Source organism: Curtobacterium sp. Curtsp22, from assembly GCF_059492135.1.
Genome location: NZ_CP168519.1, coordinates 3,266,566 through 3,323,300, shown reverse-complemented (window position 1 = coordinate 3,323,300; position 56,735 = coordinate 3,266,566). Strand labels below are relative to the sequence as shown.

The 56,735-nt window shown below is 71.1% G+C and carries 51 protein-coding genes (2 of these 51 only partly in view); 28 read left to right on the top strand and 23 right to left on the bottom strand.

Annotation, left to right across the window (positions count from 1 at the left end):
* The 5 genes in view from ACEN8D_RS16105 to ACEN8D_RS16085 are tightly spaced (each overlapping or abutting the next) and all read left to right on the top strand, a layout consistent with a single transcriptional unit that may run on beyond the window.
* A protein-coding gene (locus ACEN8D_RS16105; protein WP_413461465.1) for a DUF4129 domain-containing protein crosses the window boundary here: on the top strand, nt 1-101 show its final stretch. 688 nt of this gene lie to the left of the window's left edge; only the last 101 of its 789 coding nucleotides appear in the window; its start codon lies off the left edge, out of view; it ends in the stop codon at nt 99-101.
* Entirely contained in the window at nt 98-634 is a 537-nt protein-coding gene (locus ACEN8D_RS16100; RefSeq protein WP_413461464.1) for a hypothetical protein, read from the top strand. The genes ACEN8D_RS16105 and ACEN8D_RS16100 overlap by 4 nt, the downstream gene beginning before the upstream one ends.
* Nucleotides 631-1,662 (top strand): AAA family ATPase, encoded by a 1,032-nt coding sequence (locus tag ACEN8D_RS16095; RefSeq protein ID WP_413399384.1) that lies wholly within the window; start codon nt 631-633, stop codon nt 1,660-1,662. The genes ACEN8D_RS16100 and ACEN8D_RS16095 overlap by 4 nt, the downstream gene beginning before the upstream one ends.
* On the top strand, nt 1,659-2,987 hold the full coding sequence (locus ACEN8D_RS16090) for a DUF58 domain-containing protein (RefSeq protein ID WP_413399385.1): 1,329 nt from the start codon (nt 1,659-1,661) through the stop codon (nt 2,985-2,987). Before ACEN8D_RS16095 ends, ACEN8D_RS16090 begins: the two co-directional genes overlap by 4 nt.
* Nucleotides 2,984-3,520 (top strand): hypothetical protein, encoded by a 537-nt coding sequence (locus tag ACEN8D_RS16085; protein WP_309780183.1) that lies wholly within the window; start codon nt 2,984-2,986, stop codon nt 3,518-3,520. The genes ACEN8D_RS16090 and ACEN8D_RS16085 overlap by 4 nt, the downstream gene beginning before the upstream one ends.
* Here the strand turns inward: ACEN8D_RS16085 and ACEN8D_RS16080 are convergent.
* The 6 genes from ACEN8D_RS16080 to ACEN8D_RS16055 all read right to left on the bottom strand — a co-directional run bounded on the left by ACEN8D_RS16080 (nt 3,517) and on the right by ACEN8D_RS16055 (nt 11,414).
* Nucleotides 3,517-4,515: an ABC transporter permease gene (locus ACEN8D_RS16080; RefSeq protein ID WP_071295586.1), complete on the bottom strand. Its 999-nt coding sequence runs from the start codon at nt 4,513-4,515 to the stop codon at nt 3,517-3,519. The two genes, ACEN8D_RS16085 and ACEN8D_RS16080, sit on opposite strands and share 4 nt — an antisense overlap.
* Nucleotides 4,512-5,450 carry an ABC transporter permease gene (locus ACEN8D_RS16075; RefSeq protein ID WP_309886265.1) on the bottom strand — a complete coding sequence of 313 codons (939 nt, stop codon included), beginning with the start codon at nt 5,448-5,450 and terminating at the stop codon, nt 4,512-4,514. The genes ACEN8D_RS16080 and ACEN8D_RS16075 overlap by 4 nt, the downstream gene beginning before the upstream one ends.
* The gene (locus ACEN8D_RS16070) at nt 5,447-7,201 is read right to left on the bottom strand and encodes a dipeptide ABC transporter ATP-binding protein (RefSeq protein WP_495601069.1); all 1,755 of its coding nucleotides are present in this window, start codon (nt 7,199-7,201) and stop codon (nt 5,447-5,449) included. Before ACEN8D_RS16070 ends, ACEN8D_RS16075 begins: the two co-directional genes overlap by 4 nt.
* Nucleotides 7,198-8,865, bottom strand: coding sequence for an ABC transporter substrate-binding protein (locus ACEN8D_RS16065; RefSeq protein WP_413461719.1), 1,668 nt, complete (start codon nt 8,863-8,865; stop codon nt 7,198-7,200). The genes ACEN8D_RS16070 and ACEN8D_RS16065 overlap by 4 nt, the downstream gene beginning before the upstream one ends.
* A gap of 213 nt (nt 8,866-9,078) precedes the next feature.
* Complete coding sequence (locus tag ACEN8D_RS16060) at nt 9,079-9,759, bottom strand: response regulator (RefSeq protein ID WP_413399433.1); 681 nt, start codon at nt 9,757-9,759, stop codon at nt 9,079-9,081.
* Nucleotides 9,756-11,414 carry an ATP-binding protein gene (locus ACEN8D_RS16055; protein ID WP_413399432.1) on the bottom strand — a complete coding sequence of 553 codons (1,659 nt, stop codon included), beginning with the start codon at nt 11,412-11,414 and terminating at the stop codon, nt 9,756-9,758. Before ACEN8D_RS16055 ends, ACEN8D_RS16060 begins: the two co-directional genes overlap by 4 nt.
* A 188-nt stretch (nt 11,415-11,602) precedes the next feature.
* Here ACEN8D_RS16055 and ACEN8D_RS16050 point away from each other — a divergent pair, with 188 nt between their 5' ends.
* The 3 genes from ACEN8D_RS16050 to ACEN8D_RS16040 all read left to right on the top strand — a co-directional run bounded on the left by ACEN8D_RS16050 (nt 11,603) and on the right by ACEN8D_RS16040 (nt 16,553).
* Entirely contained in the window at nt 11,603-13,045 is a 1,443-nt protein-coding gene (locus ACEN8D_RS16050; protein ID WP_309886261.1) for a cation:dicarboxylate symporter family transporter, read from the top strand.
* A gap of 98 nt (nt 13,046-13,143) precedes the next feature.
* Nucleotides 13,144-15,054 (top strand): phosphoenolpyruvate carboxykinase (GTP), encoded by a 1,911-nt coding sequence (locus ACEN8D_RS16045; protein ID WP_495601068.1) that lies wholly within the window; start codon nt 13,144-13,146, stop codon nt 15,052-15,054.
* A complete protein-coding gene (locus ACEN8D_RS16040) occupies nt 15,051-16,553 on the top strand; it encodes a glyceraldehyde-3-phosphate dehydrogenase (protein WP_413399335.1) in 1,503 nt (500 codons plus the stop codon). The genes ACEN8D_RS16045 and ACEN8D_RS16040 overlap by 4 nt, the downstream gene beginning before the upstream one ends.
* Here the strand turns inward: ACEN8D_RS16040 and ACEN8D_RS16035 are convergent.
* Entirely contained in the window at nt 16,518-17,858 is a 1,341-nt protein-coding gene (locus ACEN8D_RS16035) for an MFS transporter (RefSeq protein WP_309780195.1), read from the bottom strand. The genes ACEN8D_RS16040 and ACEN8D_RS16035 overlap by 36 nt on opposite strands.
* Before the next feature lie 56 nt (nt 17,859-17,914).
* Between ACEN8D_RS16035 and ACEN8D_RS16030 the strand changes: the two genes are divergently transcribed.
* Nucleotides 17,915-18,868, top strand: coding sequence for an ArsR/SmtB family transcription factor (locus ACEN8D_RS16030; RefSeq protein ID WP_309886258.1), 954 nt, complete (start codon nt 17,915-17,917; stop codon nt 18,866-18,868).
* A 14-nt stretch (nt 18,869-18,882) separates the two neighbouring features.
* Here ACEN8D_RS16030 and ACEN8D_RS16025 read toward each other — a convergent pair whose 3' ends face one another.
* From ACEN8D_RS16025 to ACEN8D_RS16000, 6 genes are all read right to left on the bottom strand, one after another.
* Nucleotides 18,883-19,701 (bottom strand): hypothetical protein, encoded by an 819-nt coding sequence (locus tag ACEN8D_RS16025; protein ID WP_413399334.1) that lies wholly within the window; start codon nt 19,699-19,701, stop codon nt 18,883-18,885.
* Nucleotides 19,702-19,798: 97 nt separating this feature from the next.
* Nucleotides 19,799-21,058 carry a D-arabinono-1,4-lactone oxidase gene (locus tag ACEN8D_RS16020; RefSeq protein ID WP_413399333.1) on the bottom strand — a complete coding sequence of 420 codons (1,260 nt, stop codon included), beginning with the start codon at nt 21,056-21,058 and terminating at the stop codon, nt 19,799-19,801.
* A 10-nt stretch (nt 21,059-21,068) separates the two neighbouring features.
* Nucleotides 21,069-22,610 carry an L-arabinose isomerase gene (gene araA, locus ACEN8D_RS16015; RefSeq protein ID WP_413461480.1) on the bottom strand — a complete coding sequence of 514 codons (1,542 nt, stop codon included), beginning with the start codon at nt 22,608-22,610 and terminating at the stop codon, nt 21,069-21,071.
* Nucleotides 22,607-23,305, bottom strand: a complete 699-nt coding sequence (locus ACEN8D_RS16010; protein ID WP_402716503.1) for an L-ribulose-5-phosphate 4-epimerase — start codon at nt 23,303-23,305, stop codon at nt 22,607-22,609. Before ACEN8D_RS16010 ends, araA begins: the two co-directional genes overlap by 4 nt.
* Nucleotides 23,302-25,047: a xylulokinase gene (locus ACEN8D_RS16005; RefSeq protein ID WP_413399826.1), complete on the bottom strand. Its 1,746-nt coding sequence runs from the start codon at nt 25,045-25,047 to the stop codon at nt 23,302-23,304. The genes ACEN8D_RS16010 and ACEN8D_RS16005 overlap by 4 nt, the downstream gene beginning before the upstream one ends.
* A 346-nt stretch (nt 25,048-25,393) precedes the next feature.
* Nucleotides 25,394-26,449, bottom strand: a complete 1,056-nt coding sequence (locus ACEN8D_RS16000; protein ID WP_413461481.1) for a LacI family DNA-binding transcriptional regulator — start codon at nt 26,447-26,449, stop codon at nt 25,394-25,396.
* A 165-nt stretch (nt 26,450-26,614) separates the two neighbouring features.
* Here ACEN8D_RS16000 and ACEN8D_RS15995 point away from each other — a divergent pair, with 165 nt between their 5' ends.
* From ACEN8D_RS15995 to ACEN8D_RS15980, 4 genes are read left to right on the top strand one after another with little or no spacing between them, the layout of a single operon-like run.
* Nucleotides 26,615-28,591 (top strand): glycoside hydrolase family 127 protein, encoded by a 1,977-nt coding sequence (locus ACEN8D_RS15995; RefSeq protein ID WP_413399360.1) that lies wholly within the window; start codon nt 26,615-26,617, stop codon nt 28,589-28,591.
* A gap of 4 nt (nt 28,592-28,595) precedes the next feature.
* On the top strand, nt 28,596-29,903 hold the full coding sequence (locus ACEN8D_RS15990; protein ID WP_413399359.1) for an ABC transporter substrate-binding protein: 1,308 nt from the start codon (nt 28,596-28,598) through the stop codon (nt 29,901-29,903).
* Nucleotides 29,904-29,954: 51 nt separating this feature from the next.
* On the top strand, nt 29,955-30,920 hold the full coding sequence (locus ACEN8D_RS15985) for a carbohydrate ABC transporter permease (RefSeq protein WP_413399358.1): 966 nt from the start codon (nt 29,955-29,957) through the stop codon (nt 30,918-30,920).
* A 3-nt stretch (nt 30,921-30,923) separates the two neighbouring features.
* Complete coding sequence (locus ACEN8D_RS15980; RefSeq protein WP_413399357.1) at nt 30,924-31,877, top strand: carbohydrate ABC transporter permease; 954 nt, start codon at nt 30,924-30,926, stop codon at nt 31,875-31,877.
* A gap of 209 nt (nt 31,878-32,086) precedes the next feature.
* On the opposite strand, the gene ACEN8D_RS15975 is transcribed toward ACEN8D_RS15980, so the two are convergent.
* Nucleotides 32,087-33,136: a LacI family DNA-binding transcriptional regulator gene (locus ACEN8D_RS15975; RefSeq protein ID WP_070418196.1), complete on the bottom strand. Its 1,050-nt coding sequence runs from the start codon at nt 33,134-33,136 to the stop codon at nt 32,087-32,089.
* A gap of 179 nt (nt 33,137-33,315) precedes the next feature.
* On the opposite strand from ACEN8D_RS15975, the gene chvE reads away from it, so the two are divergent.
* From chvE to mmsB, 3 genes are all read left to right on the top strand, one after another.
* Complete coding sequence (chvE, locus tag ACEN8D_RS15970; protein WP_261646494.1) at nt 33,316-34,446, top strand: multiple monosaccharide ABC transporter substrate-binding protein; 1,131 nt, start codon at nt 33,316-33,318, stop codon at nt 34,444-34,446.
* A gap of 106 nt (nt 34,447-34,552) precedes the next feature.
* Nucleotides 34,553-36,106, top strand: coding sequence for a multiple monosaccharide ABC transporter ATP-binding protein (gene mmsA, locus ACEN8D_RS15965; RefSeq protein ID WP_070418195.1), 1,554 nt, complete (start codon nt 34,553-34,555; stop codon nt 36,104-36,106).
* Nucleotides 36,093-37,274, top strand: coding sequence for a multiple monosaccharide ABC transporter permease (mmsB, locus tag ACEN8D_RS15960; RefSeq protein WP_413398275.1), 1,182 nt, complete (start codon nt 36,093-36,095; stop codon nt 37,272-37,274). Before mmsA ends, mmsB begins: the two co-directional genes overlap by 14 nt.
* A gap of 91 nt (nt 37,275-37,365) precedes the next feature.
* On the opposite strand, the gene ACEN8D_RS15955 is transcribed toward mmsB, so the two are convergent.
* Nucleotides 37,366-38,709 (bottom strand): alpha-amylase family glycosyl hydrolase, encoded by a 1,344-nt coding sequence (locus tag ACEN8D_RS15955; RefSeq protein ID WP_413398277.1) that lies wholly within the window; start codon nt 38,707-38,709, stop codon nt 37,366-37,368.
* A 66-nt stretch (nt 38,710-38,775) separates the two neighbouring features.
* On the opposite strand from ACEN8D_RS15955, the gene ACEN8D_RS15950 reads away from it, so the two are divergent.
* The 4 genes from ACEN8D_RS15950 (at nt 38,776) to ACEN8D_RS15935 (ending at nt 41,183) form a co-directional block, all read left to right on the top strand.
* Nucleotides 38,776-39,174, top strand: a complete 399-nt coding sequence (locus ACEN8D_RS15950; protein WP_413398279.1) for a DUF3253 domain-containing protein — start codon at nt 38,776-38,778, stop codon at nt 39,172-39,174.
* A 1-nt stretch (nt 39,175) separates the two neighbouring features.
* Nucleotides 39,176-39,766 carry a hypothetical protein gene (locus ACEN8D_RS15945; protein ID WP_413398281.1) on the top strand — a complete coding sequence of 197 codons (591 nt, stop codon included), beginning with the start codon at nt 39,176-39,178 and terminating at the stop codon, nt 39,764-39,766.
* A gap of 8 nt (nt 39,767-39,774) precedes the next feature.
* Entirely contained in the window at nt 39,775-40,875 is a 1,101-nt protein-coding gene (locus ACEN8D_RS15940) for an SDR family oxidoreductase (RefSeq protein WP_413398283.1), read from the top strand.
* A gap of 131 nt (nt 40,876-41,006) precedes the next feature.
* The gene (locus ACEN8D_RS15935; RefSeq protein ID WP_139199296.1) at nt 41,007-41,183 is read left to right on the top strand and encodes a CsbD family protein; all 177 of its coding nucleotides are present in this window, start codon (nt 41,007-41,009) and stop codon (nt 41,181-41,183) included.
* Between the two features lie 51 nt (nt 41,184-41,234).
* On the opposite strand, the gene ACEN8D_RS15930 is transcribed toward ACEN8D_RS15935, so the two are convergent.
* Complete coding sequence (locus tag ACEN8D_RS15930; RefSeq protein WP_413398285.1) at nt 41,235-42,308, bottom strand: spore photoproduct lyase family protein; 1,074 nt, start codon at nt 42,306-42,308, stop codon at nt 41,235-41,237.
* Between the two features lie 39 nt (nt 42,309-42,347).
* Here ACEN8D_RS15930 and ACEN8D_RS15925 point away from each other — a divergent pair, with 39 nt between their 5' ends.
* Nucleotides 42,348-42,683, top strand: coding sequence for a biopolymer transporter Tol (locus tag ACEN8D_RS15925; RefSeq protein ID WP_309780211.1), 336 nt, complete (start codon nt 42,348-42,350; stop codon nt 42,681-42,683).
* Entirely contained in the window at nt 42,680-43,132 is a 453-nt protein-coding gene (locus tag ACEN8D_RS15920; protein WP_413398287.1) for a hypothetical protein, read from the top strand. Before ACEN8D_RS15925 ends, ACEN8D_RS15920 begins: the two co-directional genes overlap by 4 nt.
* A gap of 12 nt (nt 43,133-43,144) precedes the next feature.
* Here the strand turns inward: ACEN8D_RS15920 and ACEN8D_RS15915 are convergent, their stop codons facing one another.
* From ACEN8D_RS15915 to ACEN8D_RS15895, 5 genes are all read right to left on the bottom strand, one after another.
* Nucleotides 43,145-43,297: a hypothetical protein gene (locus ACEN8D_RS15915; protein ID WP_309886243.1), complete on the bottom strand. Its 153-nt coding sequence runs from the start codon at nt 43,295-43,297 to the stop codon at nt 43,145-43,147.
* Nucleotides 43,298-43,341: 44 nt separating this feature from the next.
* Nucleotides 43,342-45,195: a glycoside hydrolase family 35 protein gene (locus ACEN8D_RS15910; protein ID WP_413398288.1), complete on the bottom strand. Its 1,854-nt coding sequence runs from the start codon at nt 45,193-45,195 to the stop codon at nt 43,342-43,344.
* Nucleotides 45,196-45,266: 71 nt separating this feature from the next.
* Complete coding sequence (locus tag ACEN8D_RS15905; RefSeq protein WP_413398290.1) at nt 45,267-46,601, bottom strand: ABC transporter substrate-binding protein; 1,335 nt, start codon at nt 46,599-46,601, stop codon at nt 45,267-45,269.
* A 98-nt stretch (nt 46,602-46,699) separates the two neighbouring features.
* Nucleotides 46,700-47,689, bottom strand: a complete 990-nt coding sequence (locus ACEN8D_RS15900) for a carbohydrate ABC transporter permease (RefSeq protein WP_175473685.1) — start codon at nt 47,687-47,689, stop codon at nt 46,700-46,702.
* Complete coding sequence (locus tag ACEN8D_RS15895) at nt 47,686-48,621, bottom strand: carbohydrate ABC transporter permease (RefSeq protein WP_070418185.1); 936 nt, start codon at nt 48,619-48,621, stop codon at nt 47,686-47,688. Before ACEN8D_RS15895 ends, ACEN8D_RS15900 begins: the two co-directional genes overlap by 4 nt.
* Nucleotides 48,622-48,807: 186 nt before the next feature.
* Here ACEN8D_RS15895 and ACEN8D_RS15890 point away from each other — a divergent pair, with 186 nt between their 5' ends.
* Nucleotides 48,808-49,794, top strand: a complete 987-nt coding sequence (locus ACEN8D_RS15890) for a LacI family DNA-binding transcriptional regulator (RefSeq protein ID WP_217637372.1) — start codon at nt 48,808-48,810, stop codon at nt 49,792-49,794.
* A gap of 163 nt (nt 49,795-49,957) precedes the next feature.
* Entirely contained in the window at nt 49,958-50,248 is a 291-nt protein-coding gene (locus tag ACEN8D_RS15885) for a hypothetical protein (RefSeq protein ID WP_309780217.1), read from the top strand.
* Nucleotides 50,249-50,668: 420 nt separating this feature from the next.
* Here ACEN8D_RS15885 and arfA read toward each other — a convergent pair whose 3' ends face one another.
* Nucleotides 50,669-52,171, bottom strand: coding sequence for an arabinosylfuranosidase ArfA (gene arfA, locus ACEN8D_RS15880; RefSeq protein WP_070418182.1), 1,503 nt, complete (start codon nt 52,169-52,171; stop codon nt 50,669-50,671).
* A 226-nt stretch (nt 52,172-52,397) separates the two neighbouring features.
* On the opposite strand from arfA, the gene ACEN8D_RS15875 reads away from it, so the two are divergent.
* Genes ACEN8D_RS15875 through ACEN8D_RS15865 form a run of 3 tightly spaced genes read left to right on the top strand, consistent with a single transcriptional unit; the run spans nt 52,398 to nt 55,676 of the window.
* Nucleotides 52,398-53,765: an extracellular solute-binding protein gene (locus ACEN8D_RS15875; RefSeq protein WP_413399524.1), complete on the top strand. Its 1,368-nt coding sequence runs from the start codon at nt 52,398-52,400 to the stop codon at nt 53,763-53,765.
* 23 nt (nt 53,766-53,788) lie between these two features.
* Nucleotides 53,789-54,760 carry a carbohydrate ABC transporter permease gene (locus tag ACEN8D_RS15870; RefSeq protein ID WP_413399525.1) on the top strand — a complete coding sequence of 324 codons (972 nt, stop codon included), beginning with the start codon at nt 53,789-53,791 and terminating at the stop codon, nt 54,758-54,760.
* Nucleotide 54,761: 1 nt separating this feature from the next.
* A complete protein-coding gene (locus tag ACEN8D_RS15865) occupies nt 54,762-55,676 on the top strand; it encodes a carbohydrate ABC transporter permease (RefSeq protein ID WP_083295235.1) in 915 nt (304 codons plus the stop codon).
* Between the two features lie 172 nt (nt 55,677-55,848).
* Here the strand turns inward: ACEN8D_RS15865 and ACEN8D_RS15860 are convergent, their stop codons facing one another.
* Nucleotides 55,849-56,688, bottom strand: coding sequence for a siderophore-interacting protein (locus ACEN8D_RS15860; RefSeq protein ID WP_413399481.1), 840 nt, complete (start codon nt 56,686-56,688; stop codon nt 55,849-55,851).
* Nucleotides 56,689-56,716: 28 nt separating this feature from the next.
* Here ACEN8D_RS15860 and ACEN8D_RS15855 point away from each other — a divergent pair, with 28 nt between their 5' ends.
* A protein-coding gene (locus tag ACEN8D_RS15855; protein ID WP_254790889.1) for a FecCD family ABC transporter permease crosses the window boundary here: on the top strand, nt 56,717-56,735 show its 5' portion. 1,061 nt of this gene lie beyond the right edge of the window; 19 of the gene's 1,080 nt are visible here — the first part of the coding sequence; the start codon lies at nt 56,717-56,719; its stop codon lies beyond the right edge, outside the window.

The window sequence follows — 56,735 nt, the reverse complement described above, 5'->3', positions numbered from 1 at the left end:
GAACGCTCGACGGCCAGTGGGCCGAGGCACCGGCCGACACCCGGGCGGACACGTCGGCCACGACCCCGGCGGACGCCGACACGGCGACGGGCCGCCCGTGACACGCCGCCGCACCGCTGGGGTGCTCGTGCTCGCCGTCGTGGCTGCGGCGATGACGTGGTTCTTCGGCGTCGGCGTCGTGCAGTCGCTCGCCGTGGGCGGCGTCGTCGCCGCGGTGGGTCTGACGTGGAGCGCGGTCCGTGAGGACGTCCCGTTGACCTGGCCCGTGCCTCCCGTGCGGTCCGAACCCGGTGCCCGACGCGACCTGTCCGAGACGGCGTGGGCGCTGCGCGCCCGGGGCGGCGTGCCGGAGCGGACGCTCGCCCGAGCGCGGGCGGTGGCCCGACACCGCCTGTGGACGCGCCACCGACTCGACCTCGACGACCCGCGCGACCGGACGGCGATCGATGCCGTCCTGCCGTCGGGAGTGGTCGCCGTCCTCGTTCGCGAGCGGCGGCCCGAGATCGACCTCGTCGCGTTCGGGAACGTCCTCACCGCGCTCGAGACGCTGGGACCCGCGCCCGAGCAACACGGCACCGGGCGTGCCACCGAGCAGCGCACCACCGACCACACCACGATCGAGAGGCACCCGTGACCGACCCCCAGACACCGAGCGCACCGTCCCTGCCCATCGCCGACGTCGCCGCGCGCGCCCGCGACGTCCTCGACACGGTCAGCGCGGTCGTCGTCGGGATGCGGGAGCCGCTCGAGCTGGCGTTCGCGAGCATCCTCGCGGGCGGCCACGTCCTGTTCGAGGACGTCCCCGGCCTCGGCAAGACGCTCGCGGCGCGGAGCCTCGCGGCCGCGTGTGGTCTCGACTTCCGCCGTCTGCAGTGCACCCCGGACCTCCTGCCCGCCGACATCACCGGATCGTTCGTCTACGCCCCGGCGACCGCGGACTTCGTCTTCCGCCCGGGCCCCGTCTTCACCGGGATGTTCCTCGCCGACGAGATCAACCGGACGTCGCCGAAGACCCAGTCGGCGCTCCTCGAGGCGATGGCCGAGGGACAGGTCACGGTCGAGGGCGAGGGCTTCCCGCTCCCCCGGCCGTTCCACGTCATCGCGACGTCGAACCCGATCGAGTACGAGGGCACGTACGCCCTCCCGGAGGCCCAGCTCGACCGCTTCATGGTGCGCCTCTCGGTCGGGTACCCGACGCGCGAGGGGGAACAGCAGGTGCTCCTCAACCGGATCGGCCGACGGCAGGAGGTCGCGATGGTCTCCGCCGTGGTCGACGCGACCGACGTGCTGCGCATGCAGGCGACGGTCGAGGGGGTGCACGTCGACGAGGACATCGCGCTTTACTGTGTCGACCTCGCGGCCGCGACGCGCACCCACCGCGACGTGCAGGTCGGGTCGTCGCCGCGCGGCGCACAGGCGCTCATGCTCGTCGGCCGTGCGCGAGCCGTCATGGACGGGCGCGACTTCGTCACCCCGGAGGACGTCAAGACCGCGGCCGTCGCGGTGCTCGCGCACCGGATCTCGCTGACGCCGCAGGCGTGGGCGAACGGCGTGGACCCCGCGGTGATCGTGCGGGGCATCGTCGCGCAGGTGCCGGGGCCGCCGGTGGTCGGGTCGGGAGCGTCCGGCGGGCGGCCGGTGTCCGGCCTGGAGGCACGGTGAGCGTTCCCGACGAGCCGTCGGTCCGACCCGCCTCCGGGTCAGGGACCGCGCCGCTCTGGGTCCGGAACCCGGCGCTGGTCTCGGGGCTCGCCGTCGGCGTGCTGCTCGCAGGGCTCGCTCTCCTCACCGGACGTCCCGAGCTCGCGGTCGTGGCACTGCCGGCACTCGTGACCGCCGCCTTCGGCGTCCGCCCCCGACTCGACACGACGCCCGTCCGCACCACGACCACGCTCGCGCCGTCCGACTCCGGCGAGGGCGTGGCGTACCGGACGGAGGTCGACCTGCCGTCCGCCGCGGAGGCCGTCGCCGTCGAGTTCCGCGTCGCCGGCGACCGACGGCACGTCGTCGTGGTCGACCCTCGCCGCGCGAGGCGGCTCACCGGTACCGTCCCGGTCACGCACTCCGGCCCCCAGGAGATCCTGCGGACGCACCTGTCGCTCCTCGGTCGGGGCGGCACCGCCGTCTCCGTGCCGGCGGCGGGCCCGGTGCGGTCCGCGGTCGTCCCGCCACCGCACCTGCGCGTGCAGCACCTGCCGATGCCGAGCCGGGTGACGGGCATCACCGGTCCGCACGACTCCGCCCGCCCCGGTGACGGCGGCGAGTTCCGCGACGTCGCGCTCTTCGCCCCGGGCGACCGGCTCAGGCGCATCGACTGGCGGCGCACCGCACGGCGAGCCGAGCGCCCGGGAGAGCTCTACGTGCGCCGGACCTTCGCCACGGCGGACGCCCTCGTCGTGCTCGTCCTCGACAGCCGGGACGACCTCGGCGCCGACGTCACGGAGTGGAGCGGCGCCCGGCACGGCAGACAGCAGGCGACGTCGCTCGACCTCGCACGCGAAGCCGCCGTCTCCCTCGCCACCGCGTACATCAGCGCCGGAGACCGGGTCGGCTTCCGAGACCTCGCCGGCACCGCGCGGTCGGTCGAACCCGGCGGCGGGACCCGGCACCTCGAGCGGCTCCGCACGACGATCGCCGCGGCGACGCCGCGCCAAGACGCGACGACCACTGCACGCATGCCGCTCGTACCGGCGGCGTCCCTCGTGGTGGTCCTGTCGACGTTCCTCGACGACCAGGCGTCGACGATGGCGGTGACCTGGGCCGCGACCGGCCACCGGGTCGTGGCCGTCGACGTGCTCCCGTCGCCCGACGTCCGGCGAGCGACCCGTCACGAACGCGCTGCGTCCCGGCTCATCGCCCTCGAACGATCCGACCGGCTCTCGGAGATGACGGCAACCGGCGTCGAGCTGATCCACTGGCGCACCGGTGACGAGGACGCCCCTGCCGTGCAACTCCGTCTGCTCAGCCGCGCTCGGCGGACCGGATGACCGCCGGGTCGCGCGCAGAGCGCAGCGGAGCACCGTCGATCGGTCCGGCGGTCCCGGCGTGGACGATCGGTGCGCTCGGCCTGGTCGCGGGTGTCGTCGGGTCGGTCGTCGTGATCGGGGCGAGCGGCTGGCTCGTCGTCGCGGTCGTCCTCGCGGCGGCCGCAGCGGTCCTGCCCCGCGGCCCGTTCGCGGCGCTGCTCGTGGGACAGCTCGCCCTGGCCGGGATCGGCGGGACGGACCTCCCGGTCCTCCTCCTGACGACGCACCTCGTCCTCGCCACGAGCCTGCTCTGGGCATGGACGCCGCGCACCGCCAGGGTGCAGCTCCGCGCACTCCTGCCGTCGGCACTGCGGTTCGTCGCCGTGCAGGTCGGAAGCCAGGCGGTCGCGTTCGTGGTCGTCGCCCTCCTCGGTGGCTCCGGCCCGGTCGGCGGCGTGTGGCTGGCGATCGCCGGGACGGCCGCGCTCCTGGCGCTCGCGATCGGCCTGTTCGTGCCGACGCTGCTGCGCGCCGGAGACGACGCGGAGCGCTAGGCCCGGCGGCGCACCCGCGGGTCGACGAACGCGTACACGACGTCGACGATCACGTTCGCCGTGACGATGAGCAGCGCCGAGAACAGCGTGAACCCCACGACGACCTGGAGGTCGAGCGTGTGCACCGCGTCGATGAGCAGCGCACCGAGCCCCTGCATCGAGAACACCTTCTCGGTGATGACGGCACCGCCGAGCAGCGACCCGAGGTCGAGCCCGAACAGCGTCACGACCGGGAGGATCGCCGTCCGCAGCCCGTGGCGCACGACGACCTGGCGTTCGCGGAGGCCCTTCGCGCGGGCGGTCCGGACGAAGTCCTGCGACATCGACTCGAGCATCTCGCCCCGGGTCAGTCGGGCGTAGATCGCCGCACTGATGAAGGCGAGCACGCACCACGGCAGGACGAGGTGCGTGAACCACCCGACTGGATCGTCCCCGAACGCGACGTAGCCGCTGGTGGGCAGGACGCCGAGCACGAACCCGAACAGCAGGATCGCCAGCAGCCCGACGAGGTAGGACGGCGCGGACACCCCGGCGACGGCGATCGTCATGACCGTCCGGTCGACGTACGTGCCTCGGCGCAGCGCCGACAGCGCGCCACCGGCCACCCCGGCGACGAGCCAGAGCACGGCTGCGCCGACCGCGATCGACGCGGTGACGGGCAGGCGCGTGAGGATGAGGTTCGTGACGCTGTCGTGGAGCTGGAACGAGTAGCCGAAGCAGGGCGCCGCGCAGTGGATGACGGAGGCGCCGGACCCGAACGTCCGCCCGGTGAAGATGCCCGCGAGGTACGCCCCGAACTGGGCGATCCACGGCTTGTCCGTCCCGAGGAACGCCTGCACCTCGCGCAGCCGGTCGGGCGTGCAGGGCTTGTCGCAGATCGCGCGCGCCGGGTTCGTCGGCAGCAGCATGAACAGGGCGTAGGTGATCGCGGCCACGACGAGCAGGACGACCGCTGCGCCGAGCACGCGGATCGCGATGAAGCGGAAGGTGGTCACCGGTTGCTCCTCCGCGGGTCGAGGGCGTCGCGCAGGGCGTCGCCGAGCACGTTGAACGCCAGGGTGATGAGGAACAGCGCCAGGCCCGGGAACACGAGGTACATCGGGTCGGTCTGCACCCAGCCGATCGCGTCGCCGATGCTGCGACCCCACGACGGTGTCGGCGGGGTGACGCCGACGGCGAGGAACGACAGCGCGGCCTCGGCGCCGATCATCGACGGGATCGAGATCGTCGCGTAGACGGTGATCGTCGCGGCGAGGTTCGGCAGCAGCTGCGTCCGGATGACGTGCCAGCGCCCGGCACCCATCGCGGTGGAGGCGACGACGTAGTTCCGGGTGACGAGCGACAGCGTCTGCCCGCGCACGACACGGGCGACCGAGGGCCACCCGAAGAACCCGATGACGAGGACGACGAGCACGGGCTTCGGGAACGACGTCGGGACGATCGCGGTCAGGGCGATCATGAAGACGAGCGACGGGAAGCCGAAGATGACGTCGACGACGCGGGAGAGGACGCGGTCGTACCAGCCGCCGAAGAACCCGGTCGTCACGCCGACGAGCACGCCGATGACGATCGAGACGATCGTCGCGGCGATCCCGATGCCGAGCGAGGTGCGGGCACCGTAGGTGACGATCGCGAACAGGTCGCGCCCGGTCAGGGGCTCGACCCCGAACCAGTGCTCGGCGCTGATCCCGCCGCCGGCCCCGCGCGGGGCGCCGAACGAGTTGAGCGCGTCGATGTGGTACCCGTACGGGTCCTGGCCGGTGACGGCGGCGATGAGCGGCGCCGCGAGCGCGACGACGACGAACACCACGATGACGACCGCGGACGCGACCGCCCAGCGGTCCTGACGCACGCGGCGGACGACGGCGCGGAAGCCGGTGCTCCGGTTCGCGGCTGCCGCGACCGGACGGTCGACGACGTTGGCGGTCACGAGGCCACCCCTTCCCACGCGCGCCAGGCCTCGCGGCGGGCGGCCTGTCGCGCCGGGTCGGCGACGGGCGCTGCCGCGAGGAGCATGCGCGTGTAGTCCTGCTGCGGATCGTCCAGCACGGCGTCGGTCGTGCCGCGCTCGACCACGCGGCCGTCGTGCAGCACGACCACCTCGTCGGCGAGCTGCCGCACCACGGCGAGGTCGTGGCTGATGAGGAGCATGCCGAAGCCGAAGTCCTGCTGCAACGCGGCGAGGAGGTCGAGCACGGCGGCCTGCACGGTGACGTCCAGCGCCGAGGTCGGTTCGTCGGCGATCACGAGCGCGGGCCGGAGCGCGAGGGCCCGGGCGACCGCCACGCGCTGCCGCTGCCCGCCGGAGAGCTGGTGCGGGAAGCGCTCGGCCCACGACGGGTCGAGCTGGACCGCCACGAGCAGCTCGCGGACCCGTTCGGCACGGTCCGCTGTCGAGGCCGTGCCGTGCACGAGGAGCGGCTCGGCGATGCTCCACCCGATGGTCTGTCGCGGGTTGAGCGAGGACGCGGGGTCCTGGAAGACGATGCCCACCCGGCTGCGGAGCTCGCGCAGGCGTGCACCACGAGCGGTGCGGAGGTCGCTGCCGTCCACCTCGACGGACCCCGCGACGACCGGCACGAGACCGGCGAGCGCACGTCCGATGGTGGACTTGCCGGACCCCGACTCCCCCACGAGTCCGAGCGTCTCGCCCGCGCGGAGCGCCAGGTCGATGCCGGACACGGTCGGGTCACCGCGGCGCGCGTAGCGCACGGCGACGTCGCGCAGCTGCGCGACGAGGGGCCGGGAGGCGCGGCTCGGCTCCCGCACGCGGCTCGCGTCGCGGGACCCGAGACTCACCCCCGCGGACAGTTCCGCGGCGTCCGTGTCCGCATCTCGTCCGCTGGGCCGAGTCTCGGCCACAGGGGTGTCCGCAGCGTGCGGTGCGGAGGTGGCTCGCGCCTCCAGGGCCGGCACCGCCGCGAGGAGTGCCCGCGTGTACTCGGCGTCCGGGTGCGCGAACACCTCGGCCACGGTCCCGTGCTCGACCGGGTCGCCGCGCCGCATCACGAGCACCTCGTCGGCGACGTCCGCCACCACGCCCATGTCGTGCGTGATGAGCAGCACGGCGAGGTCGCGCTCGCGACCCAGCGTGCGGAGCAGGTCGAGGATGCCCGCCTGCACCGTGACGTCGAGCGCGGTGGTCGGCTCGTCCGCGATGAGGGCAACCGGGTCACCGGCGAGGGCCATCGCGATCATCGCCCGCTGGAGCTGGCCGCCGGAGAGCTCGTGCGGGTAGGCCTTCCGGATCCGCTGCGGGTCCGGGAGCCCGGCCGCGCGGAGGAGCTCGTCGGTCCGCGCGGACACACCGCGCCGGTCGAGGTCCGTCGGGTGGGCCGTGATCGCCTCGGCGATCTGGGTACCGATCGAGAGCACGGGGGTGAAGGAGTTCATCGGCTCCTGGAACACGACGCCGATGCCGGCCCCGCGGACCGCTCGGAGCTCGTCGTCCGACGCCCCGACGAGCTCGGTGCCGCGGAAGCGGATGCTGCCGGTGACGCGGGCCTCCGGCGGGAGCAGGCCGAGCACGCTCATCGCGCTGACGGACTTGCCCGACCCGGACTCGCCGACGAGGGCGAGCACCCGGCCGGGCGTCAGGGTGAAGGAGACGTCACGGACGACGGGCTCCGCGTCGCCGAACGCGACGCGGAGCCCCTCGACCTCGAGCAGCGGTGCACTCACTTGGCGAGCGAGACCTTGAGGTAGTTCGGGTACGCCGGGAAGTCCGCGATCTGGAAGTTCTGCACGTTCGAACCGGCGAGGAAGGACTGCTTCGCGTAGGTGAGCGGGACGATCGGGGCGTCGGCCATGATCTTCTTGTCCGCCTCGGCCCAGAGCTTCTGCGCATCCTGCTGGTCGATGGTGCCCGTCGCCTGCTTGATCAGTGCGTCGACCTCGGGGTTGCTGTACTTCGAGACGTTGTAGCCGCCCCCACCGATCTGCGACGAGTCGTACAGCGGCTGGATGTTGGCGTTCGCGCTCGGGAAGTCGGGCTGCCAGCTGAACATCGCGAGGTCGAAGTCGTCGCCGTCCGTCGTCGCCGTGTAGAACGAGTCGATGTCGAGCGGCTTGAGCGTCACGGTGATGCCCGCGCGCTTGAGGCCGGCCTGGATCGCCTGCGCCTCGGCCAGGTTCGCCGAGTCGTTCTGCGTGACCAGGGTCAGCTTGAGGTCCGAGACACCCGCTTCCTGCAGGAGCTTCTTCGCCTTGGCCACGTCACCGGTGGCACCGGGCTCGTACAGGTCGTACTGCTGACGCCCCGCGATGCCGGGCGTGATGAGCGTCGTCGCGTAGGAGCCGGCGAGGGCACCACCGGCGGCGATCCGGTACGACTTCTTGTCGACGGCGTACTGCAGCGCCTGCCGGACCTTGAGCTCCTTGAGCGAGCCCTTCTGCGTGTTGATCGCGAGGTAGTTGATCGGGCCGGCCTTCGAGGTGGCGAGGCGGTCCTGGGCGGCCGGGTTCGAGCGGACCTGGTTCAGCTCCGCAGCACCGAGGTACGTCGCGCCGAACGAGTCCTTCGCGTCACCGTTGTCGGCGATGAGCGTCTGGGTGACGGTCGACGGGTCCTGGCTCTCCTTGAACACGACCTTCGACGGGCCGGCGGTGCGGACGTCGTCGGTCTTCGCGCTCCACTCCTCGTTCCGGACGAGGGTGATCTGCGAGCCCTGCGTGTTCGACTGCACCTCGTAGGGGCCGGAGGCGACGGGCTTGGCGTCGTACGCACCGGTGTCGGTGCCGTCGCCCTCGGGGACCGGGGCGAACGCGGGCATCGACACGATCCACGGCCAGTCGCCGTACGCCGCGTTGAGCTTGAAGACGATCGTCGAGTCGTCCGGGGTCTCGATGCTGTCGAGGGTCTTGCCGTCGAACGGACCCTTGTAGCTGTCACCGCCGACGAGGAGCGACTTGTGGTAGCTCAGGCCACCGGTGAGCGTCGGCGCGAACGAGCGCTCGATGCCCCACTTGATGTCCTTCGTGGTGATCTCGGTACCGTCCTGGAACTTCAGCCCCTTCTTGAGGTGGTACGTCCAGATCTTGCCGCCGTCGCTCGAGTCGCCGGTGGTCGTCGCGAGGTCCGGGACGACCTTGGCCGTCTTGCCGGGCCCGACGTCCCACGCGGTGAGGCGACGCAGCACGAGGCCGAGCGTCGTGATGTTGAGGTTCTGGCTGGTCGCCGGGTCGAGGTGCACCGCGGTGGCCGTCGTCAGGATGTTGAGCGTGCCGCCCTTGGACGTTCCGCCCGAGGCGTCGTCGGAGGCACCCCCGCCCGAGCAGCCGGTGATGACCAGGGCTGCGGCTGCGGCGACCGCAGCGGTGATGGTCAGGCGCGTGGGGCGTCTCATGACGGGGTGCTCCTCGTGGGGAAGGTTGTGCTCGACGGCCGCGGAGCGGTCGCCTGGGGTGTCCCGGGTCGGGTCACCAGGCGTCGTCCATCCTGACATTCGGAGGCGTGCCCGTCCGAATCTCGCGTGCGCTGGACGTCGCACGGCGTAACGGTCCAAGTCCGACCGGGCACCGCGGCATTCCCGATGCGTCCGCCCTGATGTCTCGGGGCGTCACCGGGTCCAGCGGTACTCGTACTCCGGCCGCCCCGGACCGCTGTGCCGGACGTCCTTGTCCGCCTGACCCGCATCGACGAGGTGCTCCAGGTACCGACGCGCCGTGACCCTCGACGTGCCCGTGGTCGACGCGACCTCGGTGGCGGAGACCCCGGCTCCGGCCTGCACGAGCGCCTCGCGGACGGCCTGCAGGGTCTCGCGAGCGATGCCCTTCGCGAGCTCCGGCTGTCCCGCCGGTCGCAGCGAGCCGAGGCTCTCGTCGATGTCCGCCTGGGTCAGGGTGCGACGGTCGTCGAACCCACGCCGGAACTCGCGGTACGTGGTGAGCCGATCGGCGAAGGTCCGGTAGCTGAAGGGCTTGACGAGGTACTGCACGACCCCGAGCGCGATGGCGTTCCGGACGCCTCGGGCGTCGTGCGCTGCCGTGACCGCGATCACGTCCACCGCCGACCCGGCTGCGCGGAGGGCACGGACCAGCTGCAGACCGTGGGCGTCGGGCAGGTTGAAGTCGAGCAGCACGAGGTCCGGTGCGTGTGCTGCCACGGCGGCGAGCGCCTCGCGTCCGTCGGCTGCCGTCGCCACGACGACGAACCCGTCCAGCCGACGGACGTACGCGGCGTGCGCCTCGGCGGTGAGGGGCTCGTCCTCGACGACGAGGACGCGGATCGGATCGGTCACACGCGGGCTCCCCGCGGCGCGAGCTCGATCGTGAAGGTACTGCCGCCGGAGCCGGTGTCGACGGCGACCGAACCGCCGAGGCGAGCGACCGTCGACCGCACCAGGTCCAGCCCGAAGCCACGTCCCTCCGGGCCGGCCGCCTTCGTCGACCACCCGCGCCGGTACGCGGACTCGACGTCCACGATCCCGGACCCGTTGTCCGCGACGACCACGCGGGTCGTGCCGTCGGTGGTCGCGACGGTCACCCGGACGAGCGGTCGCCGGACGGTGTCCTGCTCGTCGGCACCGCCGGGGCCGCACGTCTCGGAGACCGCGTCGATGGCGTTGTCGACGAGGTTCCCGAGCACGGTGACGACGTCCCGTTGGTCCACCGGCACCCGGTCGGCGAGGCGCCCGGTGTCGACGACGAGGTCGACGCCGCGCTCGCGTGCCTGTGCCTGCTTGCCACGCAGCAGGGCGATGACGACCTCGCGCGGGGAACCCGACGGGTCGGAGTCCGCAGTGTGGGCGTCCGCGACAGCCGCCGCGGTCGGGTCCGCTGCCCGCTCGATCTCGTCCGACGCGAACCGGATCGCCTCGTCCACCCGGCCGAGCTCCATCAGCGCGACCACGGCGTGCATGCGGTTCGCGAACTCGTGCGTCTGCGACCGGAGCGCGTCGGTGAGGGTCCGGGTCGCCGCGAGCTCCCCGGACAGGTGCAGCAGCTCAGTCTGGTCCCGGATCGTCGTGACCGTGCCGAGCGGCTTCGTCGACGTCCGCGCGAACGCCAGCTCCTGGTTGACGATCAGGACCCGGTCGGCGGTCTCGTGGACCTCGTCGACGGCACGGTCACCCGACCGCAGCAGCGCGCGCAGCCCGTCCGGCGCGTCGAGCGCGTCGACGGGGATCGGCTCCTGGTGGTCGTTGGGTGCCGGCAGGTGCAGGAGTTCGGCGGCACGGTCGTTGTGCAGCACGATCCTCCCGGAACGGTCCACCACGACGAGACCCTCGTGCACGGAGTGCAGCACCCCGGAGTACGACGCGAACACGCGGGCGAGCTCCTCGGGTCCGCGTCCCGCCGTGACCCGGTCGAGGTAGCGGCTGAGCAGCCACGTGAAGAGCGCCGACACCGCCACGACCACGGCGGCCAGCCCGATGACGCCCACGAGTCGCGGGACGAGCGCGTCCGTGATGTTCGCGACCGTCACGCCCGCGGCGACGAGCCCGACGACCCGCCCGTCGTCGTCGGTGATCGGCGTCACCGCGCGGACGGACGGGCCGAGCGTGCCGGACGAGGTCTCGGTGAAGGTCCCGCCCGCGAGGGCAGGAGCGGTCGTGCCGAGGAACGGTCGGCCGATCTCCGACGGGTCGGGGTGCGTGAACCGGGTGCGGTCCGGAGCCATGATCGTGATGAAGTCGGTGTGCGTCCGGCGCATCAGGTCGAGCGCGTACGGTTCGAGCTCGCGCGACGGATCCGGACCGGTCACCTGGTCGACGACGAACGGGTTGCGGGCCACGGACACCGCGACCGCGGTGGACTTCTCCGCCGCGCTGGACTCGAGGTCGGCCCGGGCGGACCGCCAGCTCCAGAGCCCGCCGACCGCGACGCCGACGACGACGAACAGCAGCTGCAGCGCGAAGAGCCGCCGTGCGATGCTCCATCGTCTCGGTGCCACTGCTCGACCCTCCTCGCGTCGTTGCGGGAGCACCATTCTGACGCACGGGACGGGATCCCGCTGCGGCGCCGTGAACGCTATGAACGCAAATCCCCCGATCGTCCCGACGTGCACGAGTGTGGGGCCGTGCTCCCCAGCACGAGCCGACCGGAGCGATGGTGCCCCGGTCCTGACGACAAGGAAGTCTCATGGCCTCACTGCGCACGTCTCAGCCCCGCACGTCGCGGCGCCGCGGCATCGACCGCTCCCACTGGCTCTACATCGCCGTCGTCGTGGCCGTCCTCGCCGGCGTCGTCGTCGGGCTCACCGCGCCCGACTTCGCCGTCGGGCTGAAGCCGATCGGCGACGGGTTCATCGCCCTGATCCGGATGATGATCGCGCCGGTCATCTTCTGCACGATCGTCCTCGGCGTCGGCTCGATCGCGAAGGCGGCGACGGTCGGCAAGGTCGGGGGCCTGGCGCTCGGCTACTTCATCGCGATGTCCACGTTCGCGCTCGCGATCGGCCTGGTCGTCGGCAACCTCATCCACCCCGGCGACCACCTGGACCTGTCGAACGCCACCTACGAGCCGCCTGCGTCGACGTCGGCCACGGAGGACGCCTCCTCCACGAGCGGGTTCCTGCTCAGCATCATCCCGGCGACACTCGTGTCCTCGCTCACCAGCGGCAGCATCCTGCAGACCCTGTTCGTCGCCCTGCTCGTCGGCTTCGCCCTGCAGGCGATGGGGTCGAAGGGCACCCCCGTCCTCACCGGCATCCGGCACATCCAGGCGCTCGTGTTCCGGGTGCTCGCGATGATCATGTGGGTCGCCCCGGTCGGTGCCTTCGGCGCGATCGCCGCGGTGGTCGGCGCGACCGGCGTCTCGGCGCTCGTCGCCCTCGGCACGCTCATGGTCGCCTTCTACATCACGTGCGCGGTGTTCATCGTCGGGGTGCTCGGCACCCTGCTGCGGATCGTCACCGGCATCAACATCTTCCGCGTCATGAAGTACCTCGGCCGGGAGTACCTGCTCATCGTGTCGACGTCGTCCAGCGAGGTCAGCCTGCCCCGCCTGATCGCGAAGATGGAGCACCTCGGCGTCTCCAAGCCCGTCGTCGGCGTGACGGTCCCGACCGGGTACTCGTTCAACCTCGACGGCACCGCCATCTACCTGACGATGTCCTCGTTGTTCATCGCGAACGCACTCGGCACCCCGCTCGACATCCCGGAGCAGATCTCGCTCCTGGTCTTCATGATCATCGCGTCGAAGGGCGCCGCGGGAGTCACCGGCGCCGGCCTGGCCACCCTCGCCGGCGGACTGCAGGCGCACCGCCCGGACCTCGTCAACGGCGTCGGCCTGATCGTCGGCATCGACCGGTTCATGTCCGAGGCACGTGCCCTGACGAACTTCACCGGCAACGCCGTGGCGACCCTGCTCGTCGGCACCTGGACCCGTGAGGTCGACAAGGACCAGGTCGAGCGGGTCCTCTCCGGGGCCGCGCCGTTCGACGAGCGCACGATGTCGGCGGACGACCACGGCGCCGCCCCCGTCACGACCGCGGGCACCGGGGACGAACGGATCTCCACCGAGGCCGTCCGCACGATCGTCGGAGCCGACGAGGACCGAGCGGCCCGCGCCGAACGCCGCTGACGGACCGACCTGGACGCCGACGAACCTGCGCACGGCGGGGTCCAGGTCGACCACACCCCGCCCCCACCTCCCTTCCCATCCCCACGAGGAGATCGCCGATGATCACCAACCCCACCCGGACGCCGGGCTCCCCCAACGTCGTCCCCGGATCCCCCCGCGTCGCGCTCGAGTCCTGGGTCGCCCGCGTCGCGGCGCTCACGGAGCCGGACCGCATCGAGTGGTGCGACGGCTCGCCCGGTGAACGGGACCGCCTGACCGCGATGCTCGTCGCCGAGGGCAAGCTCATCCCGCTCGATCCCGAACGGCGCCCCGGTAGCTTCCTCGCCCGGTCCGACCCGGACGACGTCGCGCGGGTCGAGGGACGGACGTTCACCTGCTCAGCGACCCCGGAGGACGCCGGTCCGACGAACCTCTGGCACGACCCGGACGCGATGCGTGCCGAGCTCGACGGGGTGTTCGCCGGGAGCATGCGCGGTCGGACGATGTACGTCGTGCCGTTCTCGATGGGGCCGGTGGACGGTCCGATCTCGCAGGTCGGCGTCGAGCTCACCGACTCCGCCTACGTCGTGCTGAGCATGGCGGTCATGACCCGGCTCGGTGACCGGGTGCTCCGCACGATCGACGCCGGCACGCCGTGGGTCGCGACGGTCCACAGCGTCGGGCACCCGCTACGGGACGACGACGGCGTGCTCCACGACGACGTCGCCTGGCCGTGCAACGAGACGAAGTACATCGTGCAGTTCCCCGAGACCCGCGAGGTGTGGTCGTACGGCTCCGGCTACGGCGGGAACGCCTTGCTCGCCAAGAAGTGCTTCGCGCTCCGGATTGCATCGGTGATGGGCCGCGACGACGGCTGGCTCGCCGAGCACATGCTGCTGATCCGGGTCACCTCGCCCGAGGGCCGCGCGTTCCACCTCGCGGCGGCGTTCCCGTCGGCCTGCGGCAAGACGAACCTGGCGATGCTCCAGCCGACGCTGCCCGGGTGGAAGGTCGAGACGATCGGCGACGACATCGCCTGGCTCCGGCCCGGTGCCGACGGCCGGTTGCACGCGATCAACCCCGAGACGGGCCTGTTCGGGGTGGCCCCGGGCACCGGCAGGAGGACCAACCCGGTCGCCGTCGACACGATCCGCTCGAACACGATCTTCACGAACGTCGCGCTCACGGACGACGGCGACGTGTGGTGGGAGGGACTCACGCCTGACCCGCCCGCCCACCTGGTCGACTGGACGGGAGCGGACTGGACGCCGGACCTCGGCACGCCGGCCGCGCACCCGAACGGCCGGTTCACCGTGGCGCTCGACCAGTGCCCCTCGCTCGCCGACGACGCCGACCAGAGCGTCCCCATCGACGCGGTCCTCTTCGGCGGGCGACGCTCCTCGAACGTGCCGCTCGTCGCGCAGGCCCCGACGTGGACGGACGGAGTCTTCATGGGGGCGACGATCTCGTCGGAGCAGACGGCCGCCGCCGAGGGCACGATCGGCACGCTGCGCCGCGACCCGTTCGCGATGCTGCCGTTCTGCGGCTACAACATGGCGGACCACTGGACGCACTGGCTCGACATCGGCGCGCAGCTCGGTGCAGACGCCCCGGCGGTCTTCCAGGTGAACTGGTTCCGGACCGACGACCGCGGCGCGTTCCTCTGGCCCGGGTTCGGCGAGAACACCCGCGTGCTCGAGTGGATCGTCCGGCGGATCGAGGACCGCGTCGACCGCCGGGAGTCGGCGATCGGGTGGCTGCCGGCCGTCGGTGACCTCGACATCGCGGGGCTCGGCCTCGAGCCGTCGCAGCTGGACGGGCTCTTCGCCGTCGACCCGGAGTCGTGGCTCGCGGAGTGCGACCTCACCGAGGAGTTCCTGCGGACGTTCGACGGTCGGGCGCCGGCGGTGTTCGACACCCTCTTGGCGACCCGACGCGCTGCGCTGCGAGCGGAGCTCGACGCTGCGGTCGAGCCCGCCCCCACGGTCGAGCCCGCCCCCGCGGTCGTCGCCAGCGGAGCCCTCCGGTGACCCCGACGTCCGCGGCCGAACGCCTCGCCCTCCAACGCGCCTGGACGGACCAGCTCGCCGCCGCCGAGGCGATGGTCCCGCTGATCGGCCGCCTCCACCGCCGCGACGACGTCGTGACGAGCGTCCACGGCAACCCACTCGTCGGGCAGTCCCCGGTCGCGGTCCTCAAGGCGCACCGAGCTACCCGCCGCATCGACGAGACCGAGGTCGGTGTCCACGAGACCCTCGCGATCCTGGTCGAGCTCGACACCCTCGGCCTCGGTTCGGCCTCGGTGGACCTCGCCGAGCTCGCCGTCCGCTTCCGGGCCGACCGCATCGGGACCGCGCTCCGTGACTTCCTCCAGGACGAACTCTTCCTCGCTCGCGGCACCGCGGCGCGAGGCAGCGACACGGTGCCGCACCCCGCACCCCGCGACGTCGTCCTCTACGGCTTCGGTCGGATCGGCCGGATGATGGCCCGCATCCTCCTGGAGCGCGCGGGCGAGCACGCCCCGCTCACGCTCCGCGCCGTCGTGGTCAAGCGCCGCGGACCCGACGACCTGCGCAAACGTGCCAGCCTGCTGCGCCGAGACTCGATCCACGGCCCCTTCGCCGGCAGCATCACGGTCGACCCGGAGCACGACACCCTGCTCGCGAACGGCACGTCGATCCAGTTCCTCTCCGCGGACTCCCCGTCCGAGGTCGACTACCGCGCGTACGGCATCGACGACGCGATCATCGTCGACACCACGGGTCGGTGGCGGGACGCCGACGGTCTCGCCCAGCACCTGCGCGCCCCGGGGGCGTCCCGCGTGCTGCTCACAGCGCCGGGGAGCGGGGACCTGCCGAACGTCGTGCACGGCATCAACCACGACGCGGTCGCGGACGCACCGATCGTCAGCGCGGCGTCCTGCACGACCAACGCGATCGTCCCCGTCCTCCGAGCCGTGTCCGATCGGTACGGCGTCCGGCACGGGCACGTCGAGACCGTCCACTCCGCGACGAACGACCAGAACCTCGTGGACAACTACCACCCGGCTGAGCGGCGTGGCAGAGCGGCGCCGCTCAACCTCGTCATCACCGCGACCGGCGCGGCGCGGGCAGCCGAGAAGGCACTGCCGGAGCTGCGCGGGCGGTTGACCGGCAACGCCGTCCGGGTGCCGACACCGAACGTCTCGCTGGCGATCCTGCACCTCACACTGGACCGACCGACCACCCGCGACGAGGTCAACGAGCTGCTCCGCCAGGCCTCGCTGACGTCACCGCTGCGACGGCAGATCGACTACGTCGAGTCGCCGGAGATCGTCTCGACGGACATCCTCGGCAGCCGTCGGGCAGGGGTGGTCGACGGCCTCGCGACCATCGCGGACGGGTCCGAGCACGTCGTGCTCTACGTCTGGTACGACAACGAGTCCGGGTACAGCCGGCAGGTGTTCCGGGTCCTGCAGGAGATGACCGGCGGTCGAGCGGTGTCCCTCCCCGCGTCAGCCGAGCGGTTCGCCCTGCGCAGTCTGCACTGATCCAGGAGGCGCGGTGCGGCCGGGTGCACCGGCGTCGGTCACCGCGGCGCGACGGGCCACGTGTGCGGTACCGAGCGCCGCGCTGAGGAACACGACCGCGAGGACCGCCCACCCCGGGGTGCCGAGGTCGATGGCGGTGACGGTGACCACCGTCGGGGCGACCATCGCGCCGATCGCGAACCCGGTGCCGTACACGCCCTGGTACGCCCCGACCCGGTCGGCCGGCGCCAGCTCGAAGCTCAGCGCCCAACCCGCGGCGCTCGAGGTGATCTCGGCGAGCGAGTGCGCGATCGCCGCGACGACGAGGATCCCGGCGGCGAACGCGATCGGCACCCAGTCATCGCCGCGCACCCACCCGGCCGCTGCCCACAGCCCGCACGCGAGCGCCATCAGCCACCCCGCGTACCGCATCACCCGCGCAGCGCCTCCGACCGTGTCCGTCCCGCGACTCATCCGGACCTGCAGGAGCACGACCGCGAGCGTGTTCACGAGGAGCAGGGGGGACACGAGGACGTCCGGTGCCACGGTGTGCTGCACGACCCACAGCGGCACCGCGACCTCGAACAACCCGAACTGGATGCCGAAGACCCCGGTGAGGACGGTGATCGTCAGGAACTGCACGTCACGGTAGGGGCTGCGGCCCTCGGGGTTCCGCACGACGACGGTGCCCGTGTCGGTGCGCTCGGCGGGCGCGGCGTCGACCCGCGCGGCGGGCAGGCCGAGCACGAGGACGGCCGACGCCAGGAAGAGGACGCCCGCGGCGACCATCGTCACCCGGTACGCCTCGCCCGTGCCGACGGCCAGCGGGATCGCCGCGACCGCGGTGCCGAGTCCGATGCCGACGTTCGTGACGGTCCGCATCGTGGCGCGGACCCGGACCCGCTCCTCCCCCGGGAACGCCCGACCGACCGCGGCCGAGCGGACCGAGCCGCCGCCCTGCTGTGCCAGCGTCACGACCGATGCCGTCAGGACGAGCGTCGGGAGGTCGTGGACGAGCACGTACCCGACGAGCGCGAGTCCCTGCACGACGTGCAGCCAGGCGAGCATCCGGCGCGAGCTGAACCGGTCCGCGAGGTGCCCGAACACCAGGGAGCTCGCGACGCCGACGGCTCCCGCGATCGTCAGTCCGAGCCCGACGACGACCGGGGCGATCCCGACGATGGTGGTGAGGTACAGCGTCGTCAGCGTGAAGAACGCACCGCGCCCGAGCGTGTCCACGAACGTGACGACGAGCAGCCGTCGGAGGGCCCGGTCGTCCCGGACGAGTGTGCTGAGCGGGACGCGTGGTGCGGTGGTGCCGTGCATGTCCCAGTTCTCGCACCGATGCGGCGGCCGGGACAACGGATGTAGCGTGGAGCTTCATGATCCGGTACCGACTCGAGCCGAGCGACGTCTCGGCGATCCGCTTCGGCATCTCGCCCCTCTCCGAGCTCGGTCTCGGGCTCCGGGCGTTCCGGGCGCCCGAGCGGTACCCGCTGCAGCAGCCCTGGCTCGACCGGATCGCTGCCGTCCGTCCCCTGCTCGACGACGAGGTCCTGCTCGGACTCGTGGACGAGCGCCGGTGGGTGGCCGACTTCGTCAACCCGCGACCCGCATCGCCGCTGACGTCGATCGACGAGGAGCTCCGGGCGCTCGGTCGGCTCCCCCGCGCGCGGATGCTCGCCGACCTGGAACGCGTGCACGGTACGGTCCCGCGGGTGTTCACCGGCCGGTACGAGAGCGTCGTCGAGCGGCTCCAGCACGCGCTCTCGACCGCGTGGGAGCTCTGCTTCGCACCGCACTGGGCACGGATGCGTGCGGTGCTGCAGGCGGACGTCAGCCACCGGGCGCGGATCGCGTCGCACGAGGGGATCGGCGCGGTCCTCGCCGGCTTGTCGGAAGCGGTCACGTACGACGGCACGCACCTCGACGTGCGGCTGACGAGCTCGGTCGCCCGCGATCGACCGATCGACGGTGAGGGACTGACCCTCGTGCCGTCGATGTTCGTCGTCCGCGCCTCGCTCCCGATCGACGACGAGCTGCCGCCGACCGTGATGTACCCCGCCCGCGGACAGGGTGCGATGTGGTCGACGTCGGACCACCCGGACGCGGGTTCGGTCCGGGACCTCCTGGGGGCGACCCGCGCGGCGCTGCTCGACGCGCTCGGGGAACCGGCGTCGTCGACCGACCTCGCGCTGCGGTTCGGGGTGTCGACCTCGGCGGTCAACCAGCACCTGCGCGTGATGGAGCGGGGCGGCCTGCTGAACCGGTCGCGGTACGGGCGGGCCGTGCTCTACTACCGGAGTGCCGTGGGAGATGCCCTGACCCGGACCTGACCGCCGGCACCGGGTCAGCGGTCGAACAGCCCGCCGAGGAAGTCGTTGCCGAGGTTCGACGCCTGCTCACCGAGCCCACCGAGGAGCTGCTCGCCCTCGCCCGCGAGTCCCTCGACACCACCGCCGAGGTCCCCGAGTCCGAGGTCGCCGATCCCGGCGGCGATGCCCTCGAAGTCGACGCCGAGGTTCGCTGCCTCGGCCAGCACCGGCCCCGCGGCCGCGCTGAGCACCGCGCCACCGGCGACCGCTGCGCCCAGACCGCCGAGCGCCATCGCACCGGCGCCGACCGCTGCCCCGCCGGCGAACGCTCCACCGCGGCCGCGCCCCGCCGATCCGCCGCCGCCCAGGACGCGTCGGACGAGTCCGGGCCGAGCGACCTCACCGCGGGTCATCGCGCGGGCCATCCCACCGGCGGAGTCGTCGCGGAGGTGCTCGTGCGGCGGCAGCTCGGAGTTCAGACGGTTGCGGATCTGCTGGCGCTGCGCGGGGGTGAGCCGGGCGAAGGCGTCGTGGTGGACCTGCTCGAGCTGCTCCGGCGGCGCGGTCCGCAGCAGGTAGTCGTACTTGGCGATCGCGACCTGATCGGAGTCGGCCGACCCGTGCTGCCGCTGGCCGTGCTGCTGCTGCCCGTACGGCTGCTGCTGCCCGTGCTGGGCCTGCTGGTTCCGGTCGTCCCCGGTCAGCTTGTCGGCCGCGCTCCGGACGATGTCGCGCCAGTCCGTCCCGCCCTGCTGCTGCCCGGCGCCGGCCGCGGGTCGCGCCTGCCCGCGCTTCTGGAGCTGCTTGTCGATGACCTTGCCGGCCATGCCGATGATGCGGTTGAGGTTCGCCATGCCCCAACCTTTGTGATCGCACATGTGAGCGCTCAGGAACGCCCCGGTGGATCGGCCGGAGATGTCATCCGAAGCCCCTGGGAGCGCTGACCCCCGGTCAGGTCAGGATGCGCGCGAGGAACGCGTTCCGGAACCGCCCGGTCGGGTCGAGGTCACGGGCGAGCGCGGCGAAGTCGGACAGCCGCGGGTACACCTCGTGCAGCCGCTCGGCACTCGCCGCCGACACCTTCCCCCAGTGCGGGCGGGCGTCGAACGGCGCGAGGACGTCCTCGATCCGCTCCACCGCGGCTGCCACCGCGCTCACGTCCCGCCGGAACGTGAAGTGGATGCCGACCGACTGCCGCTCCGAGGACGGCGCGAGCCACGCGGTGTCGGCGGCGATCGTCCGGACCTCGGCCGCGATGAGGATCGGCGTGAACAGCGACTCCAGGGGTCGGAGTGCCTGCAGAGCGTCGACCGCGGAACCGGCCGGCAGCAGGTACTCCGCCTGGATCTCCGCCCCGGTCGACGGCGTGAACGAGGACCGGAAGTGCGGGAGCCGCTCGGACCACGGCCCCGGAACGCCGCCCTGCTCGGTGACGCCGGCGGGGTCGTTCTCTCCCGGGTGCACCGGACCGTCGGCCGGACGGGCGCCGAGCGCGACGAGGTCGACGGCCGGTGCCGGTTCGCCCACGCGGTGCTTGACCCAGACCTGCCGGGCCCCGCGGTCGTCGAACGAGGTGAACAGCGACACCGAGTACGCGTCCGACACGACCTCGTCGAAGTGCTCCGCGACGGCGTTCCACGGCAGGTCGAGGTGCACGGTCGTGGCGACCTGGAAGGTGGGCTCGATCGCGAGCTCGACCGCGGTGACGACGCCGAGCGCGCCGAGCGCCACCCGGTGTGCGTCGAGGGCACCGTCCGGCGTCGACGCATCGACGAACGCCAGGTCTCCGGAAGCGCGGACGACCTCGAGGCCGACCACGGCCTGCGCGAGCGACGGGTTGCGCACGCCGGAGCCGTGCGTGCCGGTGGCGACCGCTCCGGCGGTGGAGATGTGCGGCAGGGAGGCGAGGTTCGCGAGTGCCCAGCCCCGCGCCTCCAGGCCCGCGGCCACCTGGCTGTGGATCATGCCGGCGGCGACGCGCACGACCCGGCGGTCCTCGTCGATGTCGAGCACCGGCGGCAGGTCCGCCAGCGACACCTGGAGCGCGTCGGTGTCGGCGATCGTGTTGAACGAGTGCCGTGACCCGAGCGCCGTCAGGCGCGGCGTCGACGCCACGAGCTGCTGCAGCTCGTCGACCGACGTCGGGCGCGCCAGGCCGGACGCCCGGTAGGTGACGTTGCCCGCCCAGTTCGTCCGCGTCGTCGCGCTCACGGTCACGAGCCTAGAACCCCCGGTCGAGACGGTGCCACGTCTGCTGGAGGCGCAGCTCGTCGCGGAACCCGCGCTCGGTGGTGTGCTCGTCGATGACGAGGAACTCCGTGCCGACCATGGTCGCGAAGTCCTCGACCGCCTGCAGGCCGACGGCCGTCGTCATGACGGTGTGGTGGGCGGCGCCGGCGGTGAGCCAGGCTTCCGCCGCGACGGCGAACGACGGGCGCGGCTCCCAGACGGCGCGACCGACGGGCAGCTTCGGCAACGCCGCGGTCGGCGGGACGACGTCCACGACGTTCGCCGTGAGGCGGAAGCCGTCGCGGGTGTCGGAGAGCGCGACCACGACGGCCTCGCCGGCGTCGGCGGTGAAGACCAGGCGCACCGGGTCGTCCTTGCCGCCGATGCCGAGCGGGTGGATCTCGAGCGTCGGCTTCGTGGTGGTGAGGGTCGGCGAGACCTCGAGCATGTGCGCGCCGAGGATCTTCTCGGCACCCGGCGTGAGGTCGTACGTGTAGTCCTCCATGAGCGACGCGCCACCCGGGAGCCCGGCGCCGGCGACGTTCATCGCACGGACCAGGACGGCGGTCTTCCAGTCGCCCTCGGCACCGAAGCCGTACCCGTCGGCCATCAGTCGCTGCACGGCGAGGCCGGGCAGCTGCTTGAGCGTGCCGAGGTCCTCGAAGTTGGTGGTGAAGGCGGCGGACCCGTTCTGCGCGAGCAGGGTGCGGAGCCCGATCTCGATCGCGGCGCCGTCGCGGAGGGACTGGTGGCGGTCACCGCCGTCACGGAGCGACGGGTCGACGTCGTAGTCCTGCTGGTAGGTCGCGACGAGCGCATCGACCGCTGCCGTGTCGGCTTCCGCCGAGGCGACCGCCTCGGCCAGCTCGTTGACGGCCCAGGTGTTCACCTGCACGCCGAGCTCGATCTCCGCCTCGGTCTTGTCACCCTCGGTGACCGCGACGTACCGCATGTTGTCGCCGAACCGGGTGAGCTTGAGCTCCCGCACGGCCGCGGCACCGGCGGCGGCGCGGGTCCAGTTCGCGACCCGCTGCTGGACGCGGGGGTCCGAGACGTGCCCGACGGCGGTGGCGTGCCGGACGCCGAGGCGCGCCAGGGCGTACCCGAACTCCCGGTCACCGTGCGCCGCCTGGTTGAGGTTCATGAAGTCGAAGTCGATGTCCTCCCACGGCAGCGTGACGTTCGCCTGCGTGTGCAGGTGCAGCAGCGGCTTCGTGAGCGCCTGCAGGCCGCCGATCCACATCTTCGCGGGGCTGAACGTGTGCATCCACGTCGTCACACCGATGACCCTGTCGTCCGCGCTGGCCTCGATGAGGGCGCGCCGGATGCCGTCGGCGTCCTTCAGCACGGGCTTCCAGACGAGCTTCACCGGCACGTGCGGCGCCAGCGTTTCCTGCACGTGCTTGCTCTGCGACTCCACCTGACGCAGGGTCTCCTCGCCGTACAGCCCCTGGGACCCGGTGAGGAACCAGACCTCGTAGCCCGCCAACGTCTCGGCGGGGTCGACGACGTGCGTCGCTGTGTCGTGGGTCACTGGAGTGCTCCTTCGGGGGTCTGTCCGTAGACGTTCTGGTAGCGATCGAAGAGTCGGTCGATGTCTGCTTCGGCGATCGGGACGACGTCCCCGCCCTGCTTCGCGATGTGCACGGTCCGGGCGACGTCCTCGCACATCACGGCGGCCTTCACGGCGTCCTTCGCGTCGCGGCCGATCGTGAATACGCCGTGGTTCTGCATGAGCACGGCACGGGAGCGGTGGCCGGCGAGGGTCTCGACGATGCCGTGTCCGATCGAGTCGTCGCCGATGATCGCGAACGGCCCGACCGGGATCGGTCCGCCGAACTCGTCCGCCATCGCGGTGATGACGCACGGGATGGGCTCCGCCCGTGCCGCCCACGCCGTCGCGTACGTCGAGTGGGTGTGCACGACGCCACCGACCTCCGGCATGTTCCGGTAGACGTAGGCGTGTGCGGCGGTGTCGGAGCTCGGCCCGTGGCTGTTGTCCCAGCCGTCGGCCGGCACCCCGTCGAGCGTGCAGACGACCTGGTTCCCGGGGGTCAGGTCGTCGCTGGACACGCCGCTCGGCTTGATGACGAAGAGGTCCGTGCCCGGCACCCGCTCGGAGACGTTGCCGCCGGTCCAGATCACGAGGCCGTAGCGGACGAGTTCGCCGTGCAGGCGGGCGACGCGTTCGCGGGTGGCGGCGACGGCCTGCTGGGTGTCGGTGGTCATCGGGTCGGCTCCTTCTCGGCCTGGAGGCGCGGCTCGCCTGCCGTCGTCGGCTCGGCTCCGGGGGTGGTCGCGCTGGCGGCGGCGCTGGCATTGGTGTCGGTGCTTGCGGGGGTCGCTCCGGGGCGGGTCGCGGCGGCGGCGACGTCCTGGACGGGCAGGGCCCGCCGGTAGCGCTCGAGGTACGTCTGGAACCCGTCGACGTCGGCCGGCTCGGGCTCGGCCACGTGCACGGCGTCACCCCCGAACACCGTGTCGGCGAGGAAGTCCGCCAGGTGCTGGTCGGTGTGCTCGAGGTAGGCGGCGAGCACCGCGATCCCCCACGCACCGCCCTCGCCCGCGGTCTCCTCGAGCGCGACGGGCACGCGGAGGGCGGCCGCGAGCAGGCGTTGCGGCGCGCCGGGCGTCCGGAAGAGCCCGCCGTGGGCCGTCATCCGGTCGACCTGGACCTCCTCGCCGTGCAGGACGTCCATGCCGATCGCGAGGGTGGCGAAGGCACCGTGCACCTCGGAGCGCACGAGGTTGCCGAGCGTGAAGCGTGCGTCCGGGGTCCGGAGCAGCAGGGGTCGGCCGTCCTCGACGTGCGTGACGGGCTCCCCGGCGAGGTAGTTGAAGGAGAGCAGGCCGCCTGCGTCGGGGTCCGCGTGCTCGGCTTCGGCCAGCAGCGTCGCGTAGACGGTGTCCATGTCCGGTGCCGTGCTGCCGGTGCGCTCGCTCGCGGCCTCGGCGAACCGGCCGAACACGCGCGCCCAGCTCGCGATCTCGCTCGCACCGTTGTTGCAGTGCACCATCGCGACGGCGTCCCCGGAGGGCGTGGTGACGACGTCGAGCTCCTCGTGCGGGGTCGCGAGCGGGTGCTCCAGCACGACCATCGCGAAGATGCTCGTGCCGACGCTGACGTTGCCCGTGCGCGGTGCGACGGCGTTCGTCGCGACCATGCCCGTGCCGGCGTCGCCCTCGGGCGGGCAGAGGGGAACGCCGGGGAGCAGAGTGCCGGACGGGTCGAGCCACGCGGCGCCCTCGGGGGTGAGGGCTCCCGCGTCGTCCCCGGCGACGAGCACCTCGGGCAGGAGCGCCCGGAGGTCCCCGACCCCGATCAGGTCCTCGGCCGTCCGGAGCATCGCGCCGTCGTAGTCGCGCGTGCCCGGGTCGCCCGGACCGCTGTCCGCCGGGGTGCTGTCGATCGGGAAGACACCGCTCGCATCGCCGACGCCGAGGACGTCCCGCCCCGTGAGCCGTCGGTGCACGTACCCGGCGAGGGTCGTGACGCTCGCGAGGCCGGCGACGTGCGGCTCGTCGTCGAGGACGGCCTGGTACAGGTGCGCGATGGACCATCGCAGCGGGATGTTGAACCCGAGGGCGTCGCTGAGTCGTTCGGCGGCGGGGCCGGTCGAGGTGTTGCGCCAGGTGCGGAACGGCACGAGCAGCTCGCCCGCGGCGTCGAACGCGAGGTAACCGTGCATCATCGCGCTCACGCCGGCGGCGCGGAAGGTCGTCGGGGTGACGCCGTACTGGGCCTCGACGTCGGCCACGAGGGCGGCGTAGGCGGCGCGGAGTCCGGTCTCGACGGCCTCGAGGGAGTACGTCCAGCGCCCGTCGACGAACTCGTTCTCCCATTCGTGGGCACCCGCGGCGATGGGGACGAGGTCCTCGTCCACGAGGCACGCCTTGATGCGGGTGGAGCCGAGCTCGATCCCGAGCGTGGTGCGGCCGTCCACGACCTGCTGCCTGCGGTCGTCGCCCATGCGTTCCTCCAGAACCTCGTCGTCCTCCGTGAGCGCTCACATCCTGGCACGTGAGCGCTCACTCCCGCAACGCCGCCACGCCCGCGCGCGCCCAGGTCGCACGAACCGCCGCTCGCCGCCGCCCCGCCCGGCACTTCGTGCGACCTGGACAGCTCGACCACGGCGAGTCGTACGACCTCAGCACGCGGACCCGGGCGCCGGCCCGCGTTCGGCGAGGTCGCACGAACTGCCGCCCGCCGCCGCCCCGAACGGCAGGACGTGCGACCTGACCGAGCGGACCACGGCGAGTCGTGCAACCTCGGCCCGCCCGCCCGCCCACCCGCCAGCTGGCGCGCCGCGCGGGGCCCTACGCGCCGACGGTGCTCTCGCGGACGACCAGGGACGGGGTCACGGTCGCGGACGCCGCAGCACCCCCGTCGATGAGGTCGAGCAGCGCCCGACCAGCCACGCGCCCGAGCTCCTCGAGGCGCAGGTCCACCGTGGTCAGCGGCGGCCGGCTCGCGAGCGCCATCACGTCCCAGTCGTCGAACCCGGCGACCGCGACGTCGTCCGGCACGGACAGCCCGAGCTCGCGCAGTCGATCACACACGCCCCGCGCGATCTGGTCGCTCCCGCAGACGATCGCGTCCACGCCGAGGGCACCCGACCCAGACGCCGCCTCGACCCCGGTCCCGGTCCCCGCCGACGCGAGCCCCACGCCCCGCGCCAGCACGTCCACCGCCTGCCGCCCCCACCGCTCCGACCACTCGCCGTACAGCGGTTCGGCCACGAGGCTCGCGCCGAGCACCTCGGTGGCCCCGTACACACGCCGGACCGCCGACCGGTGCCGCTCGGGCCCCGTGACGATCGCCACCCGCCGTCGCCCGGTCGACAGCACGTGCGCGGCGACGGCCGCCGATCCGGCGGCGTCGTCGAGCGTGACCGACACGTCGTCCGGGTCGGTCGAGGGCGTGAACGCGTACACGACCGGGATCGGCACGTCGATCGGCGGCCGGGCGTCGGCGGAACGGCCGGTCACGATGATGCCGTCGACCCCGCGGGCGGCGAGCGAGCGGAGGTAGTGGGCCTCGCGGACGTGGTCGTCGCGGGTGTCGCACAGCAGCACGGCCATCTGCCCGGCGGAGAGGGCGTCCTCAGCGCCGAGCAGCACCGGGATCGAGAACCGGCCGAACGAGTCCGTCGTGATCATGCCCACCGTGTAGGTTCGCCCCGAGGAGAGCGCGCGGGCCCGGGCATCCCCGACGAACCCGAGCTTCTCGGCGGCGTCCTTCACCCGGGCGCGCGTCGACTCCCGGAGCTGCCCGGTGCCGTTCAGTGCCTTCGAGGCGGTGCCGATCGACACGCCGGCGAGCGCCGCCACGTCGGTGATCCGGACGGTCCGCCCAGCGCGCTCCAGTGTCACGGCAAACCCCTTTCCGGATGCGGGAAACTGACCATGACTATACGCAGGATGTGAGAAGACGCCCTTGCGCGCCTCCAGATCGTGTCGTAACGTCCTCCGCAGAAACCGTTTTCCGGAACCATCACGGGACCGGACCCGGCCTGAGTCACATCGCAAGGAGGCGACATGACCACCACGCTCGCGACCGACAGCCGCGCGCACACCGCGACCCCGGTCCTCCCGACCGCGGACGCGCACCTGACGCTCCGTCCGCTGCCCACGGGCGACGCCCGGATCACCGGCGGCTTCTGGGCCCTCCGACAGGAGCGGAACGGCCGCGACGCGGTCCGCGGCGGGTACGCCCTGCTCGAGACGGCCGGGAACTTCCGGAACCTCCGCATCGCCGCCGGCCTCGAGGAGGGCGACGCGACCGGCCCGATCTTCATGGACTCCGACGTGACGAAGTGGCTCGAGGCCGTGGCGTGGGAGTACGGGCGAGCCCCCGCCGACGACCTGCTGGAACTCCAGCGCGAGGTCACCGCCCTGTACGCCCAGGCGCAGGCCGACGACGGCTACCTCGACTCGGTGCAGCAGATCCGCGGGAAGGGCGAGCGGTACACGGACCTCAAGTGGAGCCACGAGATGTACTGCGCCGGACACCTGTACCAGGCAGCCGTCGCACAGCACCGGGCGACAGGCGACACCGGGCTGCTCGACGTCGCGATCAAGAGCGCGGACCACCTCGTCCGCACGTTCGGCGACGGCCCCGGCAAGGTCCGCGACATCGACGGCCACCCGGTGGTCGAGATGGGGCTCGTCGAGCTCTACCGTGAGACCGGCAACCGCGACTACCTCGACCTCGCGCACTGGTTCGTCGACGCCCGGGGCACCGGCATCATCGAGCGCGCCGGCGGCGAGCCGACGTACTTCTCCGACCGGGTCCCGAGCCGGCAGGCGACGACCGTCGAGGGCCACGCGGTCCGCGCCGTGTACCTCGCGGCCGGCGCCGTGGACGTCGCGATCGAGACCGGTGACACCGAGCTCCTGACCGCGAGCGAGACGCAGTTCGCGGACATGATGGCCACGAAGGCGTTCATCACCGGCGGCCTCGGCGCGCGCTGGGACTGGGAGGCGTTCGGCGACCCGTACGAGCTCCCGACCGACCGCGGGTACGCCGAGACCTGTGCGGCCATCGGCGGGATCCAGTGGGCCTGGCGCCTGCTCCTCGCGACCGGGAAGCCCGTGTACGCCGACGCGATCGAGCGCCTGCTGTACAACGCGTTCCTCGCGGGCGTGAGCCTCGCCGGCACCGAGTACTTCTACGTCAACCCGCTGCAGCAGCGTGACCACGCGCACCAGGACGAGAACCGCTCCCCCGCGCACGGCCGCCGCGGCTGGTTCGACTGCGCCTGCTGCCCGCCGAACATCATGCGGACGTTCGCGAGCCTCGACGGCTACCTCGCGACGGCGACCGACGGCGGCCTCCAACTGCACCAGTACGCCACGGCGACGCTCGGCCCGGTCGACGTCGAGACCGGGTACCCGCACGACGGCCGCGTGGTCGTCACCGTCACCGAGGACGGCCCGCTCGCCCTCGGCCTGCGGATCCCGTCGTGGTCGGACACCACGACGGTGCAGGGGCCGGACGGCACGGCCAGCCCCGCCGCGGGCACACTGCACGTCATCGACCGCGAGTGGACGGCCGGCGACACCGTCGAGCTCGTCTTCGACACGACGCCGCACCGGTACGTCGCCGACGCCCGGATCGACGCCGCACGCGGGCAGGTCGCCATCGAGCGCGGACCGCTCGTGTACGCGGTCGAGCAGGCGGACCAGCAGGGCTTCACGGTCGACGACCTGACGGTCGACGCCGACGCGCCGATCACCGAGGATCGCCAGGACGGGCTCCTCGACGGCGTCGTCACGCTGCGCGTCGCCGGACACGCCCCGGCCGAGCACGCGCAGGCAGCGTGGCCGTACCGCCGACTGGACGGTCCAGGAGGAACGGATCACGCAGGTGCGGCGACCAGCGTCGACGACGCGGCCGGGTCCACGGCGGCCGCCACGCGCCTCCAGGACGTCACCGCCACCGCGGTCCCGTACTACGCCTGGGCGAACCGCGGAGCCGCGCCGATGCGCGTCTGGCTCCCGCTGGCGCGGTGACACGATGGACCGCAGAGCGTTCCTCGCCGGCGGTCTCGCCGGCGGGGCGGCCCTCGCCCTGGCGGGGTGCTCCGGCACCCTGCCGAAGGTCGACGCACGCGTCGCGAGCTTCGGCCGGAACACGACCGGCACCGTGCACGTCTGGTGCCGGTCCGCGACGCAGGCCGGACTGACGGCGGCCGTCGCCGGGTTCAACAAGGCGAACCCGAAGCTGCAGGTCGAGCTGACGCCCGTGCCGGACGGACAGTACGTGACGAAGCTCGCGACCGCGATCCGTGGTGGTGAGCCGCCGGACGTCGTGGACATCGACGACATCAACTCGCAGCTGTTCATCTTCCGCGAGGCGTTCGCCGACCTCACCGACGTCGTGAAGGGGCTCGACTACTTCGACGCGATCTCGCCAGGCCACCTCCGGCTGCTCGAGTACCGCGACCGGTACTACGGGCTGCCGTACCTGGCGGACAACTCGCAGTTGTTCGTCAACACCGAGCTGTTCGACCGGGCCGGCCTCGACGTCGAGGACGCGACGAAGAACCTCGACTCGCTGCTCGCCGCCGCGAAGGCGATCCGGAAGACCGGCGACGACGTGTACGGGTGGTCGATCTCGGGCAACGCCGCGGGCATCATCGGGTTCGTCACGCAGCCGCACGTCTGGGCCACCGGCGTCGACATGATGTCCGGCGAGGTCGGCAAGCAGACGGCGAACATCACCGGCAACGAGGCGCTCGAGCGCATGCTCGAGTTCTACCGGCAGCTGTGGAAGGACGGCGTGCTGTCGAAGGCGACCTACGCGGACGCCGGGACCACGTGGGGCGCCGACTTCCGTGCCGGCAAGGTCGGCATCTTCCCGACCTCGTACGGGGCGACCGTGCCCGCCGCGACGAAGGCGATGCGGGCGAAGATGCAGACGGTGCTCATCCCGTCGTGGGACGGCAAGCGGTCGTTCTTCGACGGCGGCGACAACATGTGCATCCCGAACGGGGCGGCGAACCCGTCCGGGGGCTGGGCGTTCATGCAGTACGCGAACGGTCTGCAGCAACAGCAGGCGCTGCCGGACGGCGGGTACTTCCCGACCCGGTCCGACGCCGCGACGCCCGCGTACCGGAAGAAGTACCCGCTCGCCTTCGGTCCGCTCGACGCGATCGAGAAGGGGTACGCGCCGCAGACGCTCGCGTACAACCTGCTCGTCAACCAGCCCTCGTCGCCGTACTTCGCGATGTTCCGCGAGGCGGTGTTCGGCTCGGGGGCCGCTGCGGCCATGAAGACGGCGCAGTCGGACTACACCCGCATCCTCGACCAGGTCCAGGCCTGAGCGACCGTTCGCCCGTTCGCTCGTTCGCTCTTTGCACAGAGAGGTGCAGACATGACCACCGTCTCCAACCGACGGACCGGCGTCGGCCGTCCGACCGTCGGCCGTCCGACCGTCGGCCGTGGCGTCAGCCGCCCGGGTCCGTCCCGGAACTCGCTCACGCACCCGCCGCGCACCGGCGCCGTGCTCGTCACCCCGGCGATCGTGTTCGTCGCGGTGTTCGTCCTCGCGCCGCTGGTGTTCGCGCTCTACATCTCGTTCACGAACTGGCCCCTGATCGGCCCGTACCGGTTCATCGGGCTGCAGAACTACCTGACGCTGTTCCAGGACCCGACGTTCGTGCACGCCATCGGGTACACGCTGCTCTACACGGCGATCGTGACGGTGCCGATCCTGGCGCTCGGGTACTTCCTCGCCGTGCTCATCCGGGCCCGACGGCGCGGGTCGACGTTCCTGCGCACGGTGTTCTTCCTGCCGTACGTCGTCGGGCTGACCACGCTGTCGTTCATGCTCGTGCTCGAGGCACAACCGAACTCCGGCGCGGTGAACATGGTGCTGCGCTGGCTCAGGATCACCGACGGCAGCACGGCGTGGCTCGTGAACGGCCCGCTCGCGACGCTGCTCATCTGCGTTCTCGTCGTCTGGGCGGTGTCCGGGCTGACGATGGTGCTCGTGATGTCCGCCATGCAGGGCATCCCCGACGAGGTGTACGAGTCCGCGCAGCTCGAAGGGGCCTCGTGGTGGCAGACCGAACGCCTCATCACGATGCCGATGATCCGCTCGACGCTCGCCCTCAGCGCGATCATCTCGGTCATCGGGTCACTGCTCGCGTTCAACCAGTTCTACATCCTGACCCAGGGCGGGCCGGGCACGGAGACCACGACGATCGTCAACGCGATCTACAACCGCGGCTTCGTGAACCTGCAGCTCGGCGCGGCGACCGCCGAGTCGATCGCCCTCGTCGTCGTCATCGCCGCCGTCACCGTGTTCCAGTTCTGGGCACTGCGAGAGAAGGACTGAGCCATGAGCACCACCGCTTCCCGTGCGGGCCTCGCGGCCCCGGACCTGTCCACCCGCACGCTCACCACCTCCGGCGACGGAGGCCGCCGTCGCCGCCACCAGGGCAGCGTGCGCCACCCGCGCGACACCGCCGTGAAGCGCACGCTGTACGTCATCGCCGGGGTCGGCGCGACGCTGGTGTTCGGCGTCCCGCTCATCTGGTCGATCCTGAGGGCCTTCCAGTCCGAGGCCGTCATCACGCAGGCGGCCGACCCGGCGACGTTCTTCCAGCTCGGCTGGCAGAACTTCGCCGCGGTCTTCAGCCCCTCGTCGCACCTGCTCACCGGCGTGGTGAACTCGCTCGTCGTGTCGATCGCCACGGCCGTCCTGACCGCCGTGATCGCGACGATGGCCGGGTACGGGTTCGCCCGGTTCCGGTTCCGTGGTTCCGGCATCGTCTTCGGGCTGGTGCTGCTGACGATGATGGTGCCCTTCCAGGCGATCCTCACGCCGCTGTACCTCGAGATGAACGCGATGAAGCTCACGAACTCGCTGCTCGGGCTCGTGCTCTTCTACACGACGGTGAACCTGCCGTTCGGGGTGTTCGTGATGCGGAACGCGTTCGAGTCGATCCCGACGGAGCTCGAGGACTCGGCGTTCGTCGACGGCGCCTCGCGCTTCCGGGTCGTCGTGTCGGTGCTGCGGCCGCTGCTGCTGCCCGGTGCCGCGACGGCCGCGCTGTACGCGTTCCTGGCGTCGTGGACGGAGTTCCTCGGGGCGCTGACGTTCCTCACGAAGGACTCGCTCTACACGCTGCCCGTCGCGCTGCTCAACCTGCAGACCGGGGCGTACGGGCAGGTGTCGTACGGGAACCTCGTGGCCGGGTCGGTCGTGGCGATGATCCCGTGCATCGCGCTGTACGTCGGGCTGCAGCGGTTCTACGTCGCCGGGCTGTCGTCCGGCGCGCTGAAGGGCTGACGGTCGGGTCAGCCGGGCGGCGCCGTCCTCGCACCGTGCGGGGGCGGCGCGCCGCGCGCGGGGGCGGCCCCGAGCGGGCGAAGAACGTCACATTCGGCCCGCACACCCGGCCTGTTCTGCCCGCTCGACGACGAACCCGCGGCGAGTCGTGCCCGCTCGGCGAACCCACGAACCCGCGAAGCCGCGCCCGCGCCGCGCGCCGCCGCGCCCTACGCGCTCCGGCGCACCACGAGCTCGGGCACGAGCAGCGTCTCGTCCCGCGGCTCCCCCTCGACGAGGGCCCGCACGGTGTCGAGCACCCGCTCCCCCATCGCCCGGAAGTCCTGCCGCACGGTGGTGAGCGGCGGCGTGAAGTGCGCCGCCTCTGGAACGTCGTCGAAGCCCACCACGGCGATGTCGTCCGGCACCCGCAGTCCCTCGTCGGCGAAGGCGTGCAGGACCCCGAGCGCCATCTGGTCGTTCCCGGCGAAGACCGCGTCGACCGTGTGCACGTCGATCGTCCGGGCAGCCGCGAACCCGCTCGCCGGGGTCCAGTCGCCGTCGAGCACCACGGGCTCGAGCCCCGCGTCGCGCATGATCCGCTCGTAGGTCACCCGGCGGACCTCGGACTCCTGCGAGACCGCAGGGCCGGCGATGTGCACGATCCGGCGGTGCCCGCGGGCGAACAGGTGCTCCATCACGAGCGAGGTCCCCGCCGCCTGGTCGATCGCGACCGCCGCGACGCTCGGCGCCACCGGGGCCCTGGCCGCGTCCCGCTGCACGGCGTTCGCGACGACGACGGGCACCGAGACCGGGACGGTCAGCGAGGCGAGGGCGTCGAGCACCCGGTTGTCGGCGGCGACGAGCACGATGGCGGCGACGTCCTGGGCGAGCAGCGTCACGAGGGCGTTCGACAGGTCGACGGGGCGCGGGTCGTCGGGCAGCGTCGAGAGCAGGACGTGGTAGCCGGCGGACCGGGCTGCCCGCTCGAACCCGATGGCGGTGCTCGACGGTCCGTACAGCGCGTCCCCGGCGGTGATGATGCCGAGCGCCCGACTGCGCCCCCCGGCGAGCGCCCGGGCCGCGGCACGGGGCCGGTACCCGAGCTCGGTGACCGCGTCGGACACCTGGGCGCGGAACTGCTCGCGGACCGTCGGGTCGCCGTTGATCACCCGCGAGACGGTCTGGTGGGAGACGCCCGCGCGCTCGGCGACGTCGAAGATCGTGGGTGCCTTGCGACGTTTGCCGCCGGCGTCCCCGAGCGCGGTCGTGGTCGTCACGTCGCCAACCGTACCGCGCAGTCCGGCCGACGCGACAAGATCGCGAAACGGTCACGGTGAGTTGACACCCCGTCACGGAACCCCCAGTATGTGAGCGCTCACACGAGCAAATCCCTCGGGGCACAGCAGCCCCGGCACCGAGCGCGTCGAGGTGGACGCGCAGGAACAGAGGTACTTCGATGATGAAGCGCAAGATCGTCGCTGGCGTCGCCGCCCTCGGCATCGCCATCGCACTCGCCGGCTGCTCCGCCGGCGGACGCGCGTCCACCGACGGTGGGAGCGGCAGCGGGGACAACAAGGGCGCCCTGGTGGGCGTCGCGATGCCGACCAAGGTCTCGGAACGCTGGATCAAGGACGGCAACGCCGTCAAGAGCGACCTCGAGAAGGCCGGCTACAAGGTCGACCTCGAGTACGGCGACAACAAGGTCCAGCAGCAGGCGCAGCAGGTCAGCAACATGATCACGAAGGGCGCGAAGGTCCTCATCATCGCGTCGATCGACGGCGGCGCGCTCTCCGACCAGCTCGACGCCGCCGCCAAGGCCGGCATCAAGGTGATCTCCTACGACCGCCTGCTCACGGGCAACAAGAACGTCGACTACTACGTGTCGTTCGACAACGAGAAGGTCGGCGTCGACCAGGCGACGAGCCTGCTCACCGGCCTCGGCGTGCTCGACGCGGACGGCAAGAAGACCGGCGAGAAGGGCCCCTTCAACATCGAGGTCTTCGCCGGCTCGCTCGACGACAACAACGCGGGCTTCTTCTTCGACGGTGCGATGAAGACCCTCAAGCCGTACCTCGAGGACGGCACCCTGAAGATCCAGTCCGGCCAGGACCAGCTCTCGCAGGCCGCGACGCAGCAGTGGGACCCGGCGACCGCCAAGGCCCGCATGCAGAACCTCATCGCGAAGTCCTACTCCGGCGGCACCACGCTGAACGGCGTGCTCTCGCCCTACGACGGCATGTCGATCGGCATCATCTCGGCGCTCCAGGGCGCCGGGTACGGCTCGAGCGACCGCCCGCTCCCGACCATCACGGGACAGGACGCCGAGCAGGCCAGCGTGAAGTCGATCATCGCCGGTCAGCAGTACTCGACCATCTACAAGGACACGCGCAAGCTCGCCAAGCAGTCGGTCACCATGGCCGAGGACCTGCTCACCGGCAAGAAGCCCGAGGTCAACGACACGAAGAGCTACGACAACAAGGTCAAGGTCGTCCCGACCTACCTGTTCCAGCCGACCGTCGTGACGAAGGACAACTACAAGGAAGTCCTCGTCGACTCGGGCTACTACACCGAGGCCGACCTCAAGTAGGACGCAACCCATCTGTCGGACTGGAGGCGCGGGTCGACGCCGCCCCGCGCCTCCAGTCCGTCACCACCCGCGCGCCCACGCGCGGACGACGAAAAGGCGGTCCCACATGGCGGACACCATCCTCGAGATGCGTGACATCACCAAGACGTTCCCCGGGGTCAAGGCGCTGCAGGGGGTCTCGATCGAGGTCGAGCGCGGCCAGGTCCACGCGATCTGCGGCGAGAACGGCGCCGGCAAGTCCACCCTGATGAAGGTGCTGTCCGGGGTCTACCCGCACGGCTCCTTCGACGGCGAGATCCTCATCGACGGATCCCCCGTCGAGTTCGGCGACATCAACGGCTCGGAAGCGGCCGGGGTCGTGATCATCCACCAGGAGCTCGCGCTCAGCCCGTTCCTGTCGATCGCCGAGAACATCTTCCTCGGCAACGAACAGTCGAAGGCCGGGTTCATCGACTGGAACAAGACGAACCTCGCGGCCGCCGAGCTCCTGCAGCGCGTCGGCCTCAAGGACAACCCGGTCACGAAGATCGTCGACATCGGTGTCGGCAAGCAGCAGCTCGTCGAGATCGCGAAGGCCCTGTCGAAGCGGGTGAAGCTCCTCATCCTCGACGAGCCGACGGCGGCGCTGAACGACGACGACTCGGCGCACCTGCTCGACCTCATCCGGTCGCTGCAGGCCGAGGGGATGACGGCGATCATCATCAGCCACAAGCTCAACGAGATCAAGGCGATCGCGGACAAGGTCACGATCATCCGCGACGGCAAGACCATCGAGACGCTCGACATGCACGCCGACGACGTCTCCGAGGACCGGATCATCCGCGGCATGGTCGGTCGCGACCTGTCGAACCGGTACCCCGAGCGCGAGGACCCGCAGATCGGCGAGGAACTCCTCCGCATCGAGGACTGGACCGTCCACCACCAGCTCGACGCCTCGCGCGAGATCATCCACCAGGCGAACCTCTCCGTCCGCGCGGGCGAGGTCGTCGGCATCGCCGGGCTCATGGGCGCCGGACGGACCGAGCTCGCGATGAGCGTGTTCGGCCAGTCCTACGGCACCGGGATCAGCGGCACCGTGTACAAGCGCGGCGTCCCGATCAAGACCCACACGGTGTCGCAGGCGATCGACAACGGCATCGCCTACGTCACCGAGGATCGGAAGCGCTACGGGCTCAACCTCATCGACGACATCAAGCGGAACATCTCCGGGTCGGCGCTCGGGAAGCTCGCGAACTGGGGCTTCGTCAACGCGTCCGAGGAGACCACCGTCGCCGGGCAGTTCCTCCGCAGCCTCAACATCAAAGCGCCGAACGTCGACGTCGTCACCGGGAAGCTCTCCGGCGGCAACCAGCAGAAGGTCGTCCTGTCGAAGTGGATGTACGCCGACCCCGACGTGCTCATCCTCGACGAGCCCACGCGGGGCATCGACGTCGGCGCGAAGTACGAGATCTACACGATCATCAACCAGCTCGCAGACCAGGGGAAGGGGATCATCGTGATCTCCTCCGAGCTCCCCGAGCTCCTCGGCATCTGCGACCGCATCTACACGCTCTCCGAGGGCACGATCACCGCCGACGTGCCCCGCTCCGAGGCCACGCCCGAGGCCCTCATGCAGTACATGACCCAGGAACGGGAGACCCCTGTCAATGAACGCGCTTAAGTCCGCCGCCGGCTACCTCACCGGGCAGCTCCGACAGATCGGCCTGTTCATCGCGCTGATCGTCATCGTCATCTTCTTCCAGGTGACGACGAACGGCATCACCCTCGCCCCGATCAACGTCTCGAACCTGATCGTCCAGAACAGCTACATCCTCATCCTCGCCATCGGCATGGTGATGGTCATCATCGCCGGGCACATCGACCTCTCGGTCGGCTCGGTCGTGGCCTTCACCGGCGCCATGGCCGGTGTCATGATCACGCAGTGGGGCCTGCCCTGGCCGGTCGCGGTCGTGCTCTGCCTGGTGGTCGGCGCCCTCGTCGGTGCCTGGCAGGGGTTCTGGATCGCCTACTTCGGGATCCCCGCGTTCATCGTCACGCTCGCGGGCATGCTCGCGTTCCGCGGCGCCGCGCAGATCGTCCTGCACAACCAGCAGATCTCGCCGTTCCCGGAGGGCTTCCGGTCTCTCGGCTCCGGCTTCCTGCCGTCGTTCGGCACCACCGGGTACGAGCCGCTGACGATGATCCTCGGCTTCGCGGCCGCGATCGTCCTCGTGATCACGGCGTTCCGCGGTCGTGCCACCCGGCGCAAGTACCAGCTCGAGAGCGAGCCGTTCGCCTGGTTCATCACGAAGCTCGCCTTCACGGTCGCGCTCGTCATCTACGTGGCGCTCCTGCTCGCGAGCTACAACGGCACCCCGATCGTGCTCGTCGTGCTCGGTGCGCTCGTGGTGATCTACTCGGTCGTCATGCGGAGCGCGGTGTTCGGCCGCCACATCTACGCGATCGGCGGGAACGCCCTCGCCGCCCAGCTGTCCGGTGTGAAGACGAAGCGGGTCACGTTCCTGCTCTTCGTCAACATGGGCGTCATCTCGGCGCTGGCCGGCGTGGTCTTCACCGGGCAGCTCAACCTCGCGGCTCCGGGTGCCGGCAACGGCTTCGAGCTCGACGCCATCGCCGCGGTGTTCATCGGCGGCGCGGCCGTCACCGGTGGCATCGGGACCGTGCCGGGAGCGATCGTCGGTGGTCTCATCATCGGCATCCTGAACAACGGCATGTCGATCCTCGGCATCGGGACCGAGTACCAGTCGCTCATCAAGGGCCTGGTGCTGCTCGCCGCCGTCGCGTTCGACGTGTTCAACAAGCGCCGGGCGGCGTCCGCGCGCAAGTAGCGCGGGCGCGCGCGTCGCCCCCGAGACTCGGCCTGGCGGACACCTTCGCGGCATCCGTGCCGCGGAACTGTCCGCCGGGCCGAGTCTCGGTTCAGTGGGCGGCCGTCAGGACGGCCCAGGCGGCGGCCTGGAGGCGCAGGCTCCCGTCCCCGACGTCGGCTCCGCCCGCCTCGACGCGCGTCGCACCCGCCGTGGGCAGGTCGACGGGATCGGGCGACAGGTTCAGGGCGGTCACCACCGCTCGCTCCGCGGTCGCGGTCCGCAGCACGATCGCGGTGTTCGTGAGGTGGACGACGTCGGTGTGGGCGCGGTGCAGCCAGGGCTCGCGGCGACGGAGGGCGATGAGCGCCTCGTACGCGTGCGTGAGCTCCACGGACTCGGGCGGAGCGGCCGGGAACTCCGGGCGGACGGCGTCGTCCCCGCCGACGCGCTCCTCCTTCACCCCCGTCCAGCCGTACTCGTCACCGGCCCAGACGCTCGGGGTCCCGGCGACCGTGAAGAGGACGGCGGCGGCGTGCCCGGCGAACCGCTCCCCCACGGCGCTCGCGATGCGCGTCACGTCGTGGTTGCCGACGAACGTGCTCGGTGCCTGTGCGGCCAGCAGTTCGTCGTGCCGTTCGACGGCGTGGGCGAGCTCGAAGCAGTTCCGGTCGGCGATGCCGTGCCAGATGCCCTGCCAGAGCTCGTACTGCGTGGTGGAGTCGACCGTCGAGGCGCGGACGAACGCAGCCGTGTCGCCGTGGATGACCTCGCCCGTGAACCAGGCGTCCGGGAAGCGCTCCCCGACCCGCGGCAGCACCCGTGCCCAGAACGCCGTCGGCACCGCGTAGGCCGCGTCGAGTCGCCAGCCGTCGACGCCCCGTGCGAGCCAGTGCGTCATCACCTCGACGACGAGGTCCTCGGTGGCGCGGCTGCCGTGGTCGAGCGCGACCAGGATGTCGTGCCCCTCGAAGAGTCCGACCGGCACGTCGTCGCCGGGCGACCAGCCTGCCCGGTCGATCGCGAACAGATCCGCCGTCGGCGCGTCCGGGCCCTGCTCCTCGACGGCGCGGAAGGCCGGGTGCTCCCGTCCGACGTGGTTGAACACCCCGTCGAGCAGGACCCGGATCCCCCGGTCGTGCGCGGCCGTGACGAGCCGGTCGAAGTCGTCGTCGTCACCGAGCCGCGGGTCGATCCGGAAGTGGTCGACCGTGTCGTAGCCGTGCGTCGAGCTCGTGAAGACCGGACCGAGCAGCAGCCCGTTCAGCCCGAGGTCCACGACGTGGTCGAGCCAGGGCTCGATGCGGCCGAGCCGGTGGTCGACGGGGCGTTCGTCCACGGGGGTGTCCGGCCGGACGTCGGCACCGACGAACCCGAGCGGGTAGACGTGCCACCACATGACGTGCTCGACCCAGGCGGGCTCGGCGGGACGCTCGGGTGCGGTGTCGGTGTTCACCGACCCGATGCTGCCAGCCGTGCCTGGGCTGGGTGCGAGACCGGACAGCGGGGACAGGATGGTCGCATGGGACGAGCGATCAGGACCGAGGCGGACGCCGCCGCGAACGAGGCGGAGCACGCCGATCGGACGTGTGTGTCGTGCGGCCGCCGGATGCCCGGTTCCGCCGCCCCGGATGCGAAGTACTGCTCGGCCGCGTGCCGGAAGCACGGCGTGGACGAGACCGACCTCGCGCTCGAACAGCGCATCGACGAACTCCTCGCCGCACGGGCCCGCACGTCCAGCATCTGCCCGTCCGACGCCGCCCGGGCCCTCGACCCCGACGGCTGGCGTGACCTGATGGAACCCGCCCGGCGTGCGGCGCGGCGGATGATGTCCAGAGGCGAGGTCGAGATCACCCAGCACGGCAGCGTCGTCGACCCGTCCACCGCCAAGGGCCCGATCCGTATCCGCCGACCGCGCTGACATGGACGACCGCCTCATCACGGCCACTCGCCGCGCCGATCACCTCGCTGCCGTCGGCGGCACGGTCATCGGCATCTCGCAACAGGCCGCCCTCGCCGGACTCTCCGTGTTGTGGACCGCACTCGGCGCCGTCGGGATCACCCGGCCCGCGGAACTCGTCTGGACGATCATCGCAGCGATCGGTGCAGTGCTCACCGTCACCGTGTGGATCCGCGCCCGCCGGACCAGGGCCCTGCTGCCGTTCTTCCTCACCGCTCCCGAGCGGCCGCTCGCGGTCCTCACCCCGGCGCAACGTCGCGAACTCCGACGGCAGTTGCGGCGACCGGGCACCGTCACGGAACCGTACGCGGGACTCGTCCGGAGCATGATCGACTGGCAGCGCCGATCGTCGCGTGCCGCCGTCCCGGTGCTCGTCGGGGTGTTCCTCAGTCTGGTCGGGCTCTCCGGTTCGGTCGCGATGACCAACGGGACGGCTGGATGGTCCTTGATGGTCGGCCTCCTCGCCGTCGCCGTGTTCATCACCGTGGTCAGTCGTCTCGAATCGCGGCGTCAACTGCTCGTCCGGGAACAAGCACAGCACGACACGTGTTGAGCACCGGGATGACCCTCGACGACACCGCCGCACAGTCCCCCGACCGTCTCCGAGCCCTCGTGGTGGGTGCCAGCGGCATCACTGGATCGGCGCTCGTCTCGCACCTGCTCGACCTCGGGTGGGAGGTGACCGCACTCTCCCGCCGGCCCCTCGCCCGCGACGGTGTCCGCACCGTGGCCGCGGACCTGCGCAACCCGGACTCGCTGGGCACTGCCCTCGCCGACGAGCGCCCGACCCACGTCTTCTTCACCGCCTGGCAGCGGCAGGACACCGAGGCCGAGAACATCCGCGTGAACGGCGGCATGGTGCGCGACCTGCTCGCCGCCCTCGCCCACGCGCCGCTCGAGCACGTCGCCCTCGTCACCGGGCTGAAGCACTACCTCGGCCCGTTCGAGGCGTACGCCGCCGGCGAGATGCCCGACACCCCGTTCCACGAGGAGGAACCGCGCCTCGACACCCCGAACTTCTACTACGCCCAGGAGGACGAGCTCTTCGCCGCCGCCGACCGCCAGGGCTTCACCTGGTCGGTGCACCGCTCGCACACCGTGATCGGCCACGCGGTCGGCAACGCGATGAACATGGGGCTGACGATCGCGGTGCAGGCGAGCCTGGCGAAGGAGCTCGGTCTGGACTTCGTGTTCCCGGGCAGCGAGGCGCAGTGGAACGGCCTCACCGACATGACGGACGCCGGCATCCTGGCCGAGCACATGGTCTGGGCGTCGACCACGCCCGAGGGTGCCGACGAGGCGTTCAACATCGTGAACGGCGACGTGTTCCGCTGGCGCTGGATGTGGCCCCGGCTCGCCGCCCACCTCGGTGTCGACCCGGCGCGGGTCGTGGGGTACGAGGATGCGCCGCGTCCGCTCGAGGAGCAGATGGCGCCGCACGAGGCTGCGTGGGCCGACATCGCGGAGCGCCACGGCCTCGTCGAACCCGACATCGCCCGGCTCGCCTCGTGGTGGCACACCGACGCCGACCTCGGTCGCGCGATGGAGGTCGTCACCGACATGGGCAAGAGCCGCGACGCCGGTTTCACCGCCTTCCGTCGCACCGAACGCGCCTTCGCCGAGCTGTTCGACCGCTACCGGGCCGACCGACTGATCCCCTGATCCGTACCCCGGTGGAAGTATTCGGGGTACACGAACCTGCGGCCCGGCCGCGAGCCGCGCTGCTGGCCCTGGTTGTCTTCGTGGCACAGGCCCCGAGGACCCTCGGCGGTCCCCGGAGGAAGGAAGACACCATGTCGCTCGGAGACAAGGCGAAGGACGTCACCCAGAAGGTCGTCGGCAAGGTCGAGGAAGCAGTCGGCAAGCACACCGACGACGACGAGCTCAAGCACCAGGGCCAGAAGGACCAGGTCATGGGCGAGGGCCGTCTCGAGACCGAGAAGGCGAAGGACCACCTCGACGGTCACTGAGCCCATCGCACCACGCAACGCCCGCGCCCGACGGCGCGGGCGTTCGTCGTCTCAGAAGGCGTAGCGGATGCGGCAGCTCGGCAGGTGCTCCGCGACGAGTTCCCGGAACCGCTCGACCAGCTGCCCCTTCATCCCGGAGCGGTAGCGGACGTTGACCGCGCCGTTCTGCGACACCTTCTGCTCCTGCAGGTCCGGGCGCCACAACAGGTCCTCGGCCTTCGGGTGCCAGCCGAGGTTGACCTCGTGCAGGGGCTCGTTGTGGGTGAGGAAGATGACCTCGGCCGCGAGCTGCGCCTTCGCCGCCGGGGAGAGGACGTCGTCCACCTGACGCAGGAGGTCGGCCCAGTCGGACTCCCACGTCGGGGTCAGGATGACGGGCGAGAAGTTGAGGTGGACCTCGTACCCGGCGTCGACGAAGTCGTTCACCGCGGCGATCCGCTCGGCGATCGGGCTGGTGCGGATGTCGGTGACCTTCGCGGTGTCGTGCGGCATGAGCGAGAACCGGATGCGCGTGCGCCCCATCGGGTCCCAGTCGAGCAGGTCGCGGTTGACGTACTTCGTCGCGAAGGAGGCCTTGGCCGTCGGTGACATCCGGAACAGGTCGCAGAGGTCCCGCACGTTGTCGCTGAGCATCGCGTCCACCGAGCAGTCGCTGTTCTCGCCGATGTCGTAGACCCACGCGTCCGGGTCGCACTGGTTCGGTTCGGTCTTCGGCCCCTGCTTCGCGATGTTGCGGGCGACGTGCTTCGTGATCTGGTCGATGTTCGCGAAGACCGTCACGGGGTTGCTGTAGCCCTTGCGCCGCGGGACGTAGCAGTAGGCGCACGCCATGGCACAGCCGTTCGCCGTCGACGGGGCGATGAAGTCCGCCGAGCGCCCGTTCGGCCGGGTCACGAGCGACTTCTTCACGCCGAGGACGAGCGCCTCGGTCTTGATGCGCACCCACCGCTGGACGTTCCGTTCGTCGCCGTGCACCTCGGGGATGTTCCAGTGCGACTCGACGGGGACGATCTCGGCGTCGGGCCACTGCCCGACGACCTCCTGCCCGCGCTGGAGCCCGAGGGCTGCCGGCTCGGCGTAGATCCGGCGGACGTCGAGCAGGGCGCGGGTGCGGGGTTCGGGCATCACCGCCGTTCTACCGCCCACCCCTGACAGACTGGCGGCATGACCGCGACGCCCGACGACCACTTCTTCGTGGTCGACGGTCGGCGGTGGCGACGGACCGACCCGGCGCTCCCCGAGGACGTCGCCGCAGCACTCCGGTCGCACCTCGGTCGGGGCCGCAACGCCGTCAAGCAGGCCAAGCACTCCGGCGACGAGGACGCCCTCGCCGCAGCACGGCACCGCAACGGCCTGGCGAAGCACGGGCTCGGCGAACGCGGACCCGAGTGGTGGACCCGCCCCGAGGCCGACCGGATCGCCGACGCCCGAGCGGCCCTCGCCGACCTCGACGCGCTCGACACCGATTCGCCCGACGCCTCGAGCCGGCCGCTGCCGTGAAGACCATCCGGCCGCCGCGACTCGACCGCGTGCTCAACATGATCGTCTTCGGTCCCGTCGGCATCGGGACGGGTGCCGCGGTTGCTTCGGTCGCCTTCTCACGGGGCTCGTCAGCCCGGGTCTTCGTCTTCGTCCTGGGTGTCGTGTTCGCTGCGATCGCTACCTGGGTGTTGGTCCGGCTCCCGCGGCTCGGCGTCCAACTGTGCGGAGACACGCTGCGGTACCACGGCTTCCTCGTCAGCTGGTCGGCGCCGCGCGACGGCATCACCACGGTGCTCGACGACGCGTTCGTCGAGTGGCGCGATGACGGCGGCACGGAACACCGGCGGCAGATCTGGATGCTCACGCAGGCGTGGGAGGACGACGGCACGAAGTTCGCGCCGCTGTGGCGCTGGCGACGTGCGGCCCTGCTCGAGGTGCGGGCGTGGGCCGAGGCTCGAGCAGTCTGACTCCCGGAACGGTCAGGGCCGGTAGTCGTCGGGCTTGTTCGGGGTCGGACTCGGCGGCGCTCCCGCACCGACGATCCCGCCGGAACCGAACGAGGTGAGCACCCCCGCCAGGACGTGGAGCACGGAGACGACCACGCGCCCCACCCACTGCAACACCCGCACCATCGCATCCCCCTCGGCTGCTCGGACTCCAGCGAATCCTAACCCGGTCAGCCCTCCGTGTGCCCGAGGTCCGGCTCGACCCGCAGGCACACCGACCGGGACGCCGCGGCGTGCAGTTCGAGGACGACGACGTCGTTCCTCCCGGCGCGGAGCACCGGTCCGGGGACGGCCAGGGTGCGCTGCGGTCCGCGGGACCAGTACCGGCCGAGGCAGAACCCGTTCACCCAGGCGACACCCTTCCGGAACCCGTCGAGGGCGAGGTAGCGGTCCCCTGCCTCGGCGAGGTCGAACGACCCCGTGGCGAACACCGGTCCCGCCAGCACGTCGCCGTCGGTCGGCAGGGCGTCGGCGAGGATCGTCAGCGCGGCCTCGGGCAACGGGTCGAGGGCCAGGGGCGACGCCGTCCACCGGGCGAGCGGGACCCCGTCGAGGGTGATCCCGCCGATCAGGCCCTTCGGCTCGCCGATGCGTGGGCCGTAGTCGACGCGGCCCTGGTCCTCGACGAGGAGCTCGAGCGTCCCGGTGACCGGGGGCAGGGCGATGGCGCGGTCGTGGTGTTCCCGTTCGAGGACCCCGATGACGATCCCGTCCACGGAGACGACGGCGCGGTCACGCACCTCCTCGCCGACGGTGAGCACGCCGCCGGACGGCAGGTCCACCTCGGTCCGGTACAGTACGAACCCGCTCGCAGCACCGAGGGCGTCGAACGTCGGCGGGGTGTCGTGCGCGGACCACGACGTGAGGGATGGCAGCAGGGCACGCAGGGGTGTGACGCGGTCGAGGCGGACGGCGACGTCCGAGGCGGGGGCGAGCCGCGCCTCCTGGCCCGGAGCCGACCCGACGGGACCGACGGGTCCGACGGGACCGACGGACCCGAGCCGGCCCGACCCACCGGGCCGCATCGCAGCGGGCAGCGGCGGCACGGGCGCGTAGCGCTCGATGACCGAGCGGAACGCGTGGAACTTCTCCGTCGGACGCCCGGCCTCGTCGAGCGGTGCGTCGTAGTCGTACGACGTCGCGATCGGGCGGTACATGCCCTTGTCGTTCGCGCCGTTCGTGAAGCCGAAGTTCGTGCCGCCGTGGAACATGTAGATGTTCACCGAGCCGCCGGCGGCGAGCAGGTCGTCGAGGTCCGACGCCGAAGCGGCGGCCGGCGTGGTGTGGTGGTGCTCGCCCCAGCTGTCGAACCAGCCGTCCCAGAACTCGGAACACATCAGGGGGCCGGTCGGCTGGGCCTGTCGGAGCCGTGCGAGCCGTTCGACGGAACGCGAGCCGAACGACCCGGTCTTGTGCAGCGAGGGCAGCGAACCGTCCTCGAGCATCGTGCCCATCGGCTGGTCGACGCTCGTGAACGGCACGGTGAGGCCGATCGCCCGGTGCATCTGCTCGAGCTTCGACAGGTAGACGGGGTCGGAGCCGTAGGCGCCGTACTCGTTCTCGACCTGCACGAGGACGATCGGGCCGCCGTTGTCGATCTGCCGCGGGACCAGCACCGGCGCCAACGCCTCCAAGTACGAGGAAACTGCTGCGAGGAACCCCGCCTCGTCGCGGCGGACCCCGACCGTGCCGTCGGCGAAGAGCCAGTACGGCAGGCCGCCGTTGGTCCACTCGGCGCAGATGTAGGGACCGGGGCGGACGATGGCATGCATGCCCTCGGCGGCGACGAGGTCGAGGAAGCGGCCGAGGTCGAGACCGTCCTCGAAACTGAACGAAGCAGGCGACGGCGCGTGCGCGTTCCAGGCGACGTACGTCTCGATGGTGTTGAGCCCCATCAGCTTCGCCTTGCGGATCCGGTCCGCCCACAGGTCGGGGTGGACACGGAAGTAGTGGATCGCGCCGGACAGGATCCGGTGCGGCTCGCCGTCGAGCAGGAAGTCGGTGTCGCCGATGGCGAAGCGCATGGGGGAACTCTTTCAGGAGACGGGGCCGTGCGGAAGGTTCCGCACGGCCCCGGGTCGAACTGGTGTGGTGACTACTTGGACGAGACCGTGAAGCCCTGGTCCTTGCCGTACTTCGCGAGGGCCTTCTGCCAGGCGGCGAGACCGCTCTCGAGCGAGGTGCCGTTCTCGTACGACTGGCCGACGGTGTCCGCGTACACGCTGTTCGCGTACACCTGGTAGGGCAGGTAGGTGAAGTCGTTGTCGGACGACTTCGACGCGTCGACGAGCACCTTGTTGATCTGCTGGCCGCCGAAGTACTCCGGCTTCTCGTCGAGGAACGCCGAGGACTCGAGGTCGGCGGTGGTCGACGGGAACCCACCGGACTTCATGAAGATCCCGGTCGACTCCTTCGAGGAGTTCAGCCACTTGAGGAAGCCCGCCGCGAGGGCCGGGTTCTTCGACTGCTTCATGACCGCCTCGGCGCTGCCGCCGTTGTTCGCGGTCTGAGCGGTGCCGCCGTCGTAGGTCGGCATCGGCGCGACGCGCCAGTCACCGCTGGCGTCGGCGACGCTCGCCTCGAGGTTGCCGGGCATCCAGGCGCCGGTGATGAGCGTGGCGATCTGACCGTTGCCGAGCTGCTTGTACCAGTCGTCGCTCCAGCCGACGGTCTTCGACAGCAGACCCTGCTCGACGAGCTGGTCCCAGGTCTTGGTCCACTTCTTCGTGCCGGCGTCCTCGAGGTTGATCGTGACCTTGTCGCCCTTCGTGGTGAAGGGCGTGCCGCCGGCCTGGGCGATCATGCTCGTGGTGAAGCCCGCGTCGCCGGAGTCGGCCGCGATGTACGCGTCCGGGTCGGCCTCGTGCAGCTTCTTGGCCGCGGCGACGTACTCGTCCCACGTCGTCGGCACGGCGATGCCGTACTTGTCGAAGACCTTCTTGTTGTAGAACAGCGCCATGGGGCCGGAGTCCTGGGGCAGCCCGTAGATCTTGCCGTCCATGTCGACCGAGTTCCACGTGCTCGTCGCGAACTTGTCCTTGAGGTCGCCGAACCCGTACGAGGACAGGTCGAGCAGCGAGTCGGACAGCGCGAACTGCGGGAGTGCGTAGTACTCGACCTGGGCGACGTCGGGGGCGCCCGAGCCGGCCTTGATCGTGTTCTGGAGCTTCGTGTACTGGTCGGCGCCGGTGCCGGCGTTGACGAGCTTGACCTTCACCTTGGGGTAGGCCTTCTCGAACGCGGCGACCTGGTCCTTCGCGGACGGGGTCCACGACCAGTAGGTCAGCGTGCCGCCGTCCTTGAGGGCCTTCGAGATGTCGTCGGACGACCCGCCGGACGAGGAGCCGCCGGAGGCGCAGGCGGCGAGGGCGACGGCTGCGGTGACGCCGATGGCGACGGCGCTGAGGCCGCGCCGGAGACGCTTGTTCATGGAGGTGCCTTTCACTTCTTCGTGGAGAGGGGGTGGAGCTGCTGTGTGTCGGGCAGGAGGTGCGTGGCGGGGCCGCTGCGTGCCTCCCGTCCGACGGATCAGGCCTTGACGGAACCGGCCGCGAGGCCGGACTGCCAGAAGCGCTGGAGGAAGAGGAACGCGACCACGATCGGGATGATCGTGAGGAGCGATCCCGTGACGACGAGGTTGTAGATCGGCTCGGCACCGGACCCGGTGGCCTGCGCGTTCCACTGGTTGAGGCCGACCGTCAGCGGGTACCACTTCGGGTCGCTCAGCATGATGAGCGGCAGGAAGTAGTTGTTCCAGGTGGCCACGACCGCGAAGAGCAGGACCGTGACGACACCGGGCGCGAGCAGGCGGAGCGCGATCGTGAAGAAGATCCGGAACTCTCCGGCGCCGTCCATGCGGGCGGCCTCGAGGAGTTCGGCGGGGATCGCGTCCACCGCGTAGGTCCAGATCAGGTACATGCCGAAGGGGCTGATGAGCGACGGCAGGATGATCGCCCACGGGGTGTTCGTCAGGCCGAACTGCGAGAAGAGCAGGAAGGTCGGGACGGCGAGGGCGGTGCCGGGGACGGCGATCGCTCCGAGGACGACGGCGAAGACCGCGCGACGGCCGGGGAACTGGAACTTCGCCATGCCGTAGCCGGCGATCGTGGCGAGGAGGGTCGCGCCACCGGCGCCGACGACCACGTAGAGCAGCGTGTTGCCGAGCCACTGCACGAAGATGCCGTCGTTGTACGTCAGCGTGTCGACGATGTTCTGCCAGAGGTTGAACTTCCCGCCGAACCACAGGCCGAAGGTCGACAGGAGCGAGGCCTGCGTCTTCGTGCTGTTCACGAGCAGGTAGAACAGCGGCGCGAACGAGTAGACGACGAAGACGATCATCACGGCCGTGAGGAGGCCGGAACGCTTCGGCTTGCGTCCGTCGACGTGCTGCTCGGCCTTCCGCTCGGCACGCCTGGAGGCGCGGCTCGACCGGGCCTGCGGGTCGCGCAGCGTCGTGGTCGCCTCGGTGACGGTGGCCGGGCCGGACGCGCCGGTCGCCGGGTGCTGCAGGGTGCTCATCGGTTCTCCTCGCGGGTGCCGCGGACCTGGACGACGTAGGCGATCACCGCGGTGATCACGCCCATGACGATCGCGACGGTGGCGGAGTAGTTGAACTGCTGGCCGCTGAAGGACAGCGAGTAGGCGTACATGTTCGGCGTGAAGGCACTGCCGATGACGTTCGGGGCGAGCGTCTTGAGCAGGTTCGGCTCGTTGAAGAGCTGGAAGCTGCCGATGATCGAGAAGATCGTGGCGATGACCATCGGGCCGCGCAGGGCCGGGAGCTTGATCGAGAAGACCGTGCGCATCGGGCCGGCGCCGTCGAGCTCGGCCGCCTCGTACAGCTCGCCGGGCACGGTGCGGAGCGCGGCGTAGAAGATCAGCATGTTGTAGCCGAGGAACTCCCACGTGACCACGTTGCCGATCGACGTGAGGACCCAGTCCGGGCTGAACGGCTGCAGCAGGTCGATGCCGAGCGCGTGGTTCGCGGTACCGGTGAGGCCGAACTGGTTGCCGTAGATGAAGCCCCAGATCAGCGCGGCGACGACACCGGGGACCGCGTAGGGCAGGAACACCGCGATGCGGAAGAAGCTCGTTCCCCAGAGCCGCGCGCTGTCGAGTGCGAGGGCGGCGACGAGCGCGAGGCCGAGCATGATCGGGACCTGCACGACGAGGAACACCGCGACCCGGCCGAGACCCGACCAGAACTTCGCGTCCTGGAAGAGCTGCACGTAGTTGGCGAACCAGACGAACTGGTTGCCGCCGATGAGCTGGTCGCGGAAGAGGCTGAGCCAGAGCGCGTAGCCGATCGGGACGATGAGCATCGCGACGAGGACGACGACGAACGGGCCGACGAAGAGCCATCCCGTGTACCGGCCGCGCGGTCTGGCGCGGCGCCGCGGTGGCACGGCCGGGGCGGTGGCTCCGGCTGCGCGCGCTTCCAGCGTGCTCATGTGACTCCCTTGTCGTGCTGTGTTCGGGTCCGTCGATGTTGACGTCAACATCGAACGGCGCGACGATAGCATGGCAACGTCAACATGCGCTAGCGTCCGGTGCAGGTCGTCGCGCTCGACGTCCACTCGCAACCGATGGGAGACCCCGTGACGACCGACCTGTCCGCCACGCGCCGGTCCCCTTCGATGGCCGCCGTGGCCGAGGCCGCCGGGGTCTCGATGCAGACCGTGTCCCGCGTCGCCCGCGGCTTCGACAACGTCTCGCCGGACACCCGCGACCGGGTCCAGCGCGTCATGGACGACCTCGGCTACCGCCCGAACCGCGCTGCCCGGGCCCTCCGCTCCGGGCGCTTCCGGACGATCGGCGTGATCATGTTCACCCTCGCGTCGTACGGCAACATGCGCACGCTCGAGGCGATCGCCGACGCGGCTGGTGTCGCCGACTTCACGATCACGTTGCTGCCGATGGCCTCCCGCACCGAGGAAGGCGTCCGCTCGGCCTTCTCCCGCCTGCACGAACAGGCCGTCGACGGCGTCGTCATCATCATCGAGTCGCACATCATCGACACGGCCGAGGTCGTGCTGCCCGACGGCGTCCCGATGGTCGTCGTCGACTCGACCGGCACCACGCAGCACCCGGCGATCGACACCGACCAGGCCGACGGCGCCCGCCGGGCCACGCAGCACCTGCTCGACCTCGGGCACGAGACCGTCTGGCACGTCGCCGGCCCCGAGTCGTCGTACTCGGCCGCCCGGCGTCTCGCCGCCTGGCAGGCCACGCTCGAGGCCGCGGGGCGCACCGTCCCGCCGGTGTTCCGCGGCGGCTGGGGCGCCGAGTCCGGGTACCGCGCCGGGCAGGAGATCGCTCGACGCCCCGAGATCACCGCCGTGTTCGCCGCGAACGACCAGACGGCCCTCGGGGTGCTCCGCGCCGCCCACGAGCTCGGGCGGCCCGTGCCGGAGACCCTCAGCGTGGTGGGCTTCGACGACTCCCCCGAGTCCGACTCGTTCTGGCCGCCGCTGACCACCGTGCACCAGTCCTTCGACGAGGTCGGGCGCCGGGCGGTCCGGAACCTCCTCGCCCAGATCGACGGGCAGCCGGTCCGCGCCGAGGCCGACCTCGTGCCGGTCCGCTTGGTGGTCCGGGCGAGCACGGCGCCGCCGCCGGCCTGACCGACCTCGCGGCCACGGCGTCCGTCACACGGTCAGCGCGCGGGGCGTACCGTGCACACGGAGCCGGTCTGCTGTCCCGGCCCCGGGTGTGCGCCACTTCCGTGTGTCCGGAGGACGAGCCACCGCTGCGGTCCTCATCTCCCCACCTCGGCGCGTTCGGATCATGAAGAACATCGTGTACGGCCTGACCGCCGTCCTGACCTCGGACGAGGCCGCGGACGCCGTGCTGGACTACGCCGCAGCCCTCGCGCACGCCGGACTCGCGGACACCGTCGCCGTCCCCACCGTCGATGCGTTCGGGAGCACCACGACGACCTCGTTCCTGCTCGCCCCGGCGCTCGGGCTCCTCATCGAGGACGCCGCCGACGATCCGCTCGGCCCCGACACGGCCGCCTTCGTCGAGGAGATCTCGTGGCGGGCGCGCGCTGTGCGCTGCACGCCGCCGCACGCCTGACGCGCTCACGACCGCCGGACGGGAGGCGCGGCGCCAGCCCGCACCGCGCCTCCCGTCCGCCGTCGCGAAAGCGACACGTCACAGCGGACCTCCGGCGCACATCTGTCGCCCTGGCGACACGGACGCGAGCCGCGCGCGGCACGGTGTCGCTTCCGCAGCACGGACCGCGCCGCACCGCCCGACGGACGGGAGGCGCGGTGCCGGTCCGCACCGCGCCTCCCGTCCGCCGTCGCGCACCTCGCGCGTCCACCGACACCTCACGCGCCAACAGCCCCGTGACCTGTCGCCCACCCCGGGAAGTCGCGACCGCGCCGCGCTCACCCCGCGGCCGCGCCGCACGGCAGAAGGCGCCGGTACCGCGAAGCGGTCCGACGCCCTCTGTGCTCACTCGACGCCCGCCGCAGCGTGCGCCGAGGCGTCTCAGCCGATCGACACGGCGGTCCAGGAGACCGGCGGGAGCTCGATCGTGATGGTGTCACCCTCGCGGCGGACGGACTCGTTCGTGCGGAGCCCGACGCGCTCGGTGTTCGCCAGGTCGTTCACGGCGTGCAGGTCGTCGTCCCAGACGCCCTCGGCACGGACGTCACCGTCGACGGACAGGCCGGCGAGGTCGATCGTGACCGTGGTCGACTCCGACGGGTGCCGGTTCACGAGGAACACCGCGGCGCCGTCGTCCGAGACCGTGGCGGCCGAGTCGACGACCGGGACCTCGCCGTACTTGCCGCCGTCGACCGTGTCACCCGAGGCCTTGACCTGCAGCGACGTGCCGTTGGCGAGCTTCGACGTCAGCGAGAACGGGAAGAACGTCGTCTGGCGCCAGGCCGGGCCACCGGGCTCGGTCATGATCGGGCCGATGACGTTGACGAGCTGCGCGAGCGAGGCCGAGGCGACGCGGTCGGCGTGCCGCAGCAGCGAGATGAGCAGGCCACCGACGACGACGGCGTCGGCGACCGTGTAGACGTCCTCGAGCAGGCGCGGGGCGACCGGCCAGTCCTGCAGCTCGAAGGTCTTCTGCTGCTCGTTCCACTTCGAGATGGACCAGACGTTCCACTCGTCGAAGGAGATGTCGATCCGCTTGTCGGACTTCTTCTGCGCCTGCACGTGGTCGGCGGCGGTCGTGACCGTCTTGATGAAGTGGTCCATGTTCACGCCGGAGGCGAGGAAGGAGGCGAGGTCGTCGCCCTCCTCGTAGTAGGCGTGGGCGGAGATGTAGTCGACGTCGTCGTAGGTGTGCTCGAGGACGGTCCGCTCCCACTCGCCGAACGTCGGCATCGACGCCCCGGAGGAACCGCAGGCGACGAGCTCGAGGTCGGGCTGGATCTGCCGCATGGCCTTGGCGGTCATGGCGGCGAGCTTGCCGTAGTCCTCGGCGTTCTTGTGACCGAGCTGCCACGGGCCGTCCATCTCGTTGCCGAGGCACCACATCTTGATGGCGAAGGGCTCCTGGCGGCCGTTCGACTTCCGGTACTCGCTGAGCGCGGTGCCGGCGTCGATGTTCGCGTACTCGAGGAGCTCGATGGCCTCCTGCGTGCCGCGCGTGCCGAGGTTGACGGCGAGCATGAGCTCCGAGCCGACCTGGTCGAGCCAGTGCTGGAACTCGTGCAAGCCGACCTCGTTCGTCTCGGTCGAGTGCCAGGCGAGGTCGAGTCGGCGGGGGCGCTGCTCGACCGGGCCGACGCCGTCCTCCCACTTGTAGCCGGAGACGAAGTTGCCGCCGGGGTAGCGGATCGCGGACACGTTGAGTTCCTTGACGAGCTCGACGACGTCCTTGCGGAAGCCGTGCTCGTCGGCGGTCTCGTGCGACGGCTCGTGGATGCCGTCGTAGACGTGGCGTCCGAGGTGTTCGACGAACCCGCCGAACAGGCGACGTCGCACCGGCCCCACGGTGAACGCGGCGTCGAGGACGAGGTGTGTGCGGGGCATGGATCTCCTTCGATCGTGGGGCTGCCTGCGCTCGGCGAAAGTGAGCGCTCACGTTTCCGAAACGCTAGCGGCTTTCGGCGCGACACGAAAGGGGGCGGCCACGAACATCACGGATCGGTCGTCACCCGCGCCGAAAGGGTGGCGGCACGCCGGGACGCGCGCTAATGTGAGCGCTCACGGAGCACCGACCCTGCTCCGACTCGGCCCGTCCCGATGGAGTGATGCCATGCCGAACCGAATCCCCGTACCCACCCCGCACCCACGAGGCGGCGCCTTCACACGGCGGAGCCTCCTCGCCGCGGGCGCAGCCGCCGCGACGGTCCTGCCGCTCGCCGCCTGCTCCAGCCCCCTCGCCGCCGGCATCGCCGGTGCACCGCTCAACCCGGAGACGCTCGTCTTCTGGAACCTGTTCGGCGGCGGTGACGGCCTCCGCATGCAGGAGATGGAGGCCGGCTACGCCAAGCAGCACGGCGGCTCGTCCTCGCTGCAGGCGACCACGTTCGCGTGGGGCAACCCGTACTACTCCAAGGTCACACTGGCCACCGTCGGGAACAAGCCGCCGGACGTCGCGATCGCCCACCTCACCCGGGCGAAGCCGCTCTGGGACGGCGACCTGCTCGACCCGATCACGAGCGACGACCTGGCGAGCGTCGGACTGAGCGCCAGCGACTTCAACCAGAAGGCCTGGACGGCGCAGAAGACCGACGGCAAGAACATCTGCGTGCCGCTCGACACGCACCCGTTCGTCCTCTTCTACAACGTTGATGTCTGCCAGAAGGCCGGCCTCATCGACAGCGACGGCAAGCTCAAGGACCTGACCGGGATCGATGCCTTCGAGAGCGCGCTCGCCGCGGTCGCGAAGGTCACCGGCGGCACGGCCCTCAACGTCGCCAACGTCAGCGAGATCGCCACCCCGTGGCGGTTCTTCTGGACGATGTACAACCAGATCGACGGTGCGACGCCGTTCATCAGCGACGGCGGCGCGAGGCTCACCGTCAACGAGGACGCGTACACGAAGGTCACCGACATGACCCAGAAGTGGGTCAAGAACGGCTGGCTCAACAAGGGCCTCGACTACGCCACCGCGCAGACGCTGATGTTCACCGGCAAGGCGGGCTTCTTCATGCAGGGCGAGTGGGAGATCAGCACGGCGCAGTCCATCAAGGGTCTCAAGTTCGGCATGGCGCCGATCCCGCAGCTCTTCGACAAGCCCGCAGCGCAGGCCGACTCGCACACCTTCATCCTGCCGAGGAAGGACCGCACCCCGGAGCAGCGCAAGGCGCACATGCTCTTCATCAAGCAGATGCTCGAGCAGAGCCTCACGTGGGCACAGGGCGGCCACGTGCCCGCCTACCTGCCGACCTACGACAGCACCGCGTACAAGAAGCTCGAGCCGCAGGCGAACTACGCCTCGGCCGCCGAGACCGCGGTGTTCGACGACCCGGCCTGGTACGGCGGATCGGGGTCGACCTTCGAGAACACGGTCGGCGCCCAGCTCGCCCTCATCCAGCAGGGCAGCAGCTCCCCCGCGCAGGCCATGTCCGCGATCAAGTCCCAGCTGTCCACCTACCTCAACACCCCGAGCCCGCTGTAAGCCCGCGCGAAAGGCACGATGACGTGACCACAGCACCTGTCCTCGACCGGCCCACCGACGCCGCCACGGCGCCGCGTGCACGCCGGGCCGGCTCCTTCCGGACCAGCCTCACGCGCGGCCAGGGCCGCACGGGGTGGCTCTTCCTCGCCCCCTTCGGCCTGTTCTACCTGGCCTTCCTGCTCGGCCCCACGGTGTGGATGATCGTGTCGAGCTTCTTCAACACCTCGACGGTCCGCACCGGGCTCGGCAGCTTCGCCGGGTTCGCGAACTACGCCGAGATGCTCGGCCGTGACGACTTCTGGTCGTCGCTCTGGCACACCCTGCAGTTCACGCTCTACACGACGCCGCCGCTGGTCATCCTGGCGTTCCTCTTCGCCGTGCTGACGAACCGGATGAACCGCGGTCAGTGGTTCTTCCGACTGGCGTTCTTCCTGCCGTTCATCCTGCCGTCGGCGACGATCTCGCTGATCTGGGTGTTCATCTTCACCCCCGCGACCGGTCTGTTCGCATCGATCCAGTCGGCCCTCGGGCTGACCCCCGGCGCCGGTGTCCTGGCGAGCCCGAACACCGCGATGATCGGTGTCGCGATCGCCACGGTCTGGTGGACCCTCGGCTTCAACTTCGTGCTCTACCTGGCCGGCCTGCAGGAGATCCCGCGCGAACTGTACGAGGCGGCGGCCGTCGACGGCGCGTCGAACTGGCAGCAGATCAAGTCGATCACGCTCCCGCTGCTCGGCCGCACCACGACGCTGGTCATCCTGCTGCAGATCATCGCCAGCCTGAAGATCTTCGACCAGGTGTACCTGATGACGAACGGCGGACCGGGCATCTCGACCCAGGTCTCGCTGCAGCTCATCACCGGCGTCGGCTTCACCGACAACCGACTCGGCGCAGCATCGGCCGCATCGGTGCTCCTGTTCATCGTGATCATCGCGATCGCGATCATCCGGCAGATCGTCGAGCGCGCTGCCGCCAAGCGAGAGATGGGTGCCTGACGTGACCACCACCGAGAGCATCACGACCGACCGCCCGAAGCTCCGCACCGGGGTCTCCGCCGCGGCACCGGCGAACGCCGCCAAGATCGGCGTCTCCGGCAAGGGCTTCAACCTCGTCGCCGGCATCGTCCTCGGCGTCTTCGCGGTGATCTGGCTCATCCCGAGCCTGTTCGCCCTGAAGACGTCCCTGTCCGACAACGGCGTCGCGGCCCTCGGCGCCAACTCGATCCTGTCGAACTGGAACCCGACGCTGCACTCCTACGCGGCACTGTTCCAGGCCGGCGACATCTGGAACTGGTACCTGGCGAGCGGCATCACGAGCCTCGTGACGACCGCCCTGACGGTGCTGTTCGCGTCGATGGCGGCGTTCGCGCTGTCCCGGCTCGCCTTCCGCGGGCGGAACGTCGCGTTCCTGCTCATCATCCTGGGCATCATGATCCCGACGCAGGTCCTGATCATCCCGATCTTCCAGGAGCTCAACTCGGTCGGCCTGCTGAACACCTACTGGTCGGTCATCTTCCCGCAGGTGCCCGCCGTGATCGCGGTGTTCATCTTCAAGCAGTTCTTCGACGGCATCCCCCGGGAGCTCGAGGAGGCGGCGCGCATCGACGGCGCCGGCATGTGGAAGATCTACTGGTCGGTGATCCTGCCGCTCTCGCGTCCGGTCATCGCGGCGGTGGCGATCCTGACGTTCGTCGGGGTCTGGAACAACCTGCTGCTGCCGCTGTTCGTGCTGTCGAACCCGGACCTCATGACGATCCCGGTCGGGCTCGCCACGGTCCAGGGCAGCTTCGGTCAGCGCTACGCGGACATCCAGGCCGGGGCGATCCTGGCGGCGCTGCCGCTGATCATCCTGTACCTGATCTTCCAGCGGCAGATCGTCGAGGGCGTGACGGGTTCCGGCCTCAAGGGCTGACGCGACCACAGGACGGACGGGAGGGACGGTGCCAGCTGGCACCGTCCCTCCCGTCTCGCATGTGGGAACGTACCTGGCCGGAACGGGCGTACCTGGTCCGTATTTTCGTAGCAGTACACCCGAATCGATCAGGTGTATCCGGCACGCCTGATCGGAACGCGCCCGGTGCGGGTCAGGCGGAGACGGACTCGCGGGCCTGGTGCTTCCAGAAGCCGGAGAACGTGATCCGGGACTTCGGCAGGCCGGCACGGTGCAGGTGTCGACGTCCCTCCGTCGCGAGCGTCGACTCGCCCACGACGAAGGCGTAGCCGCGGTCGTCGGCCGGGACGTGCCGCTGGAGCTCGGCGAGCGCCGCCCGACCCGGGACCGTGTGCGGGGCGACCTCGTCGCGGACGATCCACGTGACGGTGACACCCGTGGGAGCGTCGAGGGGGCGGACGTCGCCTCTTGACGGGACCTCCTGGATGATGCGGCCGACCGCGTCGCGCGGGAGCGAGGCGGCGATGCCGACGATCCCGGGGAGCCCGGTCTCCTCGGCGGCGACCAGCACCTCGCTCGTGTCGGGCGGGCAGTCGAAGATGCAGCCCTGGTCGAGCATCGCGAGTTCGTCACCGGGGCGGGCGTCGCAGGCCCAGATGGCTGCACGACCCTCGGGGGTGCCGTCCGCGTCGGTGTGCACGACGAAGTCGACGTCGAGTTCGGGTGTGCCGTCGGCGAGCCGGCGGAAGGCCGCGACGGTGTAGTTCGCGCAGTGCGGGCGGACGTCCTCGGGGATGGCGAGGTAGGTCGGCCACCACTTGGTGCCGTCGAGGTCGGGCATCCGGAAGGCGTCCTGGTCCGGGCGCTGCACGAACAGGCGGAACCAGTGGTCGAACCCGAGGTACCGGAACTCGCGCAGGTCGTCGCCGGTGACCGTGACGCGGTGCATCGACGGGCTGACCCGTTCGGTGCGGACGACCCGCGCGCGGAAGAGCCGGGGGTTCTCGGGCAGGAGCCGCGGGATCTTCGCCATGAGGCAAGGCTAACCTAAGATGATCTCCGTGCCAGCCCCCATCCCCA

Excerpts from the sequence above, each read along its gene's own strand:
- ACEN8D_RS16085 (WP_309780183.1), top strand. The coding sequence starts at position 2,984 with ATGACCGCCGGGTCGCGCGCAGAGCGCAGCGGAGCACCGTCGATCGGT.
- ACEN8D_RS16065 (WP_413461719.1), bottom strand. The coding sequence starts at position 8,865 with ATGAGACGCCCCACGCGCCTGACCATCACCGCTGCGGTCGCCGCAGCC.
- ACEN8D_RS16050 (WP_309886261.1), top strand. The coding sequence starts at position 11,603 with ATGGCCTCACTGCGCACGTCTCAGCCCCGCACGTCGCGGCGCCGCGGC.
- ACEN8D_RS16045 (WP_495601068.1), top strand. The coding sequence starts at position 13,144 with ATGATCACCAACCCCACCCGGACGCCGGGCTCCCCCAACGTCGTCCCC.
- ACEN8D_RS16035 (WP_309780195.1), bottom strand. The coding sequence starts at position 17,858 with ATGCACGGCACCACCGCACCACGCGTCCCGCTCAGCACACTCGTCCGG.
- ACEN8D_RS16030 (WP_309886258.1), top strand. The coding sequence starts at position 17,915 with ATGATCCGGTACCGACTCGAGCCGAGCGACGTCTCGGCGATCCGCTTC.
- ACEN8D_RS16025 (WP_413399334.1), bottom strand. The coding sequence starts at position 19,701 with ATGGCGAACCTCAACCGCATCATCGGCATGGCCGGCAAGGTCATCGAC.
- ACEN8D_RS16010 (WP_402716503.1), bottom strand. The coding sequence starts at position 23,305 with ATGACCACCGACACCCAGCAGGCCGTCGCCGCCACCCGCGAACGCGTC.
- ACEN8D_RS16005 (WP_413399826.1), bottom strand. The coding sequence starts at position 25,047 with ATGGGCGACGACCGCAGGCAGCAGGTCGTGGACGGCCGCACCACGCTC.
- ACEN8D_RS15995 (WP_413399360.1), top strand. The coding sequence starts at position 26,615 with ATGACCACCACGCTCGCGACCGACAGCCGCGCGCACACCGCGACCCCG.
- ACEN8D_RS15990 (WP_413399359.1), top strand. The coding sequence starts at position 28,596 with ATGGACCGCAGAGCGTTCCTCGCCGGCGGTCTCGCCGGCGGGGCGGCC.
- ACEN8D_RS15985 (WP_413399358.1), top strand. The coding sequence starts at position 29,955 with ATGACCACCGTCTCCAACCGACGGACCGGCGTCGGCCGTCCGACCGTC.
- ACEN8D_RS15980 (WP_413399357.1), top strand. The coding sequence starts at position 30,924 with ATGAGCACCACCGCTTCCCGTGCGGGCCTCGCGGCCCCGGACCTGTCC.
- chvE (WP_261646494.1), top strand. The coding sequence starts at position 33,316 with ATGATGAAGCGCAAGATCGTCGCTGGCGTCGCCGCCCTCGGCATCGCC.
- mmsA (WP_070418195.1), top strand. The coding sequence starts at position 34,553 with ATGGCGGACACCATCCTCGAGATGCGTGACATCACCAAGACGTTCCCC.
- mmsB (WP_413398275.1), top strand. The coding sequence starts at position 36,093 with ATGAACGCGCTTAAGTCCGCCGCCGGCTACCTCACCGGGCAGCTCCGA.
- ACEN8D_RS15950 (WP_413398279.1), top strand. The coding sequence starts at position 38,776 with ATGGGACGAGCGATCAGGACCGAGGCGGACGCCGCCGCGAACGAGGCG.
- ACEN8D_RS15945 (WP_413398281.1), top strand. The coding sequence starts at position 39,176 with ATGGACGACCGCCTCATCACGGCCACTCGCCGCGCCGATCACCTCGCT.
- ACEN8D_RS15940 (WP_413398283.1), top strand. The coding sequence starts at position 39,775 with ATGACCCTCGACGACACCGCCGCACAGTCCCCCGACCGTCTCCGAGCC.
- ACEN8D_RS15935 (WP_139199296.1), top strand. The coding sequence starts at position 41,007 with ATGTCGCTCGGAGACAAGGCGAAGGACGTCACCCAGAAGGTCGTCGGC.
- ACEN8D_RS15930 (WP_413398285.1), bottom strand. The coding sequence starts at position 42,308 with ATGCCCGAACCCCGCACCCGCGCCCTGCTCGACGTCCGCCGGATCTAC.
- ACEN8D_RS15925 (WP_309780211.1), top strand. The coding sequence starts at position 42,348 with ATGACCGCGACGCCCGACGACCACTTCTTCGTGGTCGACGGTCGGCGG.
- ACEN8D_RS15915 (WP_309886243.1), bottom strand. The coding sequence starts at position 43,297 with ATGGTGCGGGTGTTGCAGTGGGTGGGGCGCGTGGTCGTCTCCGTGCTC.
- ACEN8D_RS15910 (WP_413398288.1), bottom strand. The coding sequence starts at position 45,195 with ATGCGCTTCGCCATCGGCGACACCGACTTCCTGCTCGACGGCGAGCCG.
- ACEN8D_RS15905 (WP_413398290.1), bottom strand. The coding sequence starts at position 46,601 with ATGAACAAGCGTCTCCGGCGCGGCCTCAGCGCCGTCGCCATCGGCGTC.
- ACEN8D_RS15900 (WP_175473685.1), bottom strand. The coding sequence starts at position 47,689 with ATGAGCACCCTGCAGCACCCGGCGACCGGCGCGTCCGGCCCGGCCACC.
- ACEN8D_RS15895 (WP_070418185.1), bottom strand. The coding sequence starts at position 48,621 with ATGAGCACGCTGGAAGCGCGCGCAGCCGGAGCCACCGCCCCGGCCGTG.
- ACEN8D_RS15890 (WP_217637372.1), top strand. The coding sequence starts at position 48,808 with ATGGCCGCCGTGGCCGAGGCCGCCGGGGTCTCGATGCAGACCGTGTCC.
- ACEN8D_RS15885 (WP_309780217.1), top strand. The coding sequence starts at position 49,958 with ATGAAGAACATCGTGTACGGCCTGACCGCCGTCCTGACCTCGGACGAG.
- arfA (WP_070418182.1), bottom strand. The coding sequence starts at position 52,171 with ATGCCCCGCACACACCTCGTCCTCGACGCCGCGTTCACCGTGGGGCCG.
- ACEN8D_RS15875 (WP_413399524.1), top strand. The coding sequence starts at position 52,398 with ATGCCGAACCGAATCCCCGTACCCACCCCGCACCCACGAGGCGGCGCC.
- ACEN8D_RS15860 (WP_413399481.1), bottom strand. The coding sequence starts at position 56,688 with ATGGCGAAGATCCCGCGGCTCCTGCCCGAGAACCCCCGGCTCTTCCGC.